Origin of the sequence: Cellvibrio sp. pealriver, assembly GCF_001183545.1 — a bacterium.
Lineage (GTDB): Bacteria > Pseudomonadota > Gammaproteobacteria > Pseudomonadales > Cellvibrionaceae > Cellvibrio.
Genome location: NZ_KQ236688.1, coordinates 2,592,262 through 2,649,932 on the forward strand (window position 1 = coordinate 2,592,262; position 57,671 = coordinate 2,649,932).

General features: G+C 48.6%; 38 protein-coding genes (2 of these 38 only partly in view). 19 read left to right on the top strand and 19 right to left on the bottom strand.

The genetic code is table 11. From position 1 onward, the window contains the following. The 4 genes from VC28_RS11245 to VC28_RS11260 form a co-directional block, all read left to right on the top strand. Window positions 1-840, top strand: the final stretch of a protein-coding gene (locus VC28_RS11245) for a TonB-dependent receptor (protein ID WP_049630722.1). It extends 2,310 nt beyond the left edge of the window; 840 of the gene's 3,150 nt are visible here — the last part of the coding sequence; the start codon falls outside the window, past its left edge; the stop codon is at window positions 838-840. 151 nt (window positions 841-991) lie between these two features. After that, window positions 992-1,936 (top strand): GGDEF domain-containing protein, encoded by a 945-nt coding sequence (locus tag VC28_RS11250; protein ID WP_049630723.1) that lies wholly within the window; start codon window positions 992-994, stop codon window positions 1,934-1,936. A gap of 143 nt (window positions 1,937-2,079) precedes the next feature. Then, complete coding sequence (locus tag VC28_RS11255; protein WP_049630724.1) at window positions 2,080-2,301, top strand: AbrB/MazE/SpoVT family DNA-binding domain-containing protein; 222 nt, start codon at window positions 2,080-2,082, stop codon at window positions 2,299-2,301. A 25-nt stretch (window positions 2,302-2,326) separates the two neighbouring features. After that, on the top strand, window positions 2,327-2,752 hold the full coding sequence (locus VC28_RS11260; protein ID WP_049630725.1) for a type II toxin-antitoxin system death-on-curing family toxin: 426 nt from the start codon (window positions 2,327-2,329) through the stop codon (window positions 2,750-2,752). A gap of 34 nt (window positions 2,753-2,786) precedes the next feature. Here the strand turns inward: VC28_RS11260 and VC28_RS11265 are convergent, their stop codons facing one another. The 3 genes from VC28_RS11265 to VC28_RS11275 are packed head-to-tail and all read right to left on the bottom strand — an operon-like array spanning window position 2,787 to window position 5,118. After that, on the bottom strand, window positions 2,787-3,098 hold the full coding sequence (locus tag VC28_RS11265; RefSeq protein ID WP_049630726.1) for a DUF3325 domain-containing protein: 312 nt from the start codon (window positions 3,096-3,098) through the stop codon (window positions 2,787-2,789). Further along, a complete protein-coding gene (locus tag VC28_RS11270; RefSeq protein ID WP_049630727.1) occupies window positions 3,091-4,815 on the bottom strand; it encodes a PepSY-associated TM helix domain-containing protein in 1,725 nt (574 codons plus the stop codon). The genes VC28_RS11265 and VC28_RS11270 overlap by 8 nt, the downstream gene beginning before the upstream one ends. A 15-nt stretch (window positions 4,816-4,830) precedes the next feature. Continuing rightward, the gene (locus VC28_RS11275; RefSeq protein ID WP_049630728.1) at window positions 4,831-5,118 is read right to left on the bottom strand and encodes a hypothetical protein; all 288 of its coding nucleotides are present in this window, start codon (window positions 5,116-5,118) and stop codon (window positions 4,831-4,833) included. Between the two features lie 192 nt (window positions 5,119-5,310). On the opposite strand from VC28_RS11275, the gene glp reads away from it, so the two are divergent. After that, window positions 5,311-6,546 carry a molybdopterin molybdotransferase MoeA gene (gene glp / locus VC28_RS11280; protein ID WP_049630729.1) on the top strand — a complete coding sequence of 412 codons (1,236 nt, stop codon included), beginning with the start codon at window positions 5,311-5,313 and terminating at the stop codon, window positions 6,544-6,546. A 184-nt stretch (window positions 6,547-6,730) separates the two neighbouring features. Here glp and VC28_RS11285 read toward each other — a convergent pair whose 3' ends face one another. Together VC28_RS11285 and VC28_RS19850 are read right to left on the bottom strand one after the other, a co-directional pair. Then, a complete protein-coding gene (locus VC28_RS11285; protein WP_049630730.1) occupies window positions 6,731-8,980 on the bottom strand; it encodes a hypothetical protein in 2,250 nt (749 codons plus the stop codon). Between the two features lie 168 nt (window positions 8,981-9,148). Beyond that, window positions 9,149-10,654, bottom strand: a complete 1,506-nt coding sequence (locus VC28_RS19850; protein WP_197085516.1) for a hypothetical protein — start codon at window positions 10,652-10,654, stop codon at window positions 9,149-9,151. 273 nt (window positions 10,655-10,927) lie between these two features. On the opposite strand from VC28_RS19850, the gene VC28_RS11300 reads away from it, so the two are divergent. The 4 genes from VC28_RS11300 to VC28_RS11315 all read left to right on the top strand — a co-directional run bounded on the left by VC28_RS11300 (window position 10,928) and on the right by VC28_RS11315 (window position 20,702). Then, on the top strand, window positions 10,928-12,085 hold the full coding sequence (locus VC28_RS11300; RefSeq protein WP_049630733.1) for an efflux RND transporter periplasmic adaptor subunit: 1,158 nt from the start codon (window positions 10,928-10,930) through the stop codon (window positions 12,083-12,085). Window positions 12,086-12,184: 99 nt separating this feature from the next. Beyond that, window positions 12,185-15,265 (top strand): multidrug efflux RND transporter permease subunit, encoded by a 3,081-nt coding sequence (locus VC28_RS11305; RefSeq protein ID WP_049630734.1) that lies wholly within the window; start codon window positions 12,185-12,187, stop codon window positions 15,263-15,265. Between the two features lie 159 nt (window positions 15,266-15,424). Next, window positions 15,425-18,520: an efflux RND transporter permease subunit gene (locus tag VC28_RS11310; RefSeq protein ID WP_049630735.1), complete on the top strand. Its 3,096-nt coding sequence runs from the start codon at window positions 15,425-15,427 to the stop codon at window positions 18,518-18,520. A 322-nt stretch (window positions 18,521-18,842) separates the two neighbouring features. After that, window positions 18,843-20,702 carry a glycoside hydrolase family 2 protein gene (locus VC28_RS11315; protein WP_049630736.1) on the top strand — a complete coding sequence of 620 codons (1,860 nt, stop codon included), beginning with the start codon at window positions 18,843-18,845 and terminating at the stop codon, window positions 20,700-20,702. 84 nt (window positions 20,703-20,786) lie between these two features. Here VC28_RS11315 and VC28_RS11320 read toward each other — a convergent pair whose 3' ends face one another. Together VC28_RS11320 and VC28_RS11325 are read right to left on the bottom strand one after the other, a co-directional pair. Continuing rightward, on the bottom strand, window positions 20,787-21,188 hold the full coding sequence (locus tag VC28_RS11320) for a hypothetical protein (protein ID WP_049630737.1): 402 nt from the start codon (window positions 21,186-21,188) through the stop codon (window positions 20,787-20,789). After that, the gene (locus tag VC28_RS11325) at window positions 21,188-22,318 is read right to left on the bottom strand and encodes a transglycosylase SLT domain-containing protein (protein ID WP_049630738.1); all 1,131 of its coding nucleotides are present in this window, start codon (window positions 22,316-22,318) and stop codon (window positions 21,188-21,190) included. The genes VC28_RS11320 and VC28_RS11325 overlap by 1 nt, the downstream gene beginning before the upstream one ends. A 490-nt stretch (window positions 22,319-22,808) precedes the next feature. Here VC28_RS11325 and VC28_RS11330 point away from each other — a divergent pair, with 490 nt between their 5' ends. Next, complete coding sequence (locus VC28_RS11330) at window positions 22,809-25,613, top strand: EAL domain-containing protein (RefSeq protein ID WP_049630739.1); 2,805 nt, start codon at window positions 22,809-22,811, stop codon at window positions 25,611-25,613. Here the strand turns inward: VC28_RS11330 and VC28_RS11335 are convergent. Continuing rightward, window positions 25,610-25,909, bottom strand: coding sequence for an XRE family transcriptional regulator (locus VC28_RS11335; protein ID WP_049630740.1), 300 nt, complete (start codon window positions 25,907-25,909; stop codon window positions 25,610-25,612). The genes VC28_RS11330 and VC28_RS11335 overlap by 4 nt on opposite strands. Beyond that, the gene (locus VC28_RS11340) at window positions 25,906-26,253 is read right to left on the bottom strand and encodes a type II toxin-antitoxin system RelE/ParE family toxin (protein WP_049630741.1); all 348 of its coding nucleotides are present in this window, start codon (window positions 26,251-26,253) and stop codon (window positions 25,906-25,908) included. Before VC28_RS11340 ends, VC28_RS11335 begins: the two co-directional genes overlap by 4 nt. A 253-nt stretch (window positions 26,254-26,506) precedes the next feature. Between VC28_RS11340 and VC28_RS11345 the strand changes: the two genes are divergently transcribed. Next, the gene (locus VC28_RS11345; protein WP_049630742.1) at window positions 26,507-27,391 is read left to right on the top strand and encodes a hypothetical protein; all 885 of its coding nucleotides are present in this window, start codon (window positions 26,507-26,509) and stop codon (window positions 27,389-27,391) included. A gap of 32 nt (window positions 27,392-27,423) precedes the next feature. Here VC28_RS11345 and VC28_RS11350 read toward each other — a convergent pair whose 3' ends face one another. Together VC28_RS11350 and VC28_RS11355 are read right to left on the bottom strand one after the other, a co-directional pair. Then, window positions 27,424-28,440, bottom strand: a complete 1,017-nt coding sequence (locus tag VC28_RS11350; protein ID WP_049630743.1) for a LacI family DNA-binding transcriptional regulator — start codon at window positions 28,438-28,440, stop codon at window positions 27,424-27,426. 256 nt (window positions 28,441-28,696) lie between these two features. Continuing rightward, complete coding sequence (locus VC28_RS11355) at window positions 28,697-30,718, bottom strand: glycoside hydrolase family 97 protein (RefSeq protein ID WP_049630744.1); 2,022 nt, start codon at window positions 30,716-30,718, stop codon at window positions 28,697-28,699. 650 nt (window positions 30,719-31,368) lie between these two features. On the opposite strand from VC28_RS11355, the gene VC28_RS11360 reads away from it, so the two are divergent. Both VC28_RS11360 and VC28_RS11365 read left to right on the top strand, forming a co-directional pair. Then, entirely contained in the window at window positions 31,369-35,076 is a 3,708-nt protein-coding gene (locus VC28_RS11360; protein ID WP_053094193.1) for a discoidin domain-containing protein, read from the top strand. A 130-nt stretch (window positions 35,077-35,206) separates the two neighbouring features. Further along, window positions 35,207-38,785 carry a discoidin domain-containing protein gene (locus VC28_RS11365; RefSeq protein WP_049630745.1) on the top strand — a complete coding sequence of 1,193 codons (3,579 nt, stop codon included), beginning with the start codon at window positions 35,207-35,209 and terminating at the stop codon, window positions 38,783-38,785. 263 nt (window positions 38,786-39,048) lie between these two features. Here VC28_RS11365 and VC28_RS11370 read toward each other — a convergent pair whose 3' ends face one another. The 3 genes from VC28_RS11370 to VC28_RS11380 form a co-directional block, all read right to left on the bottom strand. After that, window positions 39,049-40,560 carry a tryptophan halogenase family protein gene (locus tag VC28_RS11370; protein WP_049630746.1) on the bottom strand — a complete coding sequence of 504 codons (1,512 nt, stop codon included), beginning with the start codon at window positions 40,558-40,560 and terminating at the stop codon, window positions 39,049-39,051. A gap of 32 nt (window positions 40,561-40,592) precedes the next feature. Next, window positions 40,593-42,098: a tryptophan halogenase family protein gene (locus tag VC28_RS11375; RefSeq protein WP_049630747.1), complete on the bottom strand. Its 1,506-nt coding sequence runs from the start codon at window positions 42,096-42,098 to the stop codon at window positions 40,593-40,595. 146 nt (window positions 42,099-42,244) lie between these two features. Further along, window positions 42,245-45,385: a TonB-dependent receptor gene (locus tag VC28_RS11380; RefSeq protein ID WP_049630748.1), complete on the bottom strand. Its 3,141-nt coding sequence runs from the start codon at window positions 45,383-45,385 to the stop codon at window positions 42,245-42,247. An 827-nt stretch (window positions 45,386-46,212) separates the two neighbouring features. Here VC28_RS11380 and VC28_RS11385 point away from each other — a divergent pair. Both VC28_RS11385 and VC28_RS11390 read left to right on the top strand, forming a co-directional pair. Further along, the gene (locus tag VC28_RS11385; protein WP_049630749.1) at window positions 46,213-47,706 is read left to right on the top strand and encodes an MFS transporter; all 1,494 of its coding nucleotides are present in this window, start codon (window positions 46,213-46,215) and stop codon (window positions 47,704-47,706) included. Between the two features lie 38 nt (window positions 47,707-47,744). Then, complete coding sequence (locus tag VC28_RS11390) at window positions 47,745-48,980, top strand: RNA polymerase sigma factor (RefSeq protein WP_049630750.1); 1,236 nt, start codon at window positions 47,745-47,747, stop codon at window positions 48,978-48,980. Window positions 48,981-49,001: 21 nt separating this feature from the next. Here VC28_RS11390 and VC28_RS11395 read toward each other — a convergent pair whose 3' ends face one another. The 3 genes from VC28_RS11395 to VC28_RS11405 all read right to left on the bottom strand — a co-directional run bounded on the left by VC28_RS11395 (window position 49,002) and on the right by VC28_RS11405 (window position 52,098). Continuing rightward, on the bottom strand, window positions 49,002-49,349 hold the full coding sequence (locus VC28_RS11395) for a GFA family protein (RefSeq protein ID WP_049630751.1): 348 nt from the start codon (window positions 49,347-49,349) through the stop codon (window positions 49,002-49,004). Between the two features lie 90 nt (window positions 49,350-49,439). Beyond that, window positions 49,440-50,108 (bottom strand): polysaccharide deacetylase family protein, encoded by a 669-nt coding sequence (locus VC28_RS11400; protein ID WP_049630752.1) that lies wholly within the window; start codon window positions 50,106-50,108, stop codon window positions 49,440-49,442. 187 nt (window positions 50,109-50,295) lie between these two features. Then, on the bottom strand, window positions 50,296-52,098 hold the full coding sequence (locus tag VC28_RS11405; RefSeq protein WP_049630753.1) for a monovalent cation:proton antiporter-2 (CPA2) family protein: 1,803 nt from the start codon (window positions 52,096-52,098) through the stop codon (window positions 50,296-50,298). A gap of 182 nt (window positions 52,099-52,280) precedes the next feature. Between VC28_RS11405 and VC28_RS11410 the strand changes: the two genes are divergently transcribed. From VC28_RS11410 to VC28_RS11425, 4 genes are all read left to right on the top strand, one after another. Further along, window positions 52,281-52,646, top strand: a complete 366-nt coding sequence (locus VC28_RS11410; protein WP_049630754.1) for a DUF1428 domain-containing protein — start codon at window positions 52,281-52,283, stop codon at window positions 52,644-52,646. Between the two features lie 22 nt (window positions 52,647-52,668). Beyond that, window positions 52,669-53,076 (top strand): VOC family protein, encoded by a 408-nt coding sequence (locus tag VC28_RS11415; protein ID WP_049630755.1) that lies wholly within the window; start codon window positions 52,669-52,671, stop codon window positions 53,074-53,076. A 108-nt stretch (window positions 53,077-53,184) separates the two neighbouring features. Further along, window positions 53,185-53,568, top strand: coding sequence for a YciI family protein (locus VC28_RS11420; RefSeq protein ID WP_049630756.1), 384 nt, complete (start codon window positions 53,185-53,187; stop codon window positions 53,566-53,568). Further along, entirely contained in the window at window positions 53,543-54,058 is a 516-nt protein-coding gene (locus VC28_RS11425; protein ID WP_049630757.1) for a GyrI-like domain-containing protein, read from the top strand. The genes VC28_RS11420 and VC28_RS11425 overlap by 26 nt, the downstream gene beginning before the upstream one ends. Here VC28_RS11425 and VC28_RS11430 read toward each other — a convergent pair. Both VC28_RS11430 and VC28_RS11435 read right to left on the bottom strand, forming a co-directional pair. Further along, complete coding sequence (locus tag VC28_RS11430; RefSeq protein ID WP_197085518.1) at window positions 54,045-55,742, bottom strand: carboxylesterase family protein; 1,698 nt, start codon at window positions 55,740-55,742, stop codon at window positions 54,045-54,047. The two genes, VC28_RS11425 and VC28_RS11430, sit on opposite strands and share 14 nt — an antisense overlap. 179 nt (window positions 55,743-55,921) lie before the next feature. Then, window positions 55,922-57,671: the 3' portion of a hypothetical protein gene (locus tag VC28_RS11435; RefSeq protein WP_049630758.1), read on the bottom strand. The gene runs 452 nt beyond the window's last position; the window shows 1,750 of its 2,202 coding nt (coding positions 453-2,202); its start codon lies off the right edge, out of view — the gene reads right to left on this strand; its stop codon occupies window positions 55,922-55,924.

The following is a 57,671-nucleotide window of genomic DNA, read 5'->3' on the forward strand; positions in this document are numbered from 1 at the left end:
ATCGGCACCCATGACACTGATTCTCTGGGCGGCGGGCTCAATGTCAACCGTACCAACTCCTGTAACATCACTCGTCCTAATGGCGGCCCCGTTGCCTGCGCCAACTCGGGCTCGCAAATCGGTAACCCTGCATTGTTGCCTAATTTGCAATACAACGCCGACCTGAGTTACGAGTGGTATTTAAATGACAGCAGTATGGTCAGCCTCGGTTTGTTTTGGGTTCAGGGTTTAACGCAAATTGAAAATACGCGAATTTATCGTTCGGACATTGCGGATGATGATGGCGTAGTGCGCGGCTACAATCCGGAAACCGGACAATTTACCGGTGTCGTGCCGATTGATTCGATTATCAGTTTCGATGAGAAAGGCGATGCAACACACGGGCTAGAGTTTGGTTACAAACAATCGCTCGATTTCCTGCCGGGATTCTGGAGTGGCCTTGGTGTAGATGCCAACTTCACTTACTCACCCAGTGAAGGTTCAGACCAGGATTACTACGGTAAGACCATGCCGGGAATCAATAACTCTGAGTATCAATCCAACTTTGCGCTCTGGTACGAGCAAAATGGTATTCAGGCCCGTATCGCTCATAACTACCGTAGCAAAATGTATGTTGGCCGCACATTGCAGGGCGATTATCAATTCGCCTATTTCCAAAAGCCGACCAACTATGTAGATGCATCGCTCAGTTATGAATTTATTGAAAACATGACTGTCGCACTGCAAGTCACCAACCTGACACAAGAACATCAGGAGTACTACAACCAGTGGGAGTCCAACGTTGATTCAGCGTTCTACAACGAGCGCCGTACCAGCTTGAGCCTGCAAGTGAAATATTGATTACCTGAGTGTTGTTTACCTGAGCATTGAGCGCAGGCACAGTTTGGATCTTTGCCAGTTGTGAAGATTTGATCTGTGCCTGCGTTTTTTTTATTAGCTGTCACTCAAGTGCGTGGCGTATATTAACTCCTTTGTCTGTATGGAGAAGCGCATGAGCCACTTTGTGGACGAAGACCACAGCGTCTATAAAACCCTGCTGGAATCGACTAAAGCCATTCCCTGGAAAATTGACTGGAGCACGCTCACTTTTTCTTACATAGGTCCGCAAATCAAGCAGCTGTTGGGCTGGGAGCCTGATAGTTGGGTGTCGGTGCAAGACTGGGCGGCACGTATGCATGAGGAAGACCGCGAGCGCGTGGTCAACTTTTGTGTGAGCCAATCCCAAGCCGGTGTTGACCACGAGGCGGATTATCGCGCGCTGACCAGTGACGGCCGCTTTGTGTGGATACGCGATGTGGTGCACGTGGTGCGCAACCAAGCGGGGGAAGTGGAATCGCTCATTGGTTTTATGTTTGATATCAGCGAGCGTAAACAGACCGAGCAAAAGCTGATTGATCTGCAAAAAGAGCTGGAAACCCTATCGTTTAAAGACGGCCTGACCGGTGTTGCCAACCGGCGCATGTTTGATTCGGTACTGGAAGTGGAATGGCTCAACGCCAAACGCACGCACCAACCTTTGTCGCTGGTGATGGTGGATATTGATTACTTCAAACAATACAACGACCACTACGGCCATCTGCAAGGTGATGATTGCCTTAAACGCGTCAGTCAGGCACTGACCGAATCGGCCGCGCGGGCGCGGGATTTTGTGGCGCGCTTTGGAGGGGAAGAGTTTGTGTTGGTATTGCCGGACAGTAACGCAGAAGCCGCATTGGCAGTTGCCGAGCGCTGCCGCAGCGCCATTCTTTCACTGCAGATCCCGCACGAGCAATCACACATCAACCAGTTGTTAAGCATCAGTCTGGGCGTGGGCACTGCAATACCGGAGCAGGGTGACTTGCTAACGGATTTTATTAATGAAGTGGATCGCCGCCTGTATCAAGCCAAACAAAATGGCCGCAATTGCATTGTTGCGGAAAGCGCCATTCGCACATAAACATCGTTGCTTTGCAGATAAACATCACTTCTTTGCACAAGGTGATACTTCCGCAACTGCAGGCAAACTGAGTGCTTATTGAACATAAAGCTGCTACCATTACCCTGTTATACCATTTGTTATAACAGAGTAATGGAGCACTTATGAAACTCAAAATCACCTCTATCGGCAATTCCGCTGGTGTCATCCTTCCTAAAGAGATTCTCGCGCGCCTGCGTTTAGCCAAAGGCGATGATGTTTACCTGCTGGAAACACCTGACGGCATCAAGCTCACCACCTTTGACCCTACCCTTGCGGAGCAAATGGAGGTGGCGGAGCAGATCATGCAGAAACGCCGCACTTTATTGCACAAATTGGCGCAATGAACTGGCGCAATAAAAAGGAGAAAGCATGATTATCTGGATCAGTAAACCACTGGCTTTAGCCATTCATGATCGCCAACTCGCAGAGCATGGTGGCGGAACGGGCGTGCGTGACGAAGGATTATTGGACTCAGCGCTGGCGCGCCCGCAACAACTGTTCACTTATGGCGATCCACCACCGGATTTAGCCGACTTGGCCGCGAGCCTGGCTTTCGGTGTCGCACGCAACCACCCCTTCGTCGATGGCAATAAACGCACCGCCGCTGTGGTCTGTGAAGTTTTCATTGAACTCAATAGCGGCAAACTTGAGGCCAGCGACCTTGAGCTTTATCCGCAATATATCGGTTTGGCCGACGGTTCATTGAGCGAAAAAGAGTTTGCCGATTGGCTTCGTGCGCGCATCAACATTGATACGCCGGGGCAGGTACAGGAAACAAAAGCGACTTATGGGTAAGCGGGTTCAAGACCCGCTTTTTTTGATCCCGGATTTATCGAACAGGCCAAAAGAACCGCAGCCATTCTGGTCGCCACGACAGGATCATACCGACGGATGGAGCAGTCGCGGCCAGCAGCATAATCCACACCAATACTGCCATGGACGGACGGTCTGCCATAAAGCAAAGTACTGCGGTGACTAACAAGCCGAGCCAACCCATTGCGCGCAATACTTTTGCCGGATGCACTGTGTTTCGCCCCGCCTGCACTTTTTTCCAATGTGCATCCATCGCCAGCGCCAACCAGGAAAAGCTGACCAGTGCCATGAGTGCGGCGAGTAATAACAAGAACGCAGTGTTAGCCATTTTTCACCTCCGCTGCCATATCAATACCGGCAACGACTGGCTCCTGTGCAGCACGGCGCGGGCTGTCGCTAACCGGTGCCAGTGCACGCTGCTTGAGTTTGCGCGCGGTCCACAAAGCGATAACGGCAGCCGCCAGCAGACTCAGGTCAACACCTGCGACTGCCCAGTAGGTATCGGTAAAAATGGTTTTGACCAGGTTGTCGCCCGTGGTCACCCAGTTGAGGATAACCGCTGCTACCGCGAGTACTGCTATCACCCAACATTGCTCGCGCCAAGCCGGATTATTCATCGCCTTGGCGACCGGCGCACTGCGCCAACCAGCGTGGATCAAGGCCAATAACCAAGCGCTCCAGAAGGCTTTCATTTCCCACTCGCCCTTGCCCGCCAGATCGGCCGGAAGCAGGCGGTTGGCCACCAGTATGGCAATCGCCGCAATCACCATGCCGGTCACGGTGGTGACGGCCAAGGCATCCACCAAACGCGCGCCTTGGCTGTTAAGTTTGGCGTGTTGCTGTTTGCGTTTTTCGACAAAGAAAATAAAACCGGTGGCGATACACACACAGCCGAGCAAACCGCCAATCACGTACAACCAGCGCAACATCCAATGCTCAAAATGCTGCAGGTGCAGACCGGTGAGGAATTCATTGATCTCAAAGACCGCGGCTTGAGGTGGCTCTTCACGCAGCACTTCGCCGGTGCTGGCCTTGAAGTGAATCGGCTCGCCGACCAAAGCAACGCGGTCGCTACCGGCGCGATAAATACTCACATAGCCGTTTTCATCGTTGAGGTGATCGGCAAATACATAACCCACCTCGCCCGCCATATCGCGCGCGGCCCAACGGCGCTTGGCTTCAACGATCATCGCATCTACCGACGCGATAGGCGCATACACACCGGCTGGCTCATGCGGCAAGCCGGTGCGCTCGGCATCCAGAATTTCATGCTGATCATGCAATGGCTTGAGCATGGTGTGGCTCACCGGCAAATAGATACCGGCAAAAATAATCAGACCTGTGAGCGCAAAAAAGAAGTGGAATGGCAGCGCCACTACGCCGCTCATGTTGTGCAAATCCAGCGTGCTGCGTTGGAGGCGTTTTTCGCGGCGGAAAGTGAAAAACTCTTTGAAAATCTTGCGATGCATAATCACACCGGTCACCAGTGCGGCCAGCATCATCAGCGCGGCAAAACCCACAATCCAGTAACCCAGATTATTCCAATGAAAATTCAGACTGTAGTGCATGGGGTAAAACCAGCCGCTGCCGATTTTTAACGCATCGTCAGGAATAGCCTCACCGGTGCGCGGGTCGATAGTCGCCCAACCGTGCACATGCAAATGGTCGTCAGCGGGATTTTTAGGTTTATTGGGGATACTGAATTCGCCACCAATCGCCAACACCGGATCGCGATGGGTGGTGTAGGCATAAAACGAAACCAACGGCATGGTTTTCGGATCGGGCAAATCGCCAATAACCCGCTCGGCAGTGGCAGCCATATCGACGGGGTGTGGTTCCATCTTTTTATACACATCCATCAGCAGGTTATCGAAGGATGGCATGGGCTGCGGCTCAAAGCGGGTTTTCGGGATCGCCCAGCGGTCAATCTCTCGGTCAAATACCGAGAGCGCCCCAAAGAAAAAACAGGCCATCAATACATAGCCCAACACCAAGCCAAACCAGGTGTGCACCCAGGTCATGGACACGCGAAAATTGTTATACATGGTTTATCTCCTACCCTATCCAACCAAGGAGCGCTGTAACAGCAGCGCCGCGCCAGTCATAAGAGCCGCACCGCCCGCCAACACAACCCAGACCTTTACCATGTTTTGTGCGGCAAATGCCCATAAAAACAGACAGAGAAACAGCAGGAAAGCCAGCAGCATCACGCCGTGTTCGGCCGCGTGCACACTCACCCCCAAGGCAGCCAACGCAGCAATACCAATGGCGCAAAAACCCCAGGTGAAGGCATAACCGCCTAGAACGCCTGCAGCGATACGATTAAGAATGGGAAGGGATTGATTCATCGAACAGTCCACGGATCAGTTGCCATAAGTGATTGCTGCATCCGTGCACAGGGTTTGCCCCTATTTCATGTGGCACATGTTTGCACAAATGATACTTATTATCAATTGGGAATATTTATAAGACGACAGGTTCAGGCATACTGGCAAACCCGACCATTGCAACGAAACCATCCCAGCGGAGGAAGAATACCCGTGGATCACTGCGCCCAGCCTCAACTACTCCCGATTGATGATGCCCTCACACGATTACTCGCACAGTTGGTTCCCGTGCAAGAACAGCAATCGGTAGCCCTGCTGGATGCGCTGGACCGTGTGCTCGCAAGCGATGTCATTGCACCGGTCAATGTACCTGCCGATGATAACTCCGCGATGGATGGTTACGCCCTGCGCGCGCAAGATTCACCGGGGCAGCTGCAACTGATTGGCGAATCACTCGCTGGCCACCCGTTTAGGAAGGAAATCAAGCAAGGTCAATGCGTGCGCATTATGACCGGCGCCTTAATACCTGCCGGAGCCGATACGGTGGTAATGCAGGAAAATGTTCTGGCCGATGGCGATAGCATTGTGCTGAATGAATCATCACCGCTTGGCAATAACATCCGCCGCGCCGGTGAAGATATTGCGCACGGCAGCAAGGTGCTCGCAGCTGGCCATCGCATTACGGCGTTGGATATAGGTTTGCTCGCTTCACTCGGTTTGGCGCAAGTAAAAGTCGTGCGCAATATCCGCGTTGCTTTGCTAACCACTGGCGATGAATTATTGCCCGCCGGTGCCGCACCTGAACTGGGGAAAATTTATGACAGCAACCGCCCATTGCTGCGTGCGCTGTTACAACGTTTACCGGTTGAATTGACCGATTTAGGCGTGATTCCCGACAACCCCGATGCATTGCGCAATGCATTTACGCAGGCGATGCAAACAGCGGATGTGGTGATTTCCACCGGCGGTGTTTCAGTGGGCGATGCGGATTACACCAAAGATATTCTCGCTGAGCTGGGCGAAATTGATTTTTGGAAAATTGCGATGAAACCGGGCAAACCTTTTGCGTTCGGCCGCTTGGGTAAGGGTTGGTTTTTTGGTTTACCGGGCAACCCGGTGTCAACCGCCGTTACTTATCACCAACTGGTCGTGCCAGCATTGCGCAAGTTGTCAGGTGAAACGCAAGAAGTCACAACACAAACGCAACCGGTACGCAGCGCTATCGCCCGTCATGCGTTAAAAAAACAACCGGGGCGCACCGATTTCCAGCGCGGCATTGTTGAATATCAAAATGGAATCTATTACGTGCGCAGCGCAGGCCTGCAAAACTCCGGCGTATTAACCGGCATGGCAAACGCGAATTGTTATATTCGCTTGGAAGCAGAACGTGGATCGGTTGCTGAAGGCGAGCAGGTTGAGATAATTCTGTTTGATTCGTTTATTGTTTGAAAAAAAGTGCCTGATAAAAATCGTTTGATAAAATGCGTTCGATAAAAAGCATTTAATACGAAAACTTTTAATACGAAAGCTTTTAATACAGCACCTGAAATGTCCCCAAAAAAATAAAAACCGCATCGAAAGTATCGATGCGGTTTTTTGTTTTAGTCACAATCTTTTTTAATAAGACACACTGTTAAGCAGGTTCAAGCGCAAAGGCCGCAAGGTCTGATGCATCCAAATACGACAAACGATCATAACCATTGGTCGCCAATGCCGAGACATAGACATGCTCCGCAAACGCCGCTTTGCCCCCCGCAACACAAACACCCAATAATTGCGCAGGCGAAAAACCTTCGCGATAAATACTGGCACTGTCGCGCGTGTAATTACCGGCATTGCCAATCACCATGCCACTGGCGTTGGTAAACCCTTGCTGGATGGCATCGTTACAGGTGCCTTTTTTCACCACAAAATTAAATGTCGCAAAATTGTGCGGGTGGTAGGCACGGAACGCGACTTCAATATCGGCATTGGGTGGATAAGGCACAAAGCCGCAGCAATCCGAACTGACCTCGCTGCCATTGACTTTGATTTTATAAACCGTCGCTTCACAGCGTTGATTATCCACGCGCGCTTTCATGGTAAACCCACGTGCGTTGGCACCATTCAGCAATAAATAATCATCCGCAGCATTAATCGATGGTGCAAAACTGGTGTAGTGCGGCACCTGGAAAATCTGTTTGGGAATGGCCGCCAATTTCACCCCATTAGCATCAAACAATTCCAATACAAATTCATACAGGCCGTCAGCAAATTGCGCAGAGTCCACACTCGCAGTAATGGTATTTTGATCCCACAGCGGGCTCAATTCCGTTGCATTCACCGGGCTGGATGACGGAAATGCTGGCGGAATAACATAAAGATCATCTTCACCATTGAGCGCGACTGGCCCCAACTTAAAGGTATTTTGGCCAAAATGTTTATGGCCCAGCGCATCAAAATATTCGTAGGTGTAGGCTTTGTGTAATGCCTGGCCTTTATGCAGCGATGCAAGCGCAGCCGCTGGTGCATTGGATAAATCGGCATTGCGCAACTGGCGATAACTCCAGCGATAGTAATACATGTCATTTGTGGGCAATCCGCTACCAAATTGCACCACAAAATTGAGCGTGCCACCAAACGGGCGGCGATAACTATCCAACGCGCTGCTGCCGCCACTCATAAACACATCGGTCAGACCGACGTGATTAAATAATTTCCCTTGAATAACTGAATACTGATCTTGCTGTTTAATGTGACTCACACTGGCACTGGAGCCGATGGTTTTGATCCACACAATATCGCCATCGATAATATCGTTGCATTCCCAACGCACGCGTGGATCAGTCACACGAATAGTGACCGCACTGCCGCACAGATAATCCCAATAGGTGTTACAGGGAACGGAGGGTTTGTATACGGTGGTCCACACACCGTCGATCAAATATTCCACCCAAAAATATAAATCAGGTTTGTCTCCGGTATTCCAATAACGGAAGGTGACATCGAATGCGCCGTTTAAATCGGTGTACGCCAATGCCACTTCATCGTAGCGATAAAAATACGGCCACAACCAGGGCACATGGCAAAAATACGGATGGAAAATCGCAAAATTTTCCACCAGCGTTTTGCGGATGGCCGCTGCATTGCCGGAATTTAATTGGTTAATAATCCTGGGCGATGACAACAATACCGATTGCACTTCACGCAATTCTTCCGGCGCATTTTCATTAGTCAAAACATTTTTAAGCGGCACAGACTGACGTGCGGCAAATTCAGAGGCTGCATCAAAACCAAAACGCCAAGGCAAATGTTGTGGAGGATCAAACTTTTCCGTTAACGAGCCCAATGGATTAAAAGGTTCAGGCTCTGGAAGGGGAAATGGCCACTCGGGATGGATCACCAATTCCGGAATTTTAATGATGATGTGATCCGGAATTTTTTCAACCAACAAGCGGATTCTGTCCACTTCACAAATATGTACGCGCGCATGGCAGATACCGCGATCTTGTGTAAGTGTACCGAGCGAGAAATTTTTAATCACGCGGCCGCGCACACGGCATGAGCGGCGCAACCATAACAGGGGATATTCATTGGGAATCAAAACCGGATTAATGACTCCCTCGCGATTCACATCCAATACCACTTCAAATGGATTGAACCGCTCCAACTCCGGCAGACCAGTAATGCCATCTATGGTTTTATCATCTGCCGGTACTACAAAAATTTTATACAGCCGCGGGTTATTGTCCGCTGTTTTGAATTCAATTGAATCGCCACGCAGCGCGGTTTTCTCTAACAGTTTTCCACTGCGCGAAAACAAAAAAGCGACGAGTGAGAGGTCTTGCGCGGGTTTTTCACTAAAGCGCAACGGAATCAGAATAGGTTTGGATGTGTTTTTCATGGGAAGATCCTTTTGAAAAATGGCGAACCCTGTATGACAAGGTGTGTGGCACAACTACCACTCACTTCATACTACGCCTCAAAACCAACATCCCTGTGTGTGAAAAGCAACAGGACGGATGTGAAAAATTCACACTCACACATTTACCCTAAAAATCACAAGTGCCGACTAATGAACCAAGTTCAAGCGCAAAAAAGGATCTCCGAACACCAGAAAACCAAAAGGCCGACCTGCCTCACCTATAGTCAATCCTTCCTTAGTCATAGCGTTATAAATTGACTTTATTGTTTTCCCATCTACATCCCAATAAGTTACCTCTGCTCCCAGCCCGGCTAATGAATCACTTTCAAATACGTAGGAGGCCATAGGGGAGTTCTGTTTCATTATCTGACCAATACTACAACTCACAGGGAGAATAAATTGCACCTTAGGGTGTATAGCTTCCACAAACGCGGAATCAATACAGTTTTCTGCACAAGGATAATGTAGCTCACTAGTTCCATGTGCATTCAAAAACATAAATTGATAAGAGTTGGAAGAAAGCTTTTCAGCGTAATTTGCTTGCCAAAGACTGGATTGCGCGTTATCTGAATAATTAGTAATACCTTCTACTATGGTTACATTAGCGCCTTGCTCAAAAAAGAAGTCTTTATCGATACTTTTTTCACTTTCAATCATTGCATCCGCAAGCAAGACACCATCGTTATAATTTATTTCTCCACGATAATAACTCAACAACCGCTGAAGATAAGAGGCAATGCTTGATTGTCGGGGCTTTATGACAGCAAGAATGACCTCACCGGAAAACCCAACGATATAGTTAACCCAATCCTTTGCATGATCGCCGGCCAAATTATCGTAAGGTGCCAAATATCGCTCTGCGGGGGAAGAATTTTCGATAGTAAATGCAGGTAAATCATAGCCGACAAAAACCACGTACTTTAAATTCGTTTCTGCATACTCTTGTTGTAATTTTTCTTTCAGCGTATTAGCAGATTCATTTTTGTTGATATGTATCGTTTTGATATTTAAGTTCGGATGCTGCTTGACCAACTCACTCTGCCAATCGTTTAGCAGCGCTAGCGCTTCCGTTTCTACATCATGATTGATTGCAATAATCAGTTTTTCGGCTTGTTCAGGAGCAGTGGTAATAGTTTCGCAATTGAAATAGCCAGTTGTTGTGAAGTCCTTATTTAATCCTGTTAAACAAAATTCATAACGGGTATCGGGTTGCAAGCCAGTCGCCACCCTCTCAACCAATTTGGGCTCTAACTTTTGCACGGTATGCAGCCAACTGGAATCGATTCCACTATGGACACTGAAGGGCTGATCGTTAGCACTAGCTATTGTCACATTTAAACTAGTGTAGTTCTTATATATCGGAGCCAAATTCAGTGATACCAACAGACTCGTATCTTCATGTTTTGGATAATGGCTGAGTTGCAGCACAGGAACATTCGTCAAATCCAAACTAGAACTAGAAGTGGAACTTGAAGTGGAACTTGAACTAGAACTAGAAGTGGAACTTGAACTGGAAGAGGTGGTGGAACTAGATGTAGATGATTGTGTGACACCATTGTTATTGTTGTTCCCCGAAGATCCTCCACCACCACAGCCAATAATTGCCAAGATCAGCAATAAAATAATGGTTATTGAGCTGAAACGATTACACATATTTAATTCCTTGTTTTTCTGTTGGTTTACCTAGGGGGTTAAAAAGCTGCCATTATTCATGAATTCCCCATAGCCGAGAACCATGTACTTGAAAGACTGTTTAATAAATATTGAGAAGCGCAGTAATCAAACGTCGAGAAATGTAAAACCCATTGCAGGCATATTCCCTGCATACTAGCCTGCAATTACATGCGTCATTTCTACAGGTGTACAAATTCAAACACCGGCTAAAGGCGCGCCTCTGCGTTAAATAATCAACTAATGGATGTTTTCATGCTTGCTTCTGTAAATCGCTTATCGCGCGGCCAGCGTTGGCTGTTGGGTTTGGTTGTTGTTGTGGTGCTGTTATTGGTGTGGTTTTTTGGCATTCGCACACCCGATAAAAAAGGAGCACCGCCACCTAACCCTTGGATGGGGCCAACGCCGGTGCATGTGGTGACAGTGGCAAAAAGCGATTTAAAAGTGCACGTAAAAGCGATTGGCAGTGTCAGCCCGTTAAATACCGTGACGGTTCGCCCGCGTGTGGGTGGGCCGATCCTGAGTGTGGAATTTACCGAAGGGCAATTTGTGAAAGCGGGTGATGTACTGGCAGAAATCGACCCCGCGCCTTATCAGGTAAAACTCCAACAAGCGCAAGGTGCGCTACAAGAGACCAAAGCCCAATTAAAAAATGCGGAAGATGATCTGGCGTTGTATGAGCAGTTACTGACGAAAAACTCCATCGCCAAACAACAATACGACAAACAAAAAGCCCTGGTAGACCAATTGCGCGGCACCTTAAAAAGTCACTCAGCACAACTGGAAGATGCGCGCTTGCAACTGTCGTACACTCGTATTACCGCCCCTATTGCCGGCCGCACCGGTTTGCGCAAAGTGGATGTGGGTAACTTGGTGAATGCCAACGACAGCAATGGCTTGGTCACTATTACCCAAACCCAACCAATTTCGGTGATTTTTACTATTCCAGAAAACCAATTGATCGCCGTGCGTGAGGCTCACAATGCCGCACTGGCGGCCAAGCAAGCCCTTGCGGTAGAAGCCTGGGACCGCAGTGAACGCAGCCTGTTATCTACCGGCAAACTGACCACGCTGGATAACCAGATCGACTCCGCCACTGGCACCCTGCGCTTGAAAGCGGAGTTCGCTAATAACGACGACAGCCTCTTCCCCAACCAATTCATCAATGCGCGCCTGCACCTGCAAACGCTGGACGGCGCGATCACTATTCCAACCGATGCAGTGCAATACGGCAGTAAAGGCACCTATGTGTACACCATTGATGACGGCAAAGCGCAGATGCGCCCCATCAAACTCGGCGCGGTAGAAGCCGACCGGATTGCGGTATTAGAGGGATTAAAAGAGGGCGAACACGTGGTGCTGGAAGGGATCGACCGCCTCTGGCCGGGTAAAGATGTGAAGGTGATTGAGTAACCTCCCCACGTCATCCCCGCGCAGCGGGGAACCATAAAGAACAAGACCTATGGACTCCCGCTACGCGGGAGTGACGATAGACTTACAGTAGAGAAACGCATGAACATCTCCCGCGCCTTTATCCTCCGCCCCGTCGCCACCTCGCTGGTGATGCTGGCGTTTTTGCTCGCCGGTTTGCTCGGTTATCGCCTGTTGCCGGTGGCCGCATTACCGCAGGTGGATTACCCGATCATCCAGATTTTTACCTTCAACCCCGGTGCCAGCCCCGATGTAATGGCGCGCACCGTGACTGCTCCGCTGGAGCGCAGCCTGGGGCAGATTCCCGGCGTAAAGCAGCTATCTTCCACCAGCTCCACCGGCGCATCCATCATCACCCTGCAATTTTTGCTGGAGGTGGATTTGGGCGTAGCCGAACAGGAAGTACAGGCAGCACTGAATACCGCCAGCAATTTGTTGCCCAATGACCTGCCTACCCCGCCGGTGTACCGCAAGGTGAATCCGGCCGATGCACCAATCATGACGCTCGCGGTCACCTCGGAAAGCTTGCCGTTGCCCGAGGTGTACGATCTGGTAAACACCCGCATGGCGCAGAAGATTGCCCAGCTGCCCGGCGTGGGTATGGTGACTCTGGCGGGCGGCCAGCGCCCGGCGATCCGTATCAAGGTCAACCCCAATGCCCTCGCCAATACCCAGCTGAGCCTTGAGCAAGTGCGCAATGCGGTGGTATCCGCCAACACCAACCAGCCCAAAGGCAGTTTTGATGGCGAATACCGCTCCACCATGCTCGATGCCAATGACCAAATCCGCTCGGCGCAGGAATATCGCGATTTGATTGTGAGCTATCGCGATGGCTCGCCACTGCGTTTGGGTGATGTCGCCACCGTGGAAGATGGTGCTGAAGACCGCTTTCTCGCCGCTTGGGCGAACAAGCAACCGGCGGTGCTGATTAACATCCAGCGCCAACCGGGTGCTAACGTGATTGATGTGGCGGACAGCATCGAAGAGCTGCTGCCCAAATTGATGGTGACCATGCCCGCTGCGGCAAAAATCGAGGTGCTGAGCGACCGTACCCACAGCATCCGCTCGTCCATCCGCGATGTGCAAAAAGAGCTGATCTTTGCGATCTTCCTCGTCGTCGCCGTAACCCTGGTGTTCTTGCGCTCTATTCCCGCGACCATAATCCCGAGCCTTGCCGTGCCGCTGTCGCTGATCGGCACCTTTGCGGTGATGTATTTCCTCGATTTCTCCATCAACAACCTGACGCTTATGGCGCTCACTATCGCCACCGGTTTTGTGGTGGACGATGCCATCGTGATGCTGGAAAACATCGCCCGCCATCGCGAACAGGGCGAAACACCGATGAATGCTGCACTTAAAGGTGCAGGCGAAATTGGTTTTACGCTGGTATCGCTCACCATTTCCCTGATCGCGGTATTGATTCCGTTGCTGTTTATGGGTGATTTGGTGGGGCGGCTATTTCAGGAGTTTGCGATTACGCTGGCAGTGGCAATCGGCATATCGCTGATCGTCTCGCTCACGCTCACGCCCATGATGTGCGCGCGCATGCTCAAGACCGCACCGGTGCACGATGAAAACAATCCGGACTTTCTGGACAAAGTGATCCGCCGCTACGGCGAATTGCTGGATACCGTGATGCAACACCAAACTGCCGCCATGGCAGTGATGCTCGGCACCATCGCACTCACCGCGGGCTTGTACCTTGTGGTGCCCAAGGGCTTCTTCCCGATCCAGGACAGCGGTGCGATTCAGGCGATCACTGAAGCGCCGCAGGACACCTCCTTCGCCGCCATGACCGAGCGCCAGCAGCAAATCGCCGAATTGATTCTGCAAGACCCGGATGTGGCGAGCATTTCGTCGTTTATCGGCGTGGATGGCAGCAATATCACCCTCAACTCGGGTCGTTTACTGATTAATTTGCAGCCCCATGGTGAGCGCGACGAACACGCCAGCGAGATTATCCGCCGCTTACAGGAGCGCATTGCGGGAATCAGCGGCATCACCGCCTGGTTCCAGCCGGTACAGGAGCTGAGTATCGAAGACCGCGTGAGCCGCACCCAATACCAGTTCACCCTGACTGCGCCGGAAATCGCCCTGCTGGATGAAACCTTGCCGCGCGTGCTGGAGCGCCTGCGTATGGAACCGGCACTGGCTGATGTGGCGGCTGATTTACAAACCCGCGGCCTGCAGGCCTATGTGGATATCGACCGCGATGCCGCCGCACGCCTCGGCGTGAGCGTGAGCAATATCGCCAGCAGTTTGCAAACGGCCTATGCCCAGCGGCAGATCGCCACCCTGTTCACCCAAGCCAACCAATACCGCGTGGTGCTGGAGGTAGACCCGGATTACGCCCAAGGCTTGAAGGCGCTGGAAAATACCTATGTCAGTTCCAGCAGCGGCCAGCCGGTGCTCTTGTCTACGCTCGCCAAAATCAGCCAGCGACCAACGCCTTTATTAATCAACCACCAAAGCCAATTTCCATCGACCACTATTTCTTTCAACCTTGCAGAGGATGCCTCGCTGGGTGAAGCCATCGATGCGATTGAAGCCGCCACTGCCGAACTGGATTTGCCCGCCGCCGTTGAATTGCGCTTTCAGGGCGCGGCCGAAGCGTTCCGCGCCTCGCTCAGCAATACCCTGTGGCTGGTGCTGGCTGCCGTGGTCACTATGTACATCGTACTGGGCGTGTTGTATGAGAGTTTTATCCATCCGGTAACGATTCTTTCCACCCTGCCTTCTGCCACCGTGGGTGCCCTGCTTGCGCTCTTGTTGACCGGGCAACCACTGGATTTGATTGCGGTGATCGGCGTGGTGTTGTTGATCGGATTGGTGAAAAAGAACGGCATTATGATGGTGGACTTTGCGCTCGACGCCCAACGCACACTGGGCATGAGCCCGCGCGAGGCGATCCATCGCGCGGCCTTGATGCGCTTCCGCCCGATTTTGATGACCACCCTCGCCGCCCTGTTTGGCGCGATCCCCCTAATGCTCGCCAGCGGCTCAGGCGCGGAACTGCGCCAGCCGTTAGGCTTGGTGATGGTGGGCGGATTGTTGGTGAGCCAGGTATTAACCCTGTTCACCACGCCGGTGGTGTATTTGTTTTTTGATCGCTGGGTAAATAAACCCGCGGCAACTCCACTCTCCGAGGAGGCACAAACGTAGGTTGGAGGTGAGCTTGCGAACCCCAACATGACCATATATCCGTCCGCACCAAAACCTGCTTCAAAGCTCCATTTAGCTTTTGGTTGGCGCGGCGAGATGGTCGTGTTGGGGTTCGTTCTCAGCCTGCGCGGCCCGCCACAACCTACGTGAGATCACCTTATGACCATCGCAGAACCTTTTATTAAACGACCCGTCGCGTCATCGCTGGTGGCGATCGGGATTGTATTGCTCGGGCTTTTATCCTGGCGCATGTTGCCCGTCGCCCCACTGCCGCAGGTGGATTTTCCGGCGGTACAGATTTTTGCTGCCCTGCCCGGTGCCAGCCCTGAAAGCATGGCCTCCACCGTTGCAACGCCGCTGGAGCGTGCGCTTGGCAGTATTCCCGGGGTAACGGCGATCAACTCCAACTCGACCCAAGGCTCTACGTTTATCTGGGTCGAGTTTACCCTTGACCGCGATTTGGATTCCGCCGCGCGCGATGTGCAAGCCGCACTCAATGCCGCTCGCGGCCAATTGCCAGCCGGTATGCCCGGCAACCCGAGCTATCGCAAAGTCAGCCCATCGCAAGCACCGATTATGGCGCTGGCACTGAGCTCACCCAACTTATCGCCCAGCGCGCTTTACGATGCCGCCTCGACCATCCTTGCGCAAAAACTGGCGCAGATTAAAGGCGTGGGGCAAGTGGGGATCGACGGGGCATCATTGCCCGCCGTACGTATCCAGCTGAACCCCAATATGCTTTCCAGCTACGGCATCGCGCTGGATGAAGTGCGCAATGCCATCAGCAACGCCAACGTGCAGCGCCCGCTGGGCATACTGGAAGAAGATGATTCGCGCTGGCAGGTGTACACCAGCGAAACCCTGCGCACTGCCGCGGATTACCAGAATCTGGTGATCCGCTACGGCGATGCAGGCCCAGTGCGCCTGCGCGATGTGGCCACCGTGAGCGATTCGGTGGAAAACCGCTATACCGACGGCTTCCACAACCACAGCTCTGCCGTGACACTGACGGTAAGCCGCCAAACGGGCGCTAATATTGTCGAGACCATCGATGCCATCAACGCGCAACTGCCCACATTGCGCGCGCTGATGCCCGGCGATACCCAACTAAAAGTGGTGATGGACCGCTCGCCCGGCATCCGCGCCACCCTTAAAGAAGCGCAGATCACACTCGCGGTCGCGGTGTTATTGGTGGTCGGCGTGGTGTTCCTGTTTTTGCGCAGCGCCCAGAGTGCGCTGATCCCGACGCTTGCGATTCCGGTGGCGATTATCGGTGCGTTTTCGGTGATGTACCTGTGGGGCTTCTCGCTCAATAACCTGTCGCTCATGGCCTTGATCGTCGCTGCCGGATTGGTCGTTGACGATGCCATCGTGGTGCTGGAAAACATCAAACGCCATATCGAAAAAGGCATGCCGCCGTTTCAGGCCGCCATTCAGGGCGCGCGCGAAGTCGGTTTTACCCTACTGGCGATGAACGTGACGCTGGTGGTGATTTTTGTCTCCATCCTGCTGATGGGCGGCGTGGTAGAAAAACTGTTCCGCGAATTCTCCATCACCCTTGCGGCGGCCATGCTGATTTCGCTGGTGATCTCGCTCAGCCTCACCCCGGCGCTGTGCGGCCAACTGCTCAAAGCAGAGCCCAAAAATGCAGCGCAGAAAGAACCACAGCCAGGCATTTTTGATGACATCAAACAAGGTTATGCCGTCGCGCTGGATTGGGCGCTGCGCCACAGCCGCATTGTGATGCTGATTCTCGCAGCGGTGATCGGCATCAATATTTACCTGTACATCGCCATTCCCAAAACCATGCTGCCCGAGCAAGACACCGGCCAAATGACCGGTTGGATACGCGGCGATGACGGTTTTTCGTTCCAGTTGATGCAGCCCAAAATCCAGGAATTCCGCAAAGTGCTGTTGGCCGACCCCGCCGTTGAAGACGTATTCGGCGCAAGCGGTGGCGGCAACGGGGTCAGTAATGCGTGGATGCGCATCAGCCTCAAGCCCATGGCAGAACGCGGGGTATCGGTGATGGAAGTGACCGACCGCATCCGCCGCGAGATCCCGACCATTCCCGGCGCCATGCTCATGGTGGGGCCAGATCAGGATATTCGCCTCAGTTCGCCGTTCAGCCGCAGCCAGCATGAAGTGATGATGTTGTCGGACGATATCCGCTTGCTGTACAAGTGGGCGGCCAAACTGACCACCGCGATGGAAGGCATGAAAGAGCTCACCGAAATTGACGGCGTGCGCGAGGAAGGCACCCAGCAAATCAACCTCACCATTGATCGTGAAACCGCGCAGCGCTTGGGTGTGGACATGACTACCGTCGCCAGTCTGCTGAATAACTCCTTCTCGCAGCGGCAAGTCTCCACCATGTATGAGGAGATGAACCAATATCGCGTGGTGATGGAACTGGAGCCCGGCTACACCGCCACGCCGGAAGTGCTGAACCAATTGCAAGTCATCACCCGCGATGGCAAGCGCGTGCCGCTCTCAACCTTCTCCAGCTTCGATTACGGTCTGGCCGAAGACCGCGTGCGCCACAGCAACCAGTTTGTGTCGGAAAGTATTGGCTATGGCTTGGCGGAAGGTGTGACGGCGGAGCAGGCGCGCATCGCGATTGAAGCCAAAGTCGCTGAATTGATGATGCCTAAAGAAGTCTACCTCGCCCCTTCAGGCAGCAGTCGCCCCGGTTGGGGGCCAAGCGTGCCGGGTATGGCGCAAAACCCTGCGGTATTAATAGCCTGCGTACTGCTCGCGGTCTATTTAATTTTGGGGATTTTGTACGAGAGCACTATCCACCCGCTCACCATTTTGTCCACCCTGCCTTCGGCGGGAATCGGTGCCCTGCTCGCACTCTGGCTGACCGATACACCGTTTAGCTTGATTGCGATGCTCGGGTTATTTTTGCTGATCGGGATAGTGATGAAAAACGCGATCCTGATGATCGACTTTGCGCTGGAGCTGGAGCGCAACGAAGGGCTTTCCTCACGCGATTCCATTTATCAAGCGGCGATGATCCGCCTGCGCCCCATCCTCATGACCAACCTCGCGGGTCTGCTTGGCGCAGTGCCGCTGATCCTCGGTTTCAATGAGGGGTCAGAGCTGCGTACACCGCTTGGAATTACCATTATCGGCGGCTTGGCCGTCAGCCAATTCCTCACCTTATTCACCACGCCGGTGGTGTATTTGTATATGGAAAAGGTGCGCAATTGGGGGCTGCAGAAAACAGGCTCACAGGCGGCAGCCCACTGATATTCCAACCTACAACGCGCGCCAACCCAGAGTGCAGAGTATTTCAAAGCCAACCGCATTTAATACCGCCCGCATTGATGCCACGCATTCAGCATCAGTGCGGGCGGTTAACAATTATTTACCCCCTCCCGGCTTAAAGTCACAACGCAAACCAGACTAAAATTGTGGCTGCTGGTATACAAGCATGCAGAGCCAAACCATTATTCAACCACCACCCGCTCATGCCGTTCACCGTACCCGCAATTTTCTACTGAACCTGACACCTAGCTTGCACAGACAAGCACATATAAACCATAAGACCACCGTCAACAGAGAAAAGACCATGAAACTATTTTTGCTTGGCGCACTATTCAGTTGCGTCTGGTTTGCCCCGTTTGCGACAGCGGCGGAATCAACCCAAAACCCTGCCTTCCAAGCCTACACACGCGATGCGTTGTCATTAAATGGCGAATGGAAAATTATTGTCGATCCTTACGAAAACGGGTATTACAACTATCGCTACGAACCCTTCGATCAACAAGAGAATCCATCGGTCAACGCGTTTTTCACCGACTCAAAACAAAAAACGCCCTCGGATCTGATCGAATACGATTTTGATAAAGCCGATACCCTGCAAGTACCCGGCGATTGGAATACCCAAAACGAAAAACTCTATTACTACGAAGGCAGTGTGTGGTATCGCAAAAAATTCGATGCACCCAAAGCCAATAAAAGTGATCGCCAATTTATTTATTTTGCTGCCGTGAATTACCGCGCAGATGTATATCTGAACGGTAAAAAACTCGGCGTACACGTCGGTGGTTTTACGCCCTTCCATTACGAAGTGACCGGCAAACTTAAATCCAAAGACAACTCACTGATTATCAAAGTAGACAACAAACGTCACGCCGATGCCGTACCCACACTCAACACCGACTGGTGGAATTACGGCGGCATCACCCGTGAAGTAAAATTATTGAATGTGCCCGGTGTGTTTATCCGCGATTATAAAATCGCCCTCACATCGCTTGAGCAAAAAACGGTTTCCGGCTCTGTGTTGTTAGACGGCGCTAAAGGCGGTGAAAAAATTCAGCTGCGCCTGCCTGAATTAAATATAAAACAAACACTAACGACCGATAAAAACGGCAACGCCACGTTTTCTTTCACAGTACCTGATGCACAACTCTGGTCGCCGGAAAATCCAAAACTCTATGCCGTACAAGTTACCAGCGGCAAAGACAAACTCACCGACACCATCGGTTTGCGTACCATCACCACCCAAGGCAAACAATTATTGTTAAACGGAAAACCCTTGTTCTTGCGTGGCATTTCGGTACACGAAGAATATTCTGCTGAAGGCGGTGGTCGCGTTAAAAATGCCAAAGAAGCGCAAGCGTTATTAAATTGGGCAAAAGACCTGAACGCAAACTTTGTACGCCTCGCCCATTACCCGCATAACGAGGATATGGTGCGCCTTGCTGATCAAATGGGCTTATTGGTGTGGTCAGAAATTCCGGTTTACTGGACGATTAATTGGAAAAATGAAGAGACCTATAAAAACGCAGAAGCACAATTAACCGCGATGATCGAGCGCGACAAAAACCGCGCAGCAGTGATCATTTGGTCACTCGCCAACGAAACGCCCGTATCAGATGTACGCAACCAATTCCTCGGCCGCCTCGCCAAAACCGCACGCGCGCTGGATAACACACGTTTATTAAGCGCTGCTATGGAAAAACATTACCGCAGCGATAATCCCAACATCGCTGTTGTAGAAGACCCACTCGCAGACATAGTGGACATGGTGAGTTTCAACCAATACATCGGTTGGTACGATGGCCTGCCAGAAAAAGCAGACAAAGTGACATGGGAAATTAACTACGACAAACCGGTATTCATCAGCGAATTCGGCGGCGGCGCGCGCTATGGCTATCATGGCGATGTAAATACCATTTTCACTGAAGAATTCCAGGAAAATCTCTACATCAAGAGTTTGGGCATGATCGACAAAATCGACGGCTACGTCGGCACCTCCCCCTGGATCCTCACCGACTTCCGCTCTCCCCGCCGCCTATTAGATGGCATTCAGGATGACTTCAACCGCAAAGGTGTTTTCTCCAATGAAGGCAAAAAGAAAAAAGCGTTTTTTGTATTGCAGAGTTATTACGAGAAGAAAGAGCAAGAAATGAAACAAAAGCAGTAGATAAAAATAAAAGCTCCCGGCAGCGCCGGGAGCTTTCATTAAATTTCAAAAAAACGTAATTCGAAATTGAAGTGATCAATAACGTTAGGAAGAAAGATCCTCTTCTTCATTTTTCTGCGGATTTTCGCAGTTAAGCGTTGCCCCTTTATTCTTTACTTGTCCTTCATAAAGAGTTCCAGCATAGCAATATCTTTTAACTTCACAGGAGGATGCAGATAGGCATAGATATATATCCATTTCACACCCTCTCGATATACCACAGCGACCATCATAAAAAATCAAAAGATCTTCTGACCCATTTCCATCAACATCACGCCTCCCTATAATGACATCGTCTTTACTGATACTAAAATATGACTCATATTTTTTATTGGTATCACTTATCAGTTTATCAACAACCTCTCCCTCACTCAGCCCCTCTCCTGAGTAGCAAGGTAATGAAACCAAGACTGTTAATATAAAAATTTTTCTAAACCTGAACATCATTATTTAAACCTCAAAAAGTCGTGTGAATATTCTTTTGCCCAACCACCAATATCGCCTTCCAACCCCATAATAGTTGGCGTATACGAGCCCTTACAAAAGGTCATGCTACTATGGTTGTATGCAACCTTACCTTGATCCATATAGGGCTCTGCAACTTCTAACTGACTATAAACCTTTGCATAGCCTAAATTGTAAGATGCCAACGCAAACCTCCAGCCTTCAATATCATTGTTAGCGTAATTGCGAAATCGATCGAATTCTTTACGAAGCATTTTTGCTTGAGCCGGAATAGTTTTCGCAGGCACCAAACGCTCATCGATTGATTCATCAACTCTTAGCCCGTAGACCATAGCGGTACTTTCTGTAAATTGCCCTAACCCAACTGTAGTGCTTGCATCTACATTATTGGTATTTCTTGCCTCATTATTAAACGTTGACTCTTTTCTAATTTTTGCTTTCAAAATTTCTGGCGGAACACCGTATTCTTTTGATGCCTTCCAGATTATTTCATCATAATCATCTTCATAGGGAGATCCAGACAGACTTTTACTTTTAACTTTCTTAGGATGAATTGCTTTACTTTCTGATGAAACAACCACCGCTTTTGAGGTTACCATTACGGATTCTGGTTTTCTATTCGCAACAGAAAAAACCTCTTCAACTTTTTCTTGCGCAATCGCAAAAGGCGATTGCAGTAATGACTCTGTAAATTCTAATGTCTGCAATCTATGCCATTGGTTAGCAATCAACATCAATTGATTTTTAATGGCGACAGATGCGCGCCAGTAGTAGTTAAGTGGATCAGTCCAAAAACCTTTGTGCGGGTGTTCGGAATCCTCTTGCCAGGTAAATGCAGCACAAAAAGGTTTTCCAGTGCGGCATACGTTGAAATAGAGGCCGCTGCCGATCAGGCGTTCTATTTTGTTGTTGGCATAATCGTGATTTCTTAACGAGCTGTAAGAACCAATTTCTGTGCGGATAAATTCCGGGAGGTTTTCGATGCGCATCCACAAATGATTGGGGTTGTTCAGCATCTGCATAATATGGGTATGTGCAAACACAGGAGCCTCCACAAACGGAAGGTCTTCCCATGTCAGTTGGGCGCGGTGTTTGATTGCAAAAGTTTGCATGCGGTAACTCCTTGTAGCGGCGGAAAATTCGTCCATGCCCGAGGGCAACACGGTGACGGCGCACACCCTATTGGGGTGAGGCGGGCAGGTCAATACAAGCGGTGTGGTAGATGGTGAAAGTGTGGATTAGCTAACAGATTGGCAAGTGCTGCATTTTGATGCACCAAAGATGCAGGACTGCGCCGCGTCTAACGCCTCGCCTATTACCATTAGCGATTATTTTATTACAGCGTATTACAGCGCCTAATTTAACACCGACAAACCTGGTTATTAAAACCCACGCCTAATTTACATATTGCGATAAAAATCTGTTTATTTATGGAGAAAAAACAGCAATTTTTATTGCGCTCAATCATTTTGATCTAACAACAAAAATGCTCGTGCAAGAGAATGTTTAAGCACTTCGACAGGGTTGCTTTGCGCTGCTATATTTCTAGCGCTCAAGGTGCAACCGCACAGGAGAATTTTACTGAAGGAATGGATCTGGATTATGGCATCCAAAGTATTAAACGACAGCTCTGAATTTTATCACCGCGCATTGGAACAACTGCATCCACTGCGCGGCACCTCCTTGCCTGAATTAACGCCTTTGCAATTAGCAGAGCGTGAATTACAGGTTTATCGCCTTGCGTTGGATTTGCAACGTGCTGAACTGCAAAGCCTGCAACAAAAACTTGAAGAACTCAGCCTGCTCGAACGTCAGCAATTGGAAACATTGCGCACCAATACGCGCATTCTGGAGGCATCGCAAAGTATTGCCAAAGTAGGCGGCGTGGAAATGGATGTAGCGACGCGACGCATTTACTGGACCGCAGAAACCTATGCAATCCACGATACGACTCCCGCAGAATATACCCCCAGCCTGGATGAAGGCTTCTCTATGTATCCACCAGATTCACGCGAGCGCATTGCAAAAGCATTGCGACACGCAATGGAGACTGGCGAAGTATTTGATATTGAAATTGAAAAATATACATTCAAAGGTCGAAAAATTGATATACGAACCACCTGCACTGCACACATGGAAAATGGAAAAGTCGTGCGGCTTACCGGTATTTATCAGGATATAAGCGAGCGCAAACAAGCAGAGCGACGGCACCAACATCAAAACCGTATTCTGGGAATGTTACTCGCCAAAGTTGAGCTGAACGAAATACTCACTGCGCTCGCTACCGATATTGAAATTCTATTGCCCGGAAGTTTTTGTAGCATCATGTTGTTGGATGCTGATGAAAAACATTTGCACGCGGCAGCATCGCATGGGTTGCCTGATTTTTTTATCGATGCCATTAATGGTTTGCCTGTCGGTGAAGGCATGGGCGTCTGTGGCAGCTCAGCTTATTTCGGCCACAGGGTTATTGTGGCTGATGTACATACACACCCCTGGACTCAAGCCTTTAGCCATATAGCAAAACAAATCAATATAAATTCTTGCTGGTCGCAACCTATTTTTTCTGCACAAGGGAAAGTACTGGGCACTTTTGCGCTTTATCACAGCCACAACCGCAACCCATCAGATACAGAAATCCGCTTAATTGAAAGCGAGGCAAAGCTCACGTCAGTCGCCATTGAACAATCCCTTGCAGAAGCGCGCTTGCACCTGGCAGCCAGTGTATTTACACATGCCAACGAAGGCATATTAATTACCGATGCCGCCGGAAATATTATTGAAACCAATGATATTTTTACCGACATCACGGGTTACTCGCGCGAAGAAGTGATCGGTAAAAACCCGAGCTTGTTGCAGTCGGGCTTTCACGATAAAGAATTTTATGCTGCCATGTGGAAAGACTTGCTGCACACCGGCGACTGGCACGGCGAGATCTGGAACAAACGCAAAAACGGTGAAGTCTATGCAGCCTTGATGACGATCAGTGCTGTGCATGATATTCACGGTGTTGCGCAAAATTATGTCAATTTATTTACCGACATTACACCACTGAAAGAACATCAACGGCAGCTCGAATACATCGCACATTACGATGCGCTCACAGGTCTGCCTAACCGCGTACTGCTCGCCGACCGTTTAAAGCAAGCGATCGCGCATTGCCACCGCAAGAACGGTTCACTTGCAGTGGTCTATCTCGATCTGGATGGATTTAAAGCGGTCAACGATCAATACGGTCACGACATGGGTGATCAATTGCTGGTAAATATTGCGCACCGATTAAAAGAAGCATTGCGCGAAAGCGATACGCTTGCCCGTATAGGAGGCGATGAATTTGTTGTGGTGATGGCCGATCTGGAACGTCCGGACGATTACGAAGTGGTGTTGAACAGATTGTTACAGATCGCAGCAGAACCGATCATGCTCAATCAACAATTTTTGCGTGTATCCGCCAGTATTGGTGCCACTCTTTATCCACAGGACAACGCCGATGCTGACCAGTTATTACGCCATGCCGACCAAGCTATGTATATCGCCAAGCAGGCAGGAAAAAACTGCTATCACTTGTTTGATGTGGCAAAAGATATTGCCAGCAAAAGCCAACGCGAAACCCTGGAGCATATTCGTGCGGCACTGGATAAAAAAGAATTTGTATTGTTTTACCAACCGAAAGTAAATATGCGCACCGGTGAAGTCATTGGCGCTGAAGCACTGGTGCGTTGGCAGCATCCGGAACGCGGGCTGTTATCACCCGCTACATTTTTACCGGTGATTGAGGACCACCCACTCAGCATTGAACTGGGTGATTGGGTTATTAATGATGCGCTGCAACAAATTTCACGTTGGCGACTGATGGGGTTGCACATTCCTGTCAGTGTCAATATCAGTGCAATGCAATTGCAACAAAGCAATTTTGCTGTGCGCCTTGCTGAACATTTATCCATGCACCCAGACGTGCCCGCTACTTTTCTGGAACTGGAAATTGTTGAAACCAGTGCGTTAAAAGATATTGCAGAAGTAGCGGAATTAATGCGCGCGTGCCGCGCACTGGGTGTTAGTTTTGCAGTAGATGATTTTGGTACAGGTTATTCATCACTCACTTACCTAAAGCGCTTACCTGCAGGTCTTTTAAAAATTGATCAGACGTTTATCCGCGATATGCTCGATGACCCGGATGATTTGGAAATCGTGAAAGCAGTTATCAGCCTTGCCAATGCGTTTCACCGCAAGGTTATCGCTGAAGGCGTTGAAACGATTGCGCACGGTGAATTGCTCATTCCATTGGGTTGCGAACTAGCGCAAGGCTACGGTATTGCCCGCCCCATGCCCGCCGCAGAAATTCCTCATTGGGTCGCCACCTGGAAACCCGCCCCTGTCTGGACAACACTTTACAGTCTCAATATTTAAACCGCTTCTACTAGTTCAATTTTTACTTTCTTGCCGAGTGCCTGCGCTGCACTGGTAAGCGTGCTCAAAGTGAGGCTGGTGTCATGCTCGTCCAGTAAACGATCTAATGATGATCGGCTGGTTTGCATACGTTTCGCCATGTTGGTTTTGTTGATGTGTTGATTCTTCATTTCGTTTTGAATTTGCCAAGCGAGCACGCGCTTAATGGCCACAGCGTTTGCATCATCCAGCAACCCTTCTTCGGCAAGAAAATCCTCAAAGTCGCTACCAGTATGTTTGCTGACTGACTTTTTCATAGATCACCTCTAAATTGTTTCAGACGGGTTTTTGCAGTTGTTAACTCGCCTGCGGGAATTTTTTGTGATTTTTTGGTGAAGCCGTGCAATAAAATCATGGTATTACCGTACATTGTAAAAATCACTCTGGCTATTCCGTCCTTTACATGGGATCTAACTTCCCACAAATCTGCATCCAACTTGCGCACCAATGGCATTCCGATTGGCCAACCAATTTGAACAGTGCGAATGTCATCACCAATAATTTTACGATCAGCAACTGTACTGCTGAGCAGCCATTCCCTTACAGGTTCAGCCCCAAGGCCGGTTTTAAAGAATCGAGCAATTAGCGGTTGCGGAGGCATTAGGCTTATCCTTGTCCATTTTGATCAAATGTACCATTAATGGTACAAAATATAAACCCGGTTTTTGATTATTTTTTATGATTTTTCTTCAAATCCAGCCCATAATCCCCAGCCTGGATAGTGAAATCCCAACGTTATTCTGCAAAGAAGTTGTGCATAATATTAAAAATCAATATAACCACTATTTATAGAAATACTGCCTCAACAGGATGTGGGGAGACTCTGGCCACTACGCTTTCCAAGGAGAAACCTGTTGAAGATTTTTTTTGGAATACTGCTTGCTGTATGTAGCTGTCTATTCCCCGTTGCCAGCACGGCGGCAAATATCATCACCGCTGCCGCAGATGAAGATATTATTGCGGATTACCAATTATTTGTAGGCGACCGCGATCCACTCACTATTAATTATTATGGTGGCACCGGTGCTCGCCGCGATGTCATTGAACTTGTTCTTTTGCAGCAAGCCTTGCATTTGGGCGGCTATAAAGGCCGTGTTACTTTTCGTCCGGAAAACAGTTATTTGCGCATCCTGAAATTAATCAAAGATGGCCAGATACCCGTTTCCGGTGCACTCATGTGGCGCAGTGATATTAAGTCTGACAAGGATTCTTTTTTCATCACCTCAGCACTAGTGGATGAAGGTGAATTTATTGCAGGGCTTTACACGCGCAACACACATCAGCGAGCACTGGCAGCGACAACACGCGAGCAAATTAGCCATTTGAGCGCTGCATCCAACAACCACTGGAAAGCTGATGTCGCCACCTTGAAATCACTGGGAGTGAAAAAAATTCACTACTCAACTTATTGGGTGCAAATCGTGCGGATGGTGGTAGCCGGGCGCGCAGATTTCACCCTCGCTCCGTTTCAACCCAACCCGGAAATGAAAGTGGTGGTTGAGAATCTGGAACTGGTACCCATTCCCGGCGTGAAGGTTGGTTTGCCCGGCAGCCGCCATTGGCCTGTCAGTAAAAAACATCCGCAAGGTGAGGCCATATTTGCTGCACTACAAAAAGGCATAGCGCTACTGGAACAAAAAAATGTCATCCAGCGCGCGTATGAAGAGTGTGGATTTTTTCATCCACAAGTAAAAAACTGGACACTACTGAATCCGCCCGTCAAAAAAGGCGATCAGTAAAAAAATCAAAAAAATTCCAGCGCAAACTGGGATTAAATCAACTGCGGTGCCAAGCCGGTGCTTTCACGCACTATTAACTCGTGCGGCAAAATCCGGTTGACCGATGTCATTGGTTCGCCATTGAGCTGCGGCAATAACAATTCCATACAGGCAATTCCAATTTCAGTCATCGGTTGCGCTATCGTCGTCAGCGATGGACTGCAATATTCGGCATAGCGAATATTATCAAAGCCCATCACTGAAAAATCGTGTGGAATTTTAAAACCCATTTTGTGCAATGTTGACATGCAGCTCATGCCCATTTCATCGCTGAATGCAAAAATAGCCGTGGGCCGATTAGCCAATTGTGCGAGTTTGCGCGTGGCTTCCGCTGCACCGCTCAATGCGTAATTTCCAATTTGCACCAGCTGTTCATCAAATGTAATGCCCGCATTGGCAAGCGCCCGTTTATAACCTTCCATGCGGCTTTGGGTGCTGGGCACACTCATATTGCCAGCAATCACACCTATGCGTTTGTGCCCCAGACTTAATAAATAATTGACTGCATCCTCAGCAGCGGCAGCGTTATCGATATTGACACTGGGAATACCCTCAACACCTACCGGCTCACAAGCATTAACCAATGGGGGCAACTGTTCGGCGACCGGTTTTTCCGGGTCTATATCAAACGGCAGGCGCGAACAAAATAATAAAATGCCATCGGCCTGGCGCGAGCGCACCATGTTGGCAAACGATCGCTCTCGGCTTTCCTTTTCTTGTGTATCACCCAGCAGCAATGAATAGCCTTTTTCCAATGCGATACTTTCAATCGCGCGGATAACCGGATAATTAAACACACTGATTACATCAGGAATAATGGCCACCAGGTTATAGGTTTTGGACATTCGCAAACTGACACCAAGGCTATTGGGTGTATAACCTGTGCGCTTGACAACTTCCAGCACACGATTGCGCTTGTCTTCAGTGACCAACTCGGGGTTGCGCAACACACGCGATACAGTAGCGGGAGATACTTTTGCCTCTTTGGCAATCTCTTTGATTCCAATCATTTAACGACCCTGATTTTTTTGTTATTGGCTTTTGTGCTGTGTCTAGCGAGTAAAGGCTAGCATTTTTTGGCGGGAAAAGCGGTGGGTTTTACAAAAAAGTAACGCGCGTTAACAATTGGCAAAAAAAGGAGCAGCGGGATACCTCAGCGCCTCAGGGAAGACACATCCCCGAATAACTATTCACCACTGCCCCAAGCTAAGGGAGAGACTACGGGTAACAAAAAAACAAGAAATACAAACTTACAATTTAAAACAACTATTTGGCGATCAAACTGATGGCAGCACCACCTCCGGGAGCCAGTTGCAATGAAATTGCATCGCCAGTTTTGACTTCCATTTCTTTAACTCCATAACTTCCCGGATTCTTTGCATAGTGAGCATCTTTGCCATCGTGATAGATACGCGCCGTGTATTGCTTGCCTGCATCAAGAAAGTCTAACTTCACTTCCAGTGTGCGCGCGTTTTCGTTGGTCAATGCACCTACAAACCAGTTATCGCTATTGCGCGCTTTACGCGCTATCGCTACATACTCACCAATTTCACCACCTAAAGGACGGGTAGTTTCCCAATCCACGGCTACGTCTTTAATAAATTGGAATGCATCCGGGTGCTGCTCGTAATGCTCAGGTAAATCCGATGCCATTTGCACCGGAGAATAAATCACGACATAGAGCGCCAGTTGTTTGGCCAGTGTTGTGTTTACCTGATTTTTTGGCCGCGATGGCAGCGTCAATTCAAATGCACCGGGAGTGAAATCCATCGGCCCGGACAACATACGGGTGAAGGGTAATATCGCCGTGTGATTGGGCGGGTTTCCGCCATCAGCAGACCATGCATCGTATTCCTGGCCGCGTGCAACTTCGCGCGAAATAATATTGGGATAGGTGCGGCGCTCGCCGGTATCTTTGACTGTTTCATGGGCAACAATCGCCACTTTGTGTTTGGCAGCTATATCAATTACACGTTGCGCGTGATTCACATAGAACTGGCCATGGTGATACAACCCATTCACCAATTCCTCGCCTGTTTCGACATAACCGGTTTTCACCGCTTTCATGCCGTAGCGCTCAAGAAATGCAAAGGCATCTTCTAACTGGCTTTCATAATTTTCAATTGCCGCACCGGTTTCGTGATGACCAATAATGTAAACACCTTTTTGTTGCGCGTAGCGGCTCAACTCTTCTACATCAAAGTCAGGCATGGGTGTGTAAAAATTAAATGCGTTGCCGCCGCCCGGCAGCCACCACTCACCATCCCAACCTGTGTTCCATCCTTCTACCAACACGCCTGCGAATCCATGCTTGGCTGCAAAATCGATATATTTTTTGGTATTTGCTGTGGTTGCGCCGTGCTTATCGCCCGATTTCCAAGTAGTTTTTTCCAAATGCAATTCCCACCAAATGCCAACATATTTTGCAGGCTTGACCCAGGAAACATCGCCCAACTTATTCGGCTCGTTTAAATTCAGCGTTAAATAATTCGTCATCAAATCCGCTGCTGATTCTTCTATTTGCAGCGTGCGCCATGGCGTGACCGCGGGAAGTTGAAGCCTCACTGCCGTTGGCATATTTTTAGAAGTAGGCACCAGTGTTGCGCTAATGTTGCCTGCGCTGGCTCCGGTAACATTCATAGTGGAATAGTTGTGCAGCGCTGCTTCATGCAGGGCGATATATAAACCATCGGCCGTTTTCATGGTAACGGGCGTATGCACTAATCCCATTTTGCTGATAGGTGATTGCTTATACAGATATTCGTATTGGTTGCCCGCCTGTGCAGGTGTCCACCACGCGGCATGGTCTGCAGCCATATTGAACTGCGTCAATTCATGCAGAACTTCCAGCGACTCCATTGATGCCTGCTTGGGGAATTCGTAGCGAAAGCCTATACCGTCATCATAAACACGGAATACCACATCCATTTTGCGTTTGGCACCACTGGCCTCACGCAGTGCAATGCGCAGCTGATTGTAATGGTTGCGAATAAAACGCTCTTCGCCCCAAGGCTGCTCCCAGGTTTGGTCAACGCGTGTTGCTTTGGTGGATACCACTTTAAAACCGTTTGCCATGTCCGCCTGATTTTTAAGGTCATAACCCAGACGCGAATCAGCTACTACATCCTTACCCTTATAAAACACTTTATAGCTGGGCTCACCCGTTGCAGACAGGTAAAAATTGACACCCAATGTTTTCGATGGCGAAGAAATGCTGGCTGCCGGTACCTGGGCAGCAACCGCACTGGAAACCCAGGAGGCAATAAAGATCATAAGTATTTTTTTCATGCTTTTTAATCTTGATAATGGATTGATTTTTTATAATGCAGTTTTTATTAGTCTTTTAAAAAACGTAGACATATAGTTTTTTTAAAACAAAAAAAATAGAGCAGCAATTTATTGTGTCGCGAACGTAAAAACAGATTACTTCTGCAAGCAAAATCCCGCTGGCTGTTTTCAATTTAATATCAGGATTAATGCAGTGTCCAGCGACAAACCATTGTTTTTAAAAAAGAAATCGTTTTCAAATTTCTGAAAACGATTTCAGACAAGAGCGCATTAAACAATCGCCATCCACAATTCCATCATGATTTTTATTACTCCCTAAAATCAAAAAGTGAACCCTGTCGATAATTCTAAAAAGTGCAAACGTTTTCAAAAAAAGAAATCGATTTCAGATTTTCAAAAAAGGGATTTTCATCTAGACACAAGCCATTTTCTCTCATTAAGATATTTTTGCCCCAATCCATAACAATAAAAAATGCGAGTTAGCGGTAAACAATTCGATCTGTAGTTCACAACCAGACACCTGAATATTTTTTACATTTCATTTGTGATGCCGTATGTCAGCGCATCCAGTGTTTGGCTGACATTTCACAGCAATCCATGCTTTACACCTTATGATGCTTTACAACAATCAATAACAAGAGGACAACCGCATGAAAACCTCAAGCGCTACTCTAGCCGCTGTGCCCCGGCACGCTTTTTTACGAAACAGTTTTTTACGAAACGGTTTTTTACGAAACGGTTTTTTACGAAACGGTTTTTTACTTGGCACACTGGGTTTAATCGGCTCGCTGGCCACCAGCATCGCCCACGCCCAAACCAATTTGGCTCAAGGAAAAACCGCAACCGTTTCCAGCAGTGTGGATGTCTACACCGCTGGTAATACGATTGATGGCAACCAGGCTACTTATTGGGAAAGCCAAAACAATGCCTTTCCGCAATCACTTACCGTGGATTTGGGAAGCAGCTATAACGTTAATCAGGTGCGCTTAAAGTTGCCCGCCAACTGGGGGTCACGCACACAAAATATTTCAGTGTCCGGCAGCGTGAATGGCTCCAGTTATTCCACATTAGTGAATGCAGCCAATTACAACTTTGTGCCCGGCAGCAGCAACACCGTCACCATCAATGTACCGAGCAGCAGCGCGCGTTATGTGCGCGTGAATGTCGCAAGCAATACCGGTTGGCCTGCGGCGCAAATTTCTGAAATGGAAGTTTATGGCGATAACCAAACGCCCGCGCGCGATGCCACCGCGCAAATCAAAGCAACGTCTTACAACAGCATGAGTGGCATCCAAACCGAAGCAACATCGGACACCGGTGGTGGCAGTAATATCGGTTGGATTGATGATGCCGATTGGGTGGCATTCAACAATGTGAATTTTGGTTCCGGTGTAAATAAAGTCAGCGCACGTGTAGCGTCCAACACTGCAGGCGGTACGATTGAAATGCGCTTGGGTAGCATCAGTGGTTCACTGATTGGCACTGTGGCGGTTACCAATACCGGCGGTTGGCAAAACTGGACAACCAAAACTGCGAATGTATCGGCAAGTGGTACACACAATTTGTATTTGGTGTTTAAAGGTAATGCTGCAGGCGGTTTGTTTAATGTGAACTGGCTGCAATTCAGTAACGATAATGCGCCCGCTGTTCCTGCGGTGCCGCAAAATTTATCGTCTACCGGCAAAACCACATCGAGCGTTTCACTTTCATGGACAGCGGCAAGCGGTGCGGATGGTTATGAAATTTTGCGCAATGGAAATTTGGTCACCACTACAACTAGCACTACTTACACCGATTCTGGTTTAAGTGCAGGCACAACTTATGCGTACACCGTGCGTGCGTTTAATGCGGCGGGCAGTTCGGCACAAAGCAACAGTGTTAGCGTCACAACCGATAGCAACAACCAGAATCCGTTGGTGGTAAAAGTCTCTGGCGGTAAACCAATTGTGGCAAGCACATCGCTCGGGCATACACCGGCCAGCAACGCGGTTGATAATAATCAGGCGAGCTATTGGGAAAGTAATAACAACGCATTCCCACAAACACTCACCATCGATTTAGGCAGCACCCATCGCGTGAGCAAAGTGGTATTGAAATTACCAAACGATGCAGCTTGGGCAACACGCACACAAACCTTGTCGGTATTGGGCAGCGGCAACGGTACAGCATTTACCAATCTGGTGAATTCTGCGGGTTATATTTTTAATCCGTCATCAGCCAATACTGTGACGATTAATTTCAACGAAACCGCAACGCGTTTTGTGCGCATCAACGTCACCGGCAATACCGGTTGGCCTGCAGCGCAAGTGTCGGAATTTGAAGTGCATGGTTATCCTGATCCGGTACCGCCTGCGACGCCGCAAAATTTGCGCGTGACAGGAACATCAGCATCATCCGTTTTCCTCGCGTGGGATGCAGCAAGCGGCGCAACCAGTTATCGCGTTATGCGCGGCACTACCTTGGTAGCGACCGTTTCCGGCACTACCTATGAAGATACTGGTTTAACACCGGTGACCAATTACAACTACACCGTTGTAGCGGTTAACCAATACGGCAATTCCACTGCGAGCAACCAAGTGACGGCAACTACCACTCAGGAAAATACCGGCGGTGGTGGCAATGATCCCTGGGAGCCTAATGGTACTCACGGCGCGCAAGTTCCTTATGATCGTTACGACAATGAACACGCAACCTACGGTGGCGGTGCGCAATTAAAAACAGCGCCGACTTTTATCCAAACACTGACCGCATCTGAAGCATCTGGCCAAGCTTATATCGCACTGCCATCCAACGGCTCTTACGCGCAATGGACTGTTCGCCCCGGTGAGGGCGGTGCAGGTGTAACCATGCGTTTCACTATGCCGGATTCCAGCAACGGTATGGGGCTGAATGGTTCATTGGATGTATTGGTAAACGGCGTAAAAGCGCAAACCATTTCGCTCACTTCTTATTACAACTATCAATATTTCAATGCCGGTAGCGGGCATCCGGCTGATACACCAAGTGGTGGCAATCCGTTGTTCCGTTTTGATGAAGTGCATTGGAAACTCAGCACACCATTGAATCCGGGTGATGTGATTCGCATCGTCAAAGCCAATGGCGACAGTTTGGAATACGGCGTGGACTTCCTTGAAATTGAACAGGTGCCTGCTGCAATTTCACGCCCTGCGAATTCTGTTTCTGTGACGGATTTTGGTGCGATTGCCAACGACGGTAACGATGATTTGGCTGCATTTAATTCTGCAGTAACCGCGGCGGTTGCCAATAACCAAATCCTCTACATTCCATCGGGCACTTTCCATTTGGGCAACATGTGGGTGATTGGTTCTGTCGCCAACAAAATTAACAACATCACCATTCGCGGTGCAGGTATGTGGCATACCAACATTCAATTTACCAACCCGAATGTGGCCGGTGGCGGCATTTCGTTCCGCGTTGCAGGGCAGTTGGATTTCAGCCACGTATACATGAATTCCATGCTGCGCTCACGCTACAACGAAGGTGCAATCTATAAAGCGTTTATGGATAACTTTGGTAAAAATTCCAAAGTGCACAATGTGTGGGTTGAACATTTTGAATGCGGATTCTGGGTAGCTGACTACGCGCATACACCGGCAATTTTTGCGGACAATTTGCTGATCGAAAATAGCCGCATCAGAAATAATTTGGCAGACGGCGTTAACTTTGCGCAAGGCACCAGTAATTCAACCGTGCGCAATAGCAGCATCCGTAACAACGGTGATGACGGCCTTGCAGTATGGACCAGCAATGTAAATGCGGCACCTGCCGGTGTAAACAATTTGTTCACCTACAACACCATTGAGTTCAACTGGCGTGCAGCGGGTATCGCGTTCTTCGGCGGCAGCGGCCATAAAGCCACTTACAATTTAATTGTGGATGGTGTGGGCAGCTCCGGTTTCCGTATGAATACCGTATTCCCCGGTTATCACTTCCAAAACAATACCGGTATTGAGTTCTCTAACAGCACCATTATCCGCAGCGGCACCAGTTTGGATACCTGGGGCGGTGAGCGCGGCGCGATTGATCTGGAAGCGTCAAGCGACCCTATCCGTAACGTCACTATTTCCAATATTGATATTTACGATACCCAACGCAGTGCAATCCAAATGGGTTACAGCGGCGGATTCCAAAATGTGGTGTTTAACAACATCAAGATCAACGGTACTGGTAAAGACGGCGTGACCACATCGCGCTTTGCTGGCCCGCATTTGGGTGCTGCAATTTACACCTACACCAATAACGGGACTGCGACATTTAATGGTTTAACTACCAGCAACGTCGCCAACCCCAACACCAACTTTGTACAAACCGGATTTAATTTAATTATTAATCCTTAATCCTGTGCATGGACTTGAGAGGAGCCTTCGGGCTCCTCTTTTTTTAGTTTTTTAAAAGACACGCTGTTTTTTCTCATAACAATAATTTTTTAATCAACCCACACGCTCGATAACAGCGAGGAACTTCATAATGAAAATCGGTAATTCCCATCTGCTACGGCAGAGTCTATTCGTCAGTGCGATTGGTATATTGGGTGCACTCCCAACAACTATCGCTCACGCCCAAACTAACTTAGCCCAAGGTAAAACTGCCAGCGTTACCAGCAGTGTTGATGTCTACACCGCTGGCAATACGATTGATGGCAATCAAGCTAATTATTGGGAAAGCCAAAACAATGCCTTTCCGCAATCACTTACGGTGGATTTGGGTAGCAGCTATAACGTTAATCAAGTGCGTTTGAAGTTGCCCGCCAACTGGGGTTCACGCACACAAAATATTTCAGTGTCCGGCAGCGTGAATGGCTCCAGTTATTCCACATTAGTGAATGCAGCCAATTACAACTTTGTTCCCGGCAGCAGCAACGTCGTTAACATCAGCGTGCCCAGCAGCAGCGCGCGTTATGTGCGTGTGAATGTCACTAGCAACACCGGTTGGCCAGCAGCGCAAATTTCTGAATTGGAAGTGTTTGGCGATAACCAGATTCCACCGCGCGATGCTTTTGCACAAATCAAAGCGACTTCGTACAACAGCATGAGTGGCATCCAAACCGAAGCAACATCAGACACCGGTGGTGGCAGCAATATCGGCTGGATTGATGATGCCGATTGGGTGGTATTCAACAATGTGAATTTTGGTTCCGGTGCGAACAAGGTCAGCGCACGTGTAGCGACCAACACCGCAGGCGGTACGATTGAAATGCGTTTGGGCAGTATCAGTGGTTCACTGATTGGCACTGTAGCGGTGACCAATACCGGCGGTTGGCAAACCTGGACAACTAAAACCGCGAATGTATCGGCAAGTGGTACACACAATTTGTATTTGGTGTTTAAAGGTAATGCTGCAGGCGGTTTGTTTAATGTGAACTGGCTGCAATTCAGCAACGATAACGGCCCAGCTGTTCCAGCGGTTCCACAAAATTTAACCTCCACCGGTAAAACCACTTCCAGCGTTTCACTTTCGTGGACAGCGGCAAGCGGTGCGGATGGTTATGAAATTTTGCGCAACGGAAATCTCGTCACCACTACAACTAGCACTACTTACACCGATTCCGGTTTAAGTGCAGGCACAACTTATGCGTACACCGTGCGTGCATTTAATGCGGCGGGCAGTTCGGCACAAAGCAACAGTGTTAGCGTCACAACCGATAGCAACAACCAGAATCCGTTGGTGGTAAAAGTCTCTGGCGGTAAACCAATTGTGGCAAGCACATCGCTCGGGCATACACCGGCCAGCAACGCGGTTGATAATAATCAGGCGAGCTATTGGGAAAGTAATAACAACGCATTCCCACAAACACTCACCATCGATTTAGGTAGCACCCATCGCGTGAGCAAAGTGGTGTTGAAATTACCAAACGATATGGCTTGGGCTACTCGCACACAAACACTTTCAGTATTGGGCAGCAGCAACGGCACCGCATTTAATACATTGGTGAATTCAGCGGGATACAGTTTTAATCCGTCATCGGCCAATACTGTGACGATTAATTTCAACGAAACTGCAACACGTTATGTGCGCATCAATGTCACTGGCAATACCGGTTGGCCTGCAGCGCAAGTGTCGGAATTTGAAGTGCATGGTTATCCTGATCCGGTACCGCCTGCGACTCCGCAAAATGTTGCAATTTCGGGCGGTACTTCATCCACGCTATTTTTAAGCTGGGATGCAGCAGATTTAGCCAGCGGTTATAAAGTGTTGCGCAACGGCGTACAAGTTGCGGATGTCACTACCACTTACTATCAAGACACAGGTTTAACCGCAAGCACGAGTTATCAATACCAGGTTCGCGCGTACAACCAATTTGGAAATTCTGCGTTGAGTACAACTGCAACAGGAACCACTCTGGCAGAAAACCAAAATCCAAACCCCGGTACTCAACGCGGTGCAAACATGCCTTATAAAATTTATCAGGCAGAGAGTGCAACGGTTGGTGGTGGCGCACAAATTGTTGGGCCCAACCGAAATATTGGCGATGTTGCCGGTGAAGCCTCTGGCCGTCGTGCAGTAACGCTCAATAGCACCGGCAGTTATGTGGAATTTACCACTAACGAAAGCACCAATACTTTGGTCACTCGCTACTCTATTCCTGATGCACCGGGTGGCGATGGTATTAGCGCGACCTTGAACATTTACGTGAACGGCCAGTTTGAAAAAGCGATTACGCTAACATCAAAATATGCGTGGGTGTATGGCAATGAAGACAATCCGATCAACAGCCCAAGTGCTGGTCCTGCGCGCCATATTTACGATGAAGCGAACATTATGTTTGATCGCACCATTCCAAGCGGAAGTAAAATCCGTTTACAAAAAGATGCGCAAAACACATCGCAATACGCAATTGATTTTATCAGCCTCGAACAAGTAGCGCCGATTCCAAACCCCAACCCCAGTGCGTTTATTACACCGAGTGGATTTACCCATCAGGCAGTACAAAATGCATTGGACCAAGCGCGCATGGGTAATGCGCTGGGCGTTTATTTGCCTGCCGGTGTTTATCAAACTTCAAACAAATTCCAGGTGTATGGCAAAGCGATTCAAGTGATTGGTGCAGGCCCTTGGTATACCCGTTTTGAAACGCCTTCCAATCAAAATAATACCGATGCCGGTTTTGCCGTTAGTAATTCAGCCAATGGTTCAACCTTTGCCAATTTTGCCTTTTTTGGCAATTACACCAGCCGCATTAATGGCCCCGGCAAAGTGTTTGATTGGAATGGCGTATCCAACATGACGATCGACAACGTGTGGGCAGAGCATCAAGTCTGTATGTTCTGGGGTGCCAGTGTTCATAACATCACCATTAAAAATTCACGCATGCGCAACCTGTTTGCCGATGGCCTTAACTTTACCAACGGCAGTAGTGGCAACCACGTAGTGAATAACGAAGCGCGCACAACCGGTGATGACAGCTTTGCATTATTTGCAGCAACCGATAACGGCGGCGGCATTGTGCAAAACAATCTGTTTGAAAATTTAACCGCAATGACACCCTGGCGCGCCGCGGGTATGGCGGTTTATGGTGGGCAGGGCAATACCTTTAAAAATATTCACGTGGAAGATGCACTAGTGTATTCCGGTGTAACCATCAGCTCGCTGGATTTTGGTTACCCTTTCACTGGATTCCAATCCAACCCAACGACGAATTTTGAAGGCATTACTATTTTGCGCTCTGGCGGTACCTTCTGGAATAATCAGGTATTCCCCGCGCTGTGGATGTTCTCTGCTTCAAAAAGTTTTCAGGGCATTCGTGTGCGCGACTTGGATATTATTGACCCCACCTTCCACGGCATTATGTTCCAAACCAATTATGTGGGCGGACAGCGACAAAATACATTCCAGGACACCGTATTCACCAACGTGAAAATTTCCGGCGCTATGCTACACCCGTCTTACCCCAACCGCTCCGGTTATGGTATTTGGGCAAACCCGATGCCAGAGGCAGGACAAGGTTGCGCAGCAGGACAAGTGGAATTTAATAACCTGACGATGATGAACAATGCGGTGAATATCAAAAATGATTGCCCGGGTGACTTCACCATTACGGTGCGATAACCCGGTAATTAAATGCCAGGAAATGCAAAAGCCTGCTGGATTACTCCAGCAGGCTTTTCAGTACATATCGTCACTCCCGCCTGCGGGAGTCCAGTTGTTTCGTTTAAAACCTATGGATCCCCGCACGCGGGGATGACGACCGAGTGGAGAATAGTCACTCTCGCTGCGAGGCTAACATTGGGTAGGGAGTCGTCACTCCCGCAACGAGGCTAACATTGGGTAGGGAGTCGTCGCTCCCGCTTGCGGGAGTCCATTCGTTTCTGTTAATAAGCCGAACAATTATCGCGAATAAATTGATCGTGTGTTGGCAGTTTTTTAACAAACTCTGCCATAGCATCGCGGTACTCCAACATGCCTTTTCGCATCACTGGATAATTCATTTCATCCACTACCGGCGAATATTTTTGTGGGCGCAGCCCCATGCCTTCGCATACCGAGCGCCAACTGACAGGATGGAACAAAGCATCAATCATTTCCGGTAAACCACCTTGTACTTTGAAATAATCAATCACTTCTTGCAGCGATGGTGGCAACTCCATATTTTTACACCAGCGCCAGAAGGGGGTATCTTCACGCTCGGTGAGACAATAGTGCAACACAATAAAATCGCGAATTTCTTCGTATTCCATCGTCATGCGGCGATTGTATTGGTGGATCAATGCCTGATCGCAATCCTGATCCGGAAAGTTGCGCATAAAATGAATAACACCGCGCACCACCAAATGGATTGCGGTTGATTCAAGCGGCTCAATAAATCCAGATGCCAAACCAATCGCCAAACAATTTTTCTTCCAGATTTCATTGCGCACGCCGGTCTTGAAGGGAATAACGCGTGGCTCGATCAACGTTTTGCCATCCACTACATTGAGCAAAGTATTGACCGCCTCGTCATCACTGCAAAATTGGCTGGAATATACATAACCATTACCTGTGCGACGCTGCAATGGAATACGCCATGTCCAGCCGTGGTCACGCGCGGTGGCGCGGGTGTAGGGTGTGGTATCGCCGGTATTTTCGGTTTGCACAGCCACTGCACGGTCGCAGGGTAAATAATGTGTCCAGTCGCAATAACTCGCACCCAAGGTTTTTTCAATTAACAGAGCATGAAAACCGCTGCAATCAATAAAAAAATCGGCCGCAATTTCCTGGCCTGAACGCAGTATGACTTTCGCTATACCACCATCATCGCGCTGCACCACTTCCATTACTTTGCCTTCGGTGCGCACAACGCCGCGCGCCTCTGCATATTTGCGCAAATATTCAGCCACTAGCTTTGCATCCAGATGCAATGCATAGCGCGCTTCGCCAATCGCGGTTCTATCGGCAAGCTGCGGTAAATAAAAGCGGCCATTTTGTGCCATGACATTGCAGGGGGAAAAATCCTGTAGCGCAAAATTGTCTCCCTGATGAAAACTTTTGAGCCACATTTGGTAAAACGTATATTCCTTCATGCCCGCACTGATAGTGCCGAACGGATGAAAATAGGATTCGCCTTTTACCCGCCAATCGGTAAATTGAATACCCAATTTAAAACTGGCTTGGGTATATTTGATAAATTCCTGTTCGTTGATGTCCAGATTTTTCAGCATTTCCAGAAACGGCGGAATGGTGGATTCACCAACACCAATAGTGCCAATTTCTTCTGACTCTACCAGCTCAATCTGCACTGACGATGGCGTACCATCGGCTTTTTGTAATTGTTTTGCCAGAATGGAAGCGGCAATCCAACCCGCAGTACCGCCACCGACAATTAATATTTTCTGTAAGGGTTTCATGGTGTCTGCCCAGTGTTTTTTTATTTGAGTGTTTATGCAAAGTCAGGCGCAGCGCAGTGCTGGGCAATGAACTCATGGTGGTGTGGCGTATCGTCCACCACCCTGCCCAAGGACTCACGCATTTTTTCCAGATTTTGTGCAAGCATTGTTTCATCCAGCAGATCCACCTGTGCGTCATATACATCAGGCAGATAATTGAAACCTTCGAATATGGCAAGCCAGCTAGGTAACCCGAACATTTCCCAACGATAATTGACTACATGGCCGCTCGCCTTAAACAATTCCATTTTATGCTGGAGCGAATCCGGTATCTTCATTGCGCGACAGTAGCGCCAAAATTCTGTGTCATCACGCGCGCTCAGTTTGTAATGGAGAATAATAAAATCGCGTACGCGCTCGTACTCCAACAGGGTCGTCTCATTAAATTCACGCAGGATGCTGTCGTTATATTGCGCCGCAGCCAATAGCGAGCGGATTTTTTCAATGCCGGTTTGCACCAGTGCAATACTGGTACTTTCCAGCGGTTCCAAAAACCCTGCCGCCAGGCCTATTGCAATACAGTTTTTATTCCACGCCTGTTTGCGCCGACCGGGCACAAATGCAATTTTGCGCGGCTCATGGAGCAATTCGCCCTGTACATTTTTAATCAGCATTTCACGCGCAATTTCATCGCGCATAAATTGGCTGGCAAATACATGGCCATTGCCATCGCGATGCTGCAGCGGAATTTTCCACTGCCAACCGGCGGGGCGCGCATTCACTTTGGTGTAAGAGTGAGGCACATCAACCGATTGGCTTTGCACCGCAAAAGCGCGGTCACAGAGCAACCAGTCAGTCCATTTTTCGTAACCGGTTTGCAAGGTTTCTTCAATCAGCAGGCCTTTGAAGCCGGAACAATCAATAAATAAATCGGCAGAAAAATGTGCGCCGTAGTCCAACTGTACCGACTCAATAAAACCATCGCTTTCACGGCGCTGTACATGCGTGATTTTCGCATCAATCCGGCGCACGCCATTTTGTTCTGCATGTGTGCGCATTAGCCCCGCAAACAGGGTTGCATCAAAATGCAATGCCCAATCAAACACCGAGAGCGAAGAAGGAGGATTTATCGCAGGAAAGGTAAATTTATTGTGTTTGGCCAGCGCAACACCAAGCGAGTAATCGCCCAACTCAGAGGCCATATTTTTTTTGCGCAACTTCAACCAATAGTGATGGAAATCAGTTCCTTTTAACGATTGACCATACACGCCAAAAGGATGAATAAAACTCGATCCGGGTTTGTGCCAATCATTAAATTGGATACCCAATTTACAGGTCGCGCGCGTCGCGCGGATAACATCAAGGTCACTTAAACCCAGATGGCGATAAAACTGGCGGATGGTGGGAATGGTTGCTTCACCGACACCTATAGTGCCAATTTCAGAAGATTCGATCAGCGTAATATCAATTCGCTGTTTGAAGTGGTGCTTGAGGCTTGCTGCTGTCATCCAGCCTGCGGTGCCCCCACCAACAATAATAATGCTGTTTACTGCACGCATATATTTGGGGTCGTTTATGTGAGGTCATTGTTATATTTTTATCCTGTGCGACTGCATCCTGCATCGCGCTGGATTATCCCGGGCAGCAGTGTCTCTGCCCGGGATAATGTTGTTGCCGTCTATCTAAACGCTAGTAAACACGCCTATTAGAACTTGGCACGTACACCCAATGAGTAGCGCGCTTCGTTGTCATACACGAATGAAGCTTGCTCTACACCTTCTGCCAAGCGATAAACTTGTTTTTCGTCTTCGCTGGTCAAGTTAGCAGCCTGAGCATAAACAGTCACGTTTTCCAATACATCGTAGCTAACGTTCAGGTCTACATAGGTCGCACCCTTGGCAAAGGTTGCCAGGTTCAATGTGCCGTAATCTTGCACGAAGCGATCATCACGGCTGTTCATTGCGATACGCGCCTGCAACTTGTCTTGTTGGTACCACACAATGAAGTTGTAAGTGTTTTCCGAGTTGTTGGCAAATGGATATTTTTCGCCAGTTACGTCAGAAGCCAAACCTGGACGCTCACTTGGCGAGTACGTGTAGTTAGCTTCAACACCGAAGTTGCTGAAGAAACCGTCGGTCACGTCGCTCAATGCCAACTTGGCACCCAACTCAATCCCCTTAACTTCACCGCCTTTACCAACGACAGGACCATCACCGCGAATGGTGTAGGTTTTGCCGCGCGATACAACCTGGATGTCACTTTGTTTTTGTTCAACAAAGGATTCGATCTCGACCAGATACGCACCCACGTTAAACATACTTGCTTCGCCGAAATAATATTCCGCCGAAATGTCGTAGTTGTTGCTCAACCATGGATCAAGATTGATGTCCGCCTGTGAGTTCCAACCACTCGGGATACGTTGGGTTGAATCGTCCGGGTCTGGACCGGTGAAAATATTCAAGCTTGAACCATAGCGATACAGATCCAACTCTTGTTTATTTTTCGCCGCGCTCAAACGCAACTTAACATCGTCAGTCACATCCCACGCCAGGTTCAACGATGGCAACACATCGGTGCGGCTCTTGCTGTTGGTCTCGCGACCTGTGTAGTAATGCGAACCACCGTAAGCGCGCTGAACGCCAGTACTTTGATAAACGTTGGCTTCAATTTCAGCTTCGATCACTTTCACACCCGCCGTACCAGAGACCGGGCCTATTTCAAAGTTACCGACCAAATAGCTGCTGATTTCATTCAGCGATACGGTATAGCTGTTGGCTGGGCCAATGATTTTCTTGATGTCATTAAACGCTTTGCGGTTAAACGCTTCAGGATCATCAAAGGTGGTTGGATCAACCGCCCAGAAACCGGGAATACCTTTGCCGTATTTACCCAAATCCGTTACGAATTGCAGCTTCTCGCCAAAGTGATCCAATGGTTGTGGAGGCAACACAAAGTAAGGTGTGAAGGTAGAAGGATCATTCGCATCCAAACGTTCACCCGCCGAACATTCTGCACCGCTACCGCCGCCGTCAAATTTCTGGTCGATAGAACGCCACATTGCATAACAACCTGTGAGGTTGCTGGCGTTGGGCAGATCAGGTCCAGTCAGGCGGTTGTTGGAGCCCACATAGAATTGCGCCCAGTAATCGTAAGCTTCTACATCGACTGTACGGGAGCTCGCACGCAAACCTACTTCTACGTCAGTGATGAAAGAATCTTCAAATTTATAATTGAGATGACCACTGATGGCTTTGAGTTTTGCAGAGGTGTCGTTGTCTTGTTCCAACTGCTCACCTTCCATAATCCAACTGTCTTTGTTGGCCATGTAAGTGGCAAGGGATTTCTCGCCGGAAGCATCCGTCAAACCACCGGCGATGGGTTGATCCCATCCACTCCAGGTGTGTTTGAAACCATTGAGTTTCATATTCAACAATGGATCTTCATCGTAACCTTTCGGGTTAGGCAATACGAAGCGGCCGCCATTCACACCCACTTTATCCAGATGATCCGGATCAAGTGTCAGGCCATATTGCTCAACCACATCTTTTGGATAGAAGTGACCATACAAACGCTGGACGGTATTGCCACGGAAGCTGTTGATACCGCCTTGTGCGGTGGCGAACAACACATTGTTATAGGCCTCTGCATTGGTACCACGCAAACCACCGGTGAGTGCGCCATCGTTATCAAAATTCAATTCCACGTTGATGTTGGTAGAACCTGAATCGATAACGCGGTTACCACCGATCGATTGCAACCACAGCGGCTCTACGCTGAACTCGTCAGCAATAATCCACTCGCGGCCATCTTTACCGGTGATAGAGTCAGAGCTGCTGGTAGGCACAGCGATTTGCGCACCGGTCCAACCATTTTGGTATTGGTCATCAAACATGGCCTGACGCTCAGCGCTCAGCGCAGTCATGCCCTGCCAGCGGTTGGAAATATTCAGACCCACTTCGCGTTGATATTCTTTGGCTTGGGTGTGGAATGCCTCTACTACCAACTCCAGGCCATTACCCAGATCCGCTTGCAACGCGCCATTAATACCATCGCGGTTGCGCTCGTTCGCTGAGCGCGAGAAGCGATAACCATGGTTATGGTTTGCCATCCACTTACCGTCAAACGCACTGTCTGGCCCCATTTGGTAACCCGCAGGATCACCTGCGCGGCCAGCGTAATCGTTAGCGAGGTTTTTGGAGCCGGTCACGCCGGACAACATTACCCCCAGATTGTCACTGCGCCAGTTAATCAATGCGTTGAACGTGCTATCCATTTCATCGCTGATTTCACCGTTAGACAGGTCGTAACCGCCCGCAGCGCTAAAGCCTTCCTTGAAGTCCATTGGACGGAAGGTTTTGATATCGATAGTACCGGTAATACCCGATACCTTATTGCTCACATCGAGACTTTTGTACACATCGGCTGCACGCAACAATTGCGCAGGCACATCACCAAAGTCAGGTTGTGCACCGGCAAGGTTACCTGCCGCCAGGAATTGTTCGCCGTTCAGCATCACCGCAACCTGATCAAGGCCGCGCACGCTCAAACGTCCACCTTCACCCGCACTGCGCTGGATTTGTACACCGGTGATACGTTGCAATGAGTCAGTGATGGTTACGTCGGGCAGCTTACCGACATCTTCTGCAGAAATGCCGTCAACTATCGATTTTGCTTCGCGCTTGGTGTTGATCGCATTTTGTTGCGCCCCTTTCACCCCAAGTACTACTACTTCTTCAATCGCATCGTCGTTGGATTGTGCAAATACCTGAGTTCCCAAGCCGAATGCAGCGTAGGAAGCAATTGCACTGGCGATGAGTTTTTTCTTAAAGCCTCGCTTCGTGTTCATGGACTTCTCCGTTTACCGATTTATGGAATTATTGTTAACACGTTTAATAGCCATCCTGTAAACCTTGCGCACCCAACACAAAAATTATCAGGTAACGCAAATCATCCCACAGGAGAAAGGATGAATCCGATGTTATAAATTTTTTGAAAAAATGCTCATCAATGAAATGTATGTTGAGACAGCAACAGCGATGCGGGAGCCATTGGAGAAAGCCGGTATTTTTATACTTAAAGTCCTAATGACAACGTGCGATTTTATCCCGGGAAACTGCTGTAATCTTTTAATTTTTATCATCTTAATGACGGCAATCGCACAATGTCCATAGCTAAAAACAGCCTAGCAAAAAAGAAATCGTTTTCAATTTTTTGAAATCGATTTCAACTTAAATTTATTTTTAAAATTTAAAATTGGTTTTTAAAAAACATTTCTGAAAACGTTTTCAGAAATGTTTTTGCAGAATAAATTTCATGGATAAATTTCTGCGCGCGCCAGATAAAAAACCAAAACACTCACACATCAATTGCGGCATAAATTAATGCACAAGTACGGCACAACATTAAAAATGTGCGTAGACGATGAATGTAATAGGAGCAACCAGCAACACGCACAAACAAGAACGACACCACGTAAATGCGCGCGCAGCTCATTTGCAACAGTTACCGTTGTACACAACCAATGCACGGCACCTAACTCGGTGATACACATCCACCCAGCAAGAAAAATAAAAAGCCTCGGTTGTTTTCGCTATAATCACGCCACCTGTACCACGCCGCCCGGCAGCCGCGCACATGCCTTGGGTAGATAACAACCATAACCAGACAGGATGTATGCAACACAAACCCACCCTCAGTTTTTGGCAGATCTGGAACCTCTGTTTTGGTTTTTTTGGTATCCAGTTTGGCTTTGCCTTGCAAAATGCCAACGTCAGCCGGATCTTCCAGATCCTTGGTGCGCCCATAGAGGAAATCCCCATCTTATGGGTCGCGGCACCTATCACGGGTTTGTTAATCCAACCGATCATCGGTTATATGAGCGACAGGACATGGAACCGCTATGGCCGTCGCCGCCCCTATATTTTGACGGGTGCCATATTGGCGACACTGGCATTGGTGGTGATGCCCAACTCGCCCACGCTGTGGATTGCCGCTGGAATGTTGTGGGTGCTGGATGCATCGCTGAATATCGCCCTTGGCCCTTCCATTGCGCTGATCAGCGACATGCTGCCGGAAGAGCAACGCGCCCCCGGATTTTCAATGCAGAGTTTTTTTATTGGCGTGAGTGCGGTTGTTGCATCGGCATTGCCGTGGATTTTCAGCAACTGGATGGATATCGCCAATACCGCTCCTCACGGGCATGTCCCGCCCTCGGTGACCTACGCTTTTTACGCAGGTGCCGCGCTGCTGCTGTGTAGTCTGCTGTGGTCAGCGCTATCAACACGCGAATACAGCCCGGAACAAATCGCCTTATTTCAACGCTGGCACGATCAACACAGCAGCGCTGATGACCAGCGCCAATATTCCGGTTTCATCCGCTGGGGTTATAGATTGGGTGCCGCAGGTGTTGCTCTCAGCGCGACAATCGCCATCGCACAATTGGATCCAAAACTCTATGTGTTGAGCATCGGCATTTTTTTATTTGGCTTGCTACAGTTGGCTGCCGGGCAATTACAACAGGCAGGCAAAACCGATAACGCGCTCTACCAAATAACGCGCGATATGGTGTTGATGCCACGCACCATGAAGCAATTAGCACTGGTGCAATGCCTGTCGTGGTTCGCACTGTTTTCGATGTGGATTTACAGCACCGCCGCTGTGACTGCGCATCACTATCACAGCAATGATCCCAGCTCCCACGCTTACAACGAAGGCGCAGATTGGGTGGGTATTTTATTTGCCGCTTACAACGGCTTTGCAGCTCTGGCGGCGGTATTCATTCCGGTACTGGTAAAAAAAACCAATCGCAAAATTACCCATATGATTAACCTCTGCCTGGGTGCAGCGGGATTGATATCGTTTATTGTTATCCGCGATCCGCAATGGTTATTGCTGTCGATGGTAGGGGTTGGTTTTGCGTGGGCCTCTATATTGGCATTGCCGCTGGCGATTTTAAGCAGCGCCCTTCCGCCCACAAAAATGGGCGTGTATGCGGGAATTTATAATTTTTTTATTGTCATACCCCAGATACTGGCATCGAGCATACTGGCAATCATGATCAGCAAATTATTCGGTGGCCAGCCTATTTATGCGCTGGTGTGCGCCGGTGTGTTTATGATCCTTGCCGCGATTGCCACTGCCTTTGTCGATGACCCCGGCAATCCCTAACGCCATTTATTTGCCATTTATTTATAAAGACGACCAATATGCCAGCCAGTATTGAAACACTCATCCATGGAATTTATCGCACTGAATCGCGGCGCGTATTGGCAACACTGATTCGTTTGTTAAAAGATTTCGATCTCGCCGAAGAAGCATTACAAGATGCGTTCACCGCCGCACTGCAACAATGGCCGCATGACGGTGTCCCCAACAATCCGCGCGCATGGCTGGTATCCACCGGGCGCTTCAAAGCAATCGACCAATTGCGCCGCCGCGCAAAATTCCACGTATCGCTGGAAGATGTGATCGAGCAACTGGAAGAAGAAACATTTGAGCAAGATGACGAACACAATCATCATCTTGAAGATGACCAGTTGCGGCTGATCTTCACCTGCTGTCACCCAAGCCTCGCACCGGAAGCACAAATGGCGCTCACCCTGCGCGAAGTCTGCGGGCTTACCACCGAGGCCATTGCGCGCGCATTTCTCACCACGCCCAGCACGCTGGCACAACGCATTGTGCGCGCTAAAAATAAAATCCGCGATGCACACATTCCCTACGAAATTCCCGCGCGCAGCGAATTACCAACGCGCCTCGATAGCGTACTGCACGTTATTTATTTGGTGTTCAATGAAGGCTATTCCGCTTCCTCCGGCAGCGAACTCATTCGTCAGGAACTTGCGCAAGAAGCGATACGACTGGGGCGATTGCTCGCCCAGCTATTACCAGACGCTGAAGTATTGGGCTTGCTTGCGCTTATGCTGATACAAGATTCGCGCAAGCACGCGCGCACCGACAATAATGGCGATTTGATTCGCTTGGAAGATCAGGACCGTTCGCGCTGGGATAGCGAGCAAATTGCCGAAGGCTCCGCCTTAATACAGCGCGCACTCAGCAGCGGCAACGCCGATGTGTATTGCCTACAAGCGGCTATTGCCGCGTTGCATGCTGAGGCGCGCAGTTTTGAGCAAACTGATTGGCAAGAAATTTGTGGTTTCTACGATTTATTATTGATCCGCAATCCATCGCCAGTGATAGAACTCAATCGCGCCGTCGCCATTGCCCACCGCGACGGTGCAGCACAAGGCTTGGCGCTACTGGATGATTTGCTCGCACGCAAACAACTGACGGATTACCATTTATTGCACGCAGCGCGCGCTGAATTCTTATCACAATTACAGCGCACATCTGAAGCAAAAAGCGCCTACGAAAAAGCACTGCAACTGACCACACAAGAACCGGAACTCCGCTTTTTGCGCAGCAAGCTCAACGCGTTGTGATTTTGCTGTGAGTGCGCAGACTTAAACGTCCTTCCCGTTATAGTGATGCACGGGAATAGAATCCAGATCGATTCCTTCAATACAACGAATATTAATCGCCGCCACTTTATTACCCGCAGGATCAGCCCCTTCTGCAAACGGGCTAACACCACATATCTGGCAGAACTTATGGTGAATGACGTGTTTGTTAAACGAATAACTACCAATATTCTCGCTCGATGTCAGTAATTTGAACGCACTGAAAGGGGCGAACCACAAGAGCGATCCCTTGCGCTGGCATATCGAACAATTACATGCCAATCCCGAATCAATATCGCCTTCCACTTCAAAACGAATATTACCGCAGTGACAGCTACCGATGTTTTTCATAAAAATCTCCTTTCTGTTGATAACAATCAAACCGTTTGTTAGCTCAAGTATTTATTGAGTCGTTCGCAGTAGTTAGTCGAACCGGGACTATCATTTTCGACTAGTCAATGTTAATAAATCATTCACGGTAACAAAGCGATACCCCTGCGCTTTCAATTCGCGAATGATACTGGGCACGGCATCCATTGATGTCTGGCCCGATGGATACATGACGTGCAGCAAAATAATTGATCCCGGCTTGGCTTCTGCCACTACGTGTTCGGTGATTTTTTCACTACTGGCACTAACCTCGGAGAAAGTTTCCGGTTCTATATCCCAGATAATGGTAGTGATATTGTTGCGCTGCAAATATAACGGCAGCATCAGTAATTTTTTACCATAAGGCGGGCGAAATACGATTTCGCTTTTATATCCAAGATTGAGGATTAATTCGTTGGTTTTAGCAACCTCATTGGCAACAGCCTGATAAGACATAAACACCATACGTGGGTGAGAATAGGAGTGATTGCCAATTTGATGCCCAGCAGCGATTAATTTTTTTGCTCCGTCCGGATATCGCTCCATCTCACGCCCTGTGAGAAAGAAAGTCGCCGGGATTTGTTCCTGCGCTAGAATACTAATGATTTTTTCTGTCGCCCCCGGTAGCGGGCCATCATCAAATGTCAGTGCAATTATTTTTTCGTCTGTATCTACGCGATTAACAATTTCACCAAACAGTTGAAAATCCCGGCTTTTACTGATGTTAAAAACAACCGCCATTAGCAGCACCAGAGTAACGAATCCTATCGCAACGTATCTCACATTAAACCCTCAACAAACCGCGAAAACCTCGCGCGGCGTAATATGGACAACGATACCTATTTTTTCAAAACGGGCGTGCAATGCCTGGATTAAATCATCGCTTTTCTTGACCCCCATTGCTAGCTCCTTTACACATTGTGCGAAATCACAATTGAATATCTTTGCTGAATAAGTCTTGCAACTCTTTACGGCTTTGTTTAACAAGCAATGCCAATTGTTTAGGGTCTTTACTGATGGCAATTGCTGCATGCAAAAGGCCTTGATCGTGCTCGCGGAAAATATCGATAGCACGCTGTGACTGACCTTCGGTGTAGCCAACCTCGGTTAGGGTGCGCACTGCAGCGCTGAGGCTGGATTCGTAAATTTCACGGATGGGATTTTCCACACCCAGCTCGGCCAATTGATAGGCATGCGCCCGGTCACGTGCACGAACAATCAGTGTTATGTGAGGAAAATGTGTTTTTACCAAGCGCGTAATGGCAAGCGAGGCTTCAACATTAACTAATGCAATCACCAACACCTTGGCCTCACGAATGCCCGCGGCTTCCAATAATTCAATGCGAGTGGCATCGCCGTAATAACTTTTTACACCATAATTTTTTAAAAATTCAATGTGATCAGGGTTTTTATCCAGTGCATTAAAGGGAATATTACTGGCAGTCAGAATGCGGCCAATAATTTGTCCAAAGCGGCCGAACCCTGCAATGATAACTTCAGCTTTATGAGCCTCCGGTTCATCCAACTCTTGTAAAGAATGCTCTGCTTGTTTGGCCTCTTCACGTGCCTTTTCCTGAAGCGTGCGTTTGCGTGTAATCAGTTCATGCAAAATCACCAGCGGACTGGTTAAGGCCATTGAAATACCGACGACCAGTACAACGTAACTGGCAATATCTTTCGGAATAAATGTAGATTGCTCTGCCGTAGCCATCACCACAAACGCAAACTCACCACCTTGCGCCAGCATCAAACCAATCAATATGCCTTCTTTAAATGGGTATTTGCGAATGCGCAAAATCACTGTGATCACCGCAATTTTTATCAGCATCAATGCAAGGGCAAGCGCAAGGATCAATACCGGCTCTGCAAATAGCAGGCGTAAATTCAGCGACATTCCTACCGCAATAAAAAATAAACCTAAGAGCAACCCTTTAAAAGGTTCGATATCCGCAGCCAATTGATGACGGAAAGTAGATTGCGCCAATAACATGCCAGCTAGAAATGCGCCCATGCTCATGGAAAAACCAACCAGTTGCATAAGGTAAGCAACGCTTAGCACAATTAACAAACCGGCAGCAGTCAAAATTTCGCGGCTACCGTATTTGGCAACCACTTGTAATAACGGATTAAAAATCCGTGCCCCTGCTAATAATAAAAACGCTACGGTACACAGCCCCAACCACCAAGGCACATGCGTATCTGCATTAGCGGCAGGAGACCAACTTGCCAACAATAATAAGATGGGAATGACGGCAAGATCTTGCATTAATAAAATCGAAAAACCTTTTCGCCCAATCGGCAAACCCATGATTTTATGTTCTTCCATTAACGGCACTGCAAACGCAGTTGATGAGAGCGCAAGCGCGAGGCCGATCATAAACCCTTGTTGCCAACCCACATCCAAAAACAATGCGAATAGCCCGGTTATGATGGCTGCCGTCACTAACATTTGCGAGCCGCCCAACAAGCCAACATCGAAGCGCATCTTCCATAATTGCTGTGGATTTAATTCAAGGCCGATCACGAATAACAGCAACACCACACCGAGTTCGGAAAATTGGAAAGTCGCCTCAGGTGAGTAAATGAGCCCCAATTCATAGGGGCCAATAATCGCGCCCGCGACCAAATAACCCAGTATCGCCCCCAACCCCAAGCGACGAAATAACGGCACCGCAATAGTCGCGGCCAACAAATAATAAATGGCATGTAGTAAGGTTTCGTGGTGTTCCATGGGGAGCAACCTTCAAGAATATGGAAATGGATGTGACAACAACCGTATTGCACGGCTAAGCCATTGACTATAAAACAGTTTTTATACAACACAAAGAAAACCATTATTTTTTTATTGCTGCTGTCGATTTTTATTCGGCTCAAGCGACTATTTGATAGTAATTAAAAAACAGGAGATTGATGATGACTCACTATGTAGATGGTTTTTTACTGCCTATCGCACCTGAAAAACTTCAGGAATATCAAAAAATGGCTAACCAAGCCGGTGCTGTTTGGAAAGAGCATGGTGCCATCGCTTATTGGGAATGCGTTGGCGATGACCTGGACATTCAGGATATGACCTCTTTCCGCACCGCTGCGGGCTGCAAAGATAATGAAACGGTGGTAATCGCCTGGATCATTTATCCTTCACGCGAAGAGCGCGACCGCATTAATGCGTTAGTGATGGCAGACCCACGCCTGAAAGATATGTGCGACGAAAACAATCCTCCATTTGATTTTAAACGCATGGCTTACGGTGGATTTAAATCCATTGTGTGTCACCAATAATTTACATTCCAAGGAACGTATTATGCCAACACAAGTATTTATTAACCTTCCGGTCAAAGATCTGGAAAAATCCAAAGCCTTTTTCGCACAGTTGGGCTACACCTTTAATGCGCAATTCACCAACGAAAACGCTGCCTGCATGGTGATTAGCGATACTATTTATTCCATGCTATTGACCGAACCCTTTTTCCAAGGCTTTACACATAAAACAATTGCTGATGCACATACCACAAAAGAAGTGTTGATTTGCCTCTCATGTGAAAGCCGCGCACAGGTGGATGAAATGGTAAAAAAAGCCGTCGCTGCCGGAGGCAAAGCCGCACCTGCCGAGCCAATTGACCACGGTTTTATGTACTACCACGGCTTTGAAGATCTGGACGGCCATAACTGGGAAATTATGTTTATGGACCCAGCTCATGTTCAAAATTAAAACCTGTGCAACCAATAACATTTAGCCACTTTTAAACGTTACAACGTGCCATTAATACTGCCCAAGAACAGCGTTAATGGTTCCCACCCTTTAGCAGCGAGCAACGCAATGAAATATCTATGTATGGTTTATTACGATGAAAACATCATCAACAATATGACATCCAATGAATGGAAATCATTAAATGCCGAGTGCGAGGCATGTGGTCAAAGTTTGCGTGACTCAGGAAAAATGATTGGGGGCAATGCACTGCACTCTACGACAACGGCCACCAGCTTGCGCATTCGCGACGGCAAGCCGCTGATTACTGATGGCCCTTTTGCCGAAACCAAAGAGCAACTGGCTGGATTTTATTTATTGGATGCGCGCGATTTAAATGAAGCCATACAGCTCGCGAGTAAAATTCCACCGGCTCGTATTGGCACCATTGAAATCCGCCCCATCCGCGAATTGGATTCCACAAAAGATGAACGCAACCAACACATTGCCTGACACCAGCACAAGCGTTTCACAGCCACGCATTGAACATGCAGGCCCATTGCTGATTGCGGGCTTTCGTGAACCATTGGATGAGCATGCACAGCAAAAAATTCCACAACTGTGGCAACGTTTAGTCGCCAACTGGGATCAAATTCCACAGCGAATGCCGCCACCCGATTATGGTTTATGTATTCATCTAAAAAACCATGAATATTATTACATGGCAGGTGTAGCAGTATGGGATTTTGACGAACTACCCACAATATTCAGTCCGTTTATTATTCCCTCACAGAGGTATGCCGCATTTGCGCACCAAGGTAACGTCAAGGATATTTGCACTACGATTGATTTAGCATTTGACCAATGGCTACCGCAATCAGGTTACCGACACGCGACAGCCACGGAAAACAGTTTGCATTTTTTTGAACGCTACGGCGAAAAATTCGATCCGCAAACTGGAGAGGGCGATATAGAAATATGGATACCGATTACGGAACGTTAATCCATACCTCGCTGTTTTTAAAATGTTGATCCAACGGGCCGCTAAACCAGCGGCCATTCAATACCTGCTGAATAAGTATCTGCTTGTGTTGTGCAGGAAGCGTTTTATCTGCCTCTATATCCGCAATAATTTGTTGATAGCTCCTGCCCGCTTGTTGCATTGAAATCAGTGCGCGTGATTGGTCTGCAGTGAATGACAAATACTGAAAATGGTTATCTGCATCTTGCAATGGTTCCCATTTAACCAACCCCTCAGCATTGGGGTTACCCGTCCATAAAAATTGTTTTACATAGTGGGTAAACACCTGTGCTAGCAGCTGCGCGCCTTGCGTTTGTAACGCAGCTTTAAAATGGGTTGCTGTTTCTTTTATTTCACCCGTCAAAAACGGCAGCCACACACCGTGATAGGCGCCAAATAATAGCGCAGCATTGCCTGCGACTGCAGGATCTGAGCCCCAGCTAAATTCAACGATATAAATGGGTGTCTGATACGCTGGCAACATGACTTGAGCAGGTGCTTGCGCATTAAACAGTGCATAGAGCTCACTGCCATAGTGTTTGGCAAATGCAAATTCTTTTGCTGTTGATGAATTATTGGTGAGCGTTTCTTTAGGGCGATTTATAAAATGCTTATCCCAATACGCAAATAATGAAAATTCTTGTGAACCGGTAAATAAAATAACAGGCACTTGATTGTAGTGATCAGAATGAAAACCTTTTTTAGGCAGAACGTGTCCATCGTTAAACAAATGCGGAAATACGGACATGCGAATTCCTGCATTGGTCATGAGCTGTGATAAACGCTCTGCAGAAACCGTGTTCAAATAATTGCGCACATCACTGCTTTTACTTAGCAGCCATGCGGTTGCAGATGGCTCATCTTTTTTAACACCGTCCTCTACCACAAGTGGTGCAATAGCGCGCGCGATAATCGGTGTACTTGCATCGTAATCGGCCATGGTCATTCCACCGCTAAATGAAATGGCCTGCTGGAATTGGCCTTGAAATAAAGGTGAAACGAGTATGGCCATCACATCGCGCCCGCCGGCGGAAAATCCCGCTAGTGTGATATTGTCCGGATTGCCGCCAAATTGCCGGATGTTATGCCTGACCCACTGCAGCGCCTGATGAATATCCAACAATCCAAAATTGCCCGATGCTTCCTGCGCGTTTTCGCTGCGCAATGCAGGAAGGTTATTAAAGCCCAACACCCCCACACGATAATTAATCGATACCACCACCGCATTGGCATTAACCACCAATTGCTCTGGATTTATCTCACCGCTATCACCCATCTGGTTATTACCACCGTGGATATAAAACATCACCGGCAGTTGGGTTTTATGGGTGTTGGGGCGATAAATATCCAACGTCAAACAATCTTCACGGCCTAAAAATTGCCCCGCTTTTATTTGTGGGCAAATGCTGCTTGGCTGATTGGCATTGAAGGTATTTGCCCATGGTTGCACTGGTTTTGGCGCGCGCCACCGCAATTCGTTAAGCGGCGCTTGTGCGTAGGGGATTGCCTTCCAAACCAGTGTGGCATTTTGGTTGGCAACATACCCCTTCACTTTGCCTGAATGCGTTTGCTGGATAACACCTTGGCGATAATCCAATATCCTGGTATCAGCATACGCAAGGTTTATAAAAAAGAATGACACCAATACAACAACTGACTTGCCCATTAATTTTCGTACTGACTGATGCTTAATGTGACCCAACAATTTTTTACTCCACGCATTCATTTGACGATTTAATACTTAACCTGCGCAAATAAAAAACGGAGAGGAATTCCTCTCCGTTTTTTATGGCGATCCGTTTTTCAGGACGACTCGGTGCTATAGGGCAATAACAAACCCGACCCTTAGCTTTTGGGTTTATCGAGTGACAAAGACGTTGAATTGAGCGAGACAATGCGCGTCTTGCTGATTTTATGACGATAAATTTCACGCAAATATTTGATCGCTTTTTTCACGCTGTCACGCGACAGGCGAATATCATTAATAGAGCAGAATTTTTCCGAATCATTAATGAGTTCGCGATATTTCTTCTCGTACATCGGCTTGATGGCATACCAGTTAGTATCGAGAATTTTTGCCGGGTTTTCATACTCATTGAGCATTTTATCCACCAACGTTTCATCAAACTCATCCGAGCGGATGAAGTCGAGCATGGCGGTATCCAGCTGCTCATCAAAACGATAAGAATCTTTTGCAAAACAGCGCTTGATAAAAGCCACAATCAACGTCAGGAAGTCATCGCTCAAACATGGGCTTTTCACGATCAAGGTGGTCAATGAAATATTCGCCGATGCACCGATAACCAACGCATAGCGTTTCAAGGTGGTGTTGGGGAAGAGCGCATTCAAATGGGATTTGAGTTTATTCAAATCCATGTAGCTGAGCTTGTAATCTTTGGGCAAAGAAATAATCGATACCACTGACGAGCAGTTTTTGAAGAAGTGCAAGTCTTTCAATTCGCTGGCATCGTAGCCTTTTTGCAAATAACGGGCGAGCGCCTCGCGATAGCGGGTGGATTCAATCGGCAACAAGCTGATTCCTTCAATTGCCTGAGTCACTTTATTAAAGTGCGGCAGATCAATGGAGCGATAGAAAAGGTCATCAATATTCAACTCGCTGACTTTTTTCACATCGATACCGCGCAACTTATCAACGCCCTGGATTGGCATTGCGGTTGGGATCACCGATTCGGCGTAAGCGACTGCCACAGGGCCTGCAAGGCTCATAAACAAATCGTTGGCATCAAGACGGATGGTTTCACCAATATCGATACCGGCGCGGCGGAAATAATTTTCGTCGTAATCCGTCGTCACGGCTTGTGCGGTGAGGATGTTAAAAATTTGCTGGGAGATATATTGGTTGGCGTATTTCTCCATTGCGTTGACATCAATGTGCTGGATAGCGCCTTCATCGGTTTCCTCTGCGTAGCGCATGATGTCGTTGGAGATCAGCATCATTGCATTCCAGGGGCGGATGCGGTGCATCACACTCGCTTCGCTGCTGTCTTCATTGTCGAAGTTGTAAGAGAAATCCCACTCCTCCGATAAATATTTACACAGCAAACGGCCAGCGTTGATATGCAAGGCTTCTGACATTTCCACACCGTGGTCGGAAATATTCGGCAGGATACAAATACCGCTGGTAAAAATGGGCTCAAACACAAATGAGTGACCGCGATTTTCCGCGCTTTCAGCTTGCGCACGGGAATCAAAGGTTTTGCTCATGTAAGCATATTGCTGCGCGAGGCCAAACTCACTCGCCATACCGGAACCGGTACCGCCACCCGCACTGAAAATATAAAAATACAGGCGCGATTGGTTGGCTTTGATACCGCAGGAATCGATCAAATAGGAATGCACGTGTTTCCAATCAGGATTGGAGAAACGTTGGGTATCTTTATTCAAAATAATTTTGGCGAGGTACTGGCCAAGGATAGGCGCATTGCCCGAACCACCGGCATGGACTTCAGACAAATCCATGATTTTCATTTTGGTGTAATCCTTAAGGAACCCCGAACGCTCACCTTTGTGTGAAAAACGGATACGCCCTTCGATGTCTTTATCCAGATCGCCCAACATCACCAGAGGTTCAATC

Excerpts from the sequence above, each read along its gene's own strand:
- VC28_RS11325 (WP_049630738.1), bottom strand. The coding sequence starts at position 22,318 with ATGCAAACTTTTGCAATCAAACACCGCGCCCAACTGACATGGGAAGAC.
- VC28_RS11365 (WP_049630745.1), top strand. The coding sequence starts at position 35,207 with ATGAAAATCGGTAATTCCCATCTGCTACGGCAGAGTCTATTCGTCAGT.
- VC28_RS11410 (WP_049630754.1), top strand. The coding sequence starts at position 52,281 with ATGACTCACTATGTAGATGGTTTTTTACTGCCTATCGCACCTGAAAAA.
- VC28_RS11285 (WP_049630730.1), bottom strand. The coding sequence starts at position 8,980 with ATGAAAAACACATCCAAACCTATTCTGATTCCGTTGCGCTTTAGTGAA.
- VC28_RS11265 (WP_049630726.1), bottom strand. The coding sequence starts at position 3,098 with ATGGCTAACACTGCGTTCTTGTTATTACTCGCCGCACTCATGGCACTG.
- VC28_RS11300 (WP_049630733.1), top strand. The coding sequence starts at position 10,928 with ATGCTTGCTTCTGTAAATCGCTTATCGCGCGGCCAGCGTTGGCTGTTG.
- VC28_RS11350 (WP_049630743.1), bottom strand. The coding sequence starts at position 28,440 with ATGATTGGAATCAAAGAGATTGCCAAAGAGGCAAAAGTATCTCCCGCT.
- VC28_RS11395 (WP_049630751.1), bottom strand. The coding sequence starts at position 49,349 with ATGAAAAACATCGGTAGCTGTCACTGCGGTAATATTCGTTTTGAAGTG.
- VC28_RS11275 (WP_049630728.1), bottom strand. The coding sequence starts at position 5,118 with ATGAATCAATCCCTTCCCATTCTTAATCGTATCGCTGCAGGCGTTCTA.
- VC28_RS11405 (WP_049630753.1), bottom strand. The coding sequence starts at position 52,098 with ATGGAACACCACGAAACCTTACTACATGCCATTTATTATTTGTTGGCC.
- VC28_RS11390 (WP_049630750.1), top strand. The coding sequence starts at position 47,745 with ATGCCAGCCAGTATTGAAACACTCATCCATGGAATTTATCGCACTGAA.
- VC28_RS11415 (WP_049630755.1), top strand. The coding sequence starts at position 52,669 with ATGCCAACACAAGTATTTATTAACCTTCCGGTCAAAGATCTGGAAAAA.
- VC28_RS11260 (WP_049630725.1), top strand. The coding sequence starts at position 2,327 with ATGATTATCTGGATCAGTAAACCACTGGCTTTAGCCATTCATGATCGC.
- VC28_RS11310 (WP_049630735.1), top strand. The coding sequence starts at position 15,425 with ATGACCATCGCAGAACCTTTTATTAAACGACCCGTCGCGTCATCGCTG.
- VC28_RS11420 (WP_049630756.1), top strand. The coding sequence starts at position 53,185 with ATGAAATATCTATGTATGGTTTATTACGATGAAAACATCATCAACAAT.
- VC28_RS11400 (WP_049630752.1), bottom strand. The coding sequence starts at position 50,108 with ATGGCGGTTGTTTTTAACATCAGTAAAAGCCGGGATTTTCAACTGTTT.
- VC28_RS11305 (WP_049630734.1), top strand. The coding sequence starts at position 12,185 with ATGAACATCTCCCGCGCCTTTATCCTCCGCCCCGTCGCCACCTCGCTG.
- VC28_RS11315 (WP_049630736.1), top strand. The coding sequence starts at position 18,843 with ATGAAACTATTTTTGCTTGGCGCACTATTCAGTTGCGTCTGGTTTGCC.
- VC28_RS11370 (WP_049630746.1), bottom strand. The coding sequence starts at position 40,560 with ATGAAACCCTTACAGAAAATATTAATTGTCGGTGGCGGTACTGCGGGT.
- VC28_RS11330 (WP_049630739.1), top strand. The coding sequence starts at position 22,809 with ATGGCATCCAAAGTATTAAACGACAGCTCTGAATTTTATCACCGCGCA.
- VC28_RS11335 (WP_049630740.1), bottom strand. The coding sequence starts at position 25,909 with ATGAAAAAGTCAGTCAGCAAACATACTGGTAGCGACTTTGAGGATTTT.
- VC28_RS11425 (WP_049630757.1), top strand. The coding sequence starts at position 53,543 with ATGAACGCAACCAACACATTGCCTGACACCAGCACAAGCGTTTCACAG.
- VC28_RS11380 (WP_049630748.1), bottom strand. The coding sequence starts at position 45,385 with ATGAACACGAAGCGAGGCTTTAAGAAAAAACTCATCGCCAGTGCAATT.
- VC28_RS11255 (WP_049630724.1), top strand. The coding sequence starts at position 2,080 with ATGAAACTCAAAATCACCTCTATCGGCAATTCCGCTGGTGTCATCCTT.
- VC28_RS11270 (WP_049630727.1), bottom strand. The coding sequence starts at position 4,815 with ATGTATAACAATTTTCGCGTGTCCATGACCTGGGTGCACACCTGGTTT.
- VC28_RS19850 (WP_197085516.1), bottom strand. The coding sequence starts at position 10,654 with ATGTGTAATCGTTTCAGCTCAATAACCATTATTTTATTGCTGATCTTG.
- VC28_RS11385 (WP_049630749.1), top strand. The coding sequence starts at position 46,213 with ATGCAACACAAACCCACCCTCAGTTTTTGGCAGATCTGGAACCTCTGT.
- VC28_RS11340 (WP_049630741.1), bottom strand. The coding sequence starts at position 26,253 with ATGCCTCCGCAACCGCTAATTGCTCGATTCTTTAAAACCGGCCTTGGG.
- VC28_RS11375 (WP_049630747.1), bottom strand. The coding sequence starts at position 42,098 with ATGCGTGCAGTAAACAGCATTATTATTGTTGGTGGGGGCACCGCAGGC.
- VC28_RS11355 (WP_049630744.1), bottom strand. The coding sequence starts at position 30,718 with ATGAAAAAAATACTTATGATCTTTATTGCCTCCTGGGTTTCCAGTGCG.
- VC28_RS11320 (WP_049630737.1), bottom strand. The coding sequence starts at position 21,188 with ATGATGTTCAGGTTTAGAAAAATTTTTATATTAACAGTCTTGGTTTCA.
- VC28_RS11430 (WP_197085518.1), bottom strand. The coding sequence starts at position 55,742 with ATGGGCAAGTCAGTTGTTGTATTGGTGTCATTCTTTTTTATAAACCTT.
- VC28_RS11250 (WP_049630723.1), top strand. The coding sequence starts at position 992 with ATGAGCCACTTTGTGGACGAAGACCACAGCGTCTATAAAACCCTGCTG.
- VC28_RS11360 (WP_053094193.1), top strand. The coding sequence starts at position 31,369 with ATGAAAACCTCAAGCGCTACTCTAGCCGCTGTGCCCCGGCACGCTTTT.